Origin of the sequence: Metamycoplasma neophronis (assembly GCF_006491995.1) — a bacterium.
GTDB classification, from domain to species: domain Bacteria; phylum Bacillota_I; class Bacilli_A; order Mycoplasmatales; family Metamycoplasmataceae; genus Metamycoplasma; species Metamycoplasma neophronis.
In genome coordinates this window covers 57672-115342 of the sequence record NZ_VHHP01000001.1, presented here as the reverse complement: position 1 = coordinate 115342, position 57671 = coordinate 57672, and the positions used below count along the sequence as shown (strand labels likewise).

Annotated in this window: 46 protein-coding genes, 2 tRNA genes and 1 riboswitch (2 of these 49 cut by a window edge); of the genes, 44 read left to right on the top strand and 4 right to left on the bottom strand. The window is 28.8% G+C overall.

The features are described 5' to 3' along the window. On the top strand, window positions 1-603 hold the end of the coding sequence (locus tag FJR74_RS07115; RefSeq protein WP_140914583.1) for an APC family permease. The gene continues 1053 nt to the left of window position 1, outside the view; 603 of the gene's 1656 nt are visible here — the last part of the coding sequence; the start codon falls outside the window, past its left edge; its stop codon occupies window positions 601-603. Window positions 604-649: 46 nt separating this feature from the next. Here FJR74_RS07115 and FJR74_RS07110 read toward each other — a convergent pair whose 3' ends face one another. Continuing rightward, entirely contained in the window at window positions 650-2647 is a 1998-nt protein-coding gene (locus tag FJR74_RS07110) for an MYPU_1760 family metalloprotease (protein ID WP_140914582.1), read from the bottom strand. Between the two features lie 73 nt (window positions 2648-2720). On the opposite strand from FJR74_RS07110, the gene rsmD reads away from it, so the two are divergent. From rsmD to gpmI, 27 genes are all read left to right on the top strand, one after another. After that, window positions 2721-3269, top strand: a complete 549-nt coding sequence (gene rsmD / locus FJR74_RS00445) for a 16S rRNA (guanine(966)-N(2))-methyltransferase RsmD (RefSeq protein ID WP_140914581.1) — start codon at window positions 2721-2723, stop codon at window positions 3267-3269. Between the two features lie 41 nt (window positions 3270-3310). Beyond that, the gene (gmk, locus tag FJR74_RS00440; protein ID WP_140914580.1) at window positions 3311-3934 is read left to right on the top strand and encodes a guanylate kinase; all 624 of its coding nucleotides are present in this window, start codon (window positions 3311-3313) and stop codon (window positions 3932-3934) included. A 7-nt stretch (window positions 3935-3941) separates the two neighbouring features. Beyond that, a complete protein-coding gene (locus FJR74_RS07105; RefSeq protein WP_140914579.1) occupies window positions 3942-4688 on the top strand; it encodes a PP2C family protein-serine/threonine phosphatase in 747 nt (248 codons plus the stop codon). Further along, a complete protein-coding gene (locus tag FJR74_RS00430) occupies window positions 4689-5708 on the top strand; it encodes a serine/threonine protein kinase (protein WP_140914578.1) in 1020 nt (339 codons plus the stop codon). It begins immediately after the preceding gene. Between the two features lie 7 nt (window positions 5709-5715). After that, window positions 5716-6570 carry a ribosome small subunit-dependent GTPase A gene (rsgA, locus tag FJR74_RS00425; RefSeq protein WP_140914577.1) on the top strand — a complete coding sequence of 285 codons (855 nt, stop codon included), beginning with the start codon at window positions 5716-5718 and terminating at the stop codon, window positions 6568-6570. 19 nt (window positions 6571-6589) lie between these two features. After that, window positions 6590-7240 carry a ribulose-phosphate 3-epimerase gene (locus tag FJR74_RS00420; RefSeq protein WP_140914576.1) on the top strand — a complete coding sequence of 217 codons (651 nt, stop codon included), beginning with the start codon at window positions 6590-6592 and terminating at the stop codon, window positions 7238-7240. Between the two features lie 13 nt (window positions 7241-7253). After that, window positions 7254-7679 carry a hypothetical protein gene (locus FJR74_RS07100; RefSeq protein WP_140914575.1) on the top strand — a complete coding sequence of 142 codons (426 nt, stop codon included), beginning with the start codon at window positions 7254-7256 and terminating at the stop codon, window positions 7677-7679. Window positions 7680-7888: 209 nt separating this feature from the next. Beyond that, entirely contained in the window at window positions 7889-8710 is an 822-nt protein-coding gene (locus FJR74_RS00410) for a Cof-type HAD-IIB family hydrolase (RefSeq protein WP_140914574.1), read from the top strand. A gap of 160 nt (window positions 8711-8870) precedes the next feature. Continuing rightward, entirely contained in the window at window positions 8871-9830 is a 960-nt protein-coding gene (locus FJR74_RS00405) for a hypothetical protein (RefSeq protein ID WP_140914573.1), read from the top strand. A gap of 266 nt (window positions 9831-10096) precedes the next feature. After that, window positions 10097-10492, top strand: coding sequence for a lipoprotein 17-related variable surface protein (locus FJR74_RS00400; protein ID WP_140914572.1), 396 nt, complete (start codon window positions 10097-10099; stop codon window positions 10490-10492). A gap of 29 nt (window positions 10493-10521) precedes the next feature. After that, window positions 10522-15963, top strand: a complete 5442-nt coding sequence (locus tag FJR74_RS00395; RefSeq protein WP_140914571.1) for a lipoprotein 17-related variable surface protein — start codon at window positions 10522-10524, stop codon at window positions 15961-15963. Between the two features lie 102 nt (window positions 15964-16065). Continuing rightward, window positions 16066-18318, top strand: a complete 2253-nt coding sequence (locus FJR74_RS07095; protein WP_140914570.1) for a hypothetical protein — start codon at window positions 16066-16068, stop codon at window positions 18316-18318. A gap of 218 nt (window positions 18319-18536) precedes the next feature. Then, on the top strand, window positions 18537-20327 hold the full coding sequence (gene dnaK, locus FJR74_RS00385) for a molecular chaperone DnaK (protein ID WP_140914569.1): 1791 nt from the start codon (window positions 18537-18539) through the stop codon (window positions 20325-20327). Window positions 20328-20510: 183 nt separating this feature from the next. Next, window positions 20511-22322 carry an ABC transporter permease gene (locus FJR74_RS07090; protein ID WP_140914568.1) on the top strand — a complete coding sequence of 604 codons (1812 nt, stop codon included), beginning with the start codon at window positions 20511-20513 and terminating at the stop codon, window positions 22320-22322. Next, entirely contained in the window at window positions 22322-23023 is a 702-nt protein-coding gene (locus FJR74_RS00375) for an ABC transporter ATP-binding protein (RefSeq protein WP_140914567.1), read from the top strand. Before FJR74_RS07090 ends, FJR74_RS00375 begins: the two co-directional genes overlap by 1 nt. Next, entirely contained in the window at window positions 23001-23975 is a 975-nt protein-coding gene (locus FJR74_RS07085) for an aromatic motif membrane protein (protein WP_170178322.1), read from the top strand. The genes FJR74_RS00375 and FJR74_RS07085 overlap by 23 nt, the downstream gene beginning before the upstream one ends. Then, entirely contained in the window at window positions 23968-24816 is an 849-nt protein-coding gene (locus FJR74_RS00365; RefSeq protein WP_140914565.1) for an aromatic motif membrane protein, read from the top strand. The genes FJR74_RS07085 and FJR74_RS00365 overlap by 8 nt, the downstream gene beginning before the upstream one ends. Beyond that, a complete protein-coding gene (locus FJR74_RS00360; protein ID WP_140914564.1) occupies window positions 24816-25649 on the top strand; it encodes an aromatic motif membrane protein in 834 nt (277 codons plus the stop codon). Before FJR74_RS00365 ends, FJR74_RS00360 begins: the two co-directional genes overlap by 1 nt. 225 nt (window positions 25650-25874) lie before the next feature. Next, window positions 25875-26738, top strand: a complete 864-nt coding sequence (gene rpsB, locus FJR74_RS00355) for a 30S ribosomal protein S2 (RefSeq protein WP_140914563.1) — start codon at window positions 25875-25877, stop codon at window positions 26736-26738. A gap of 18 nt (window positions 26739-26756) precedes the next feature. Then, the gene (gene tsf, locus FJR74_RS00350) at window positions 26757-27638 is read left to right on the top strand and encodes a translation elongation factor Ts (RefSeq protein ID WP_140914562.1); all 882 of its coding nucleotides are present in this window, start codon (window positions 26757-26759) and stop codon (window positions 27636-27638) included. 139 nt (window positions 27639-27777) lie between these two features. Continuing rightward, window positions 27778-28587: an alpha/beta hydrolase gene (locus tag FJR74_RS07080; RefSeq protein ID WP_140914561.1), complete on the top strand. Its 810-nt coding sequence runs from the start codon at window positions 27778-27780 to the stop codon at window positions 28585-28587. Continuing rightward, a complete protein-coding gene (locus tag FJR74_RS07075; protein WP_140914560.1) occupies window positions 28577-29029 on the top strand; it encodes a hypothetical protein in 453 nt (150 codons plus the stop codon). Before FJR74_RS07080 ends, FJR74_RS07075 begins: the two co-directional genes overlap by 11 nt. A gap of 102 nt (window positions 29030-29131) precedes the next feature. Beyond that, window positions 29132-29791 carry a 5'-methylthioadenosine/S-adenosylhomocysteine nucleosidase gene (gene mtnN, locus FJR74_RS00335; RefSeq protein WP_140914559.1) on the top strand — a complete coding sequence of 220 codons (660 nt, stop codon included), beginning with the start codon at window positions 29132-29134 and terminating at the stop codon, window positions 29789-29791. A gap of 9 nt (window positions 29792-29800) precedes the next feature. Further along, window positions 29801-30562 (top strand): TatD family hydrolase, encoded by a 762-nt coding sequence (locus tag FJR74_RS00330; protein ID WP_140914558.1) that lies wholly within the window; start codon window positions 29801-29803, stop codon window positions 30560-30562. A gap of 1 nt (window position 30563) precedes the next feature. Further along, the gene (gene rsmA / locus FJR74_RS00325) at window positions 30564-31340 is read left to right on the top strand and encodes a 16S rRNA (adenine(1518)-N(6)/adenine(1519)-N(6))-dimethyltransferase RsmA (protein ID WP_140914557.1); all 777 of its coding nucleotides are present in this window, start codon (window positions 30564-30566) and stop codon (window positions 31338-31340) included. A gap of 62 nt (window positions 31341-31402) precedes the next feature. Beyond that, complete coding sequence (locus FJR74_RS07070) at window positions 31403-32515, top strand: MnuA family membrane nuclease (protein WP_140914556.1); 1113 nt, start codon at window positions 31403-31405, stop codon at window positions 32513-32515. A gap of 835 nt (window positions 32516-33350) precedes the next feature. Further along, on the top strand, window positions 33351-34859 hold the full coding sequence (gpmI, locus tag FJR74_RS00315) for a 2,3-bisphosphoglycerate-independent phosphoglycerate mutase (RefSeq protein WP_140914555.1): 1509 nt from the start codon (window positions 33351-33353) through the stop codon (window positions 34857-34859). Between the two features lie 97 nt (window positions 34860-34956). Here gpmI and FJR74_RS00310 read toward each other — a convergent pair whose 3' ends face one another. Next, window positions 34957-35751 carry a dimethylarginine dimethylaminohydrolase family protein gene (locus FJR74_RS00310; RefSeq protein ID WP_140914554.1) on the bottom strand — a complete coding sequence of 265 codons (795 nt, stop codon included), beginning with the start codon at window positions 35749-35751 and terminating at the stop codon, window positions 34957-34959. Between the two features lie 156 nt (window positions 35752-35907). On the opposite strand from FJR74_RS00310, the gene FJR74_RS07065 reads away from it, so the two are divergent. The 14 genes from FJR74_RS07065 to FJR74_RS00240 all read left to right on the top strand — a co-directional run bounded on the left by FJR74_RS07065 (window position 35908) and on the right by FJR74_RS00240 (window position 53915). Continuing rightward, entirely contained in the window at window positions 35908-36672 is a 765-nt protein-coding gene (locus tag FJR74_RS07065; RefSeq protein WP_140914553.1) for a DUF2779 domain-containing protein, read from the top strand. Between the two features lie 13 nt (window positions 36673-36685). Then, window positions 36686-38413 carry an MATE family efflux transporter gene (locus tag FJR74_RS07060; protein WP_140914552.1) on the top strand — a complete coding sequence of 576 codons (1728 nt, stop codon included), beginning with the start codon at window positions 36686-36688 and terminating at the stop codon, window positions 38411-38413. A gap of 58 nt (window positions 38414-38471) precedes the next feature. Next, complete coding sequence (locus FJR74_RS07055; RefSeq protein WP_140914551.1) at window positions 38472-40646, top strand: SGNH/GDSL hydrolase family protein; 2175 nt, start codon at window positions 38472-38474, stop codon at window positions 40644-40646. A 9-nt stretch (window positions 40647-40655) separates the two neighbouring features. Beyond that, window positions 40656-41597, top strand: a complete 942-nt coding sequence (pip, locus tag FJR74_RS07050; RefSeq protein WP_140914550.1) for a prolyl aminopeptidase — start codon at window positions 40656-40658, stop codon at window positions 41595-41597. A 138-nt stretch (window positions 41598-41735) separates the two neighbouring features. Then, window positions 41736-43889 carry a helix-hairpin-helix domain-containing protein gene (locus tag FJR74_RS00285; protein ID WP_140914549.1) on the top strand — a complete coding sequence of 718 codons (2154 nt, stop codon included), beginning with the start codon at window positions 41736-41738 and terminating at the stop codon, window positions 43887-43889. Window positions 43890-44061: 172 nt separating this feature from the next. Further along, window positions 44062-45669, top strand: coding sequence for a transcription termination factor NusA (gene nusA, locus FJR74_RS00280; RefSeq protein ID WP_140914548.1), 1608 nt, complete (start codon window positions 44062-44064; stop codon window positions 45667-45669). Next, window positions 45656-45961, top strand: a complete 306-nt coding sequence (locus tag FJR74_RS00275) for a YlxR family protein (RefSeq protein ID WP_140914547.1) — start codon at window positions 45656-45658, stop codon at window positions 45959-45961. The genes nusA and FJR74_RS00275 overlap by 14 nt, the downstream gene beginning before the upstream one ends. After that, on the top strand, window positions 45916-47718 hold the full coding sequence (gene infB, locus FJR74_RS07045; protein WP_140914546.1) for a translation initiation factor IF-2: 1803 nt from the start codon (window positions 45916-45918) through the stop codon (window positions 47716-47718). The genes FJR74_RS00275 and infB overlap by 46 nt, the downstream gene beginning before the upstream one ends. Before the next feature lies 1 nt (window position 47719). Then, window positions 47720-48049 carry a 30S ribosome-binding factor RbfA gene (rbfA, locus tag FJR74_RS00265; RefSeq protein WP_140914545.1) on the top strand — a complete coding sequence of 110 codons (330 nt, stop codon included), beginning with the start codon at window positions 47720-47722 and terminating at the stop codon, window positions 48047-48049. Window positions 48050-48077: 28 nt separating this feature from the next. Continuing rightward, window positions 48078-49913, top strand: a complete 1836-nt coding sequence (gene mnmG, locus FJR74_RS00260) for a tRNA uridine-5-carboxymethylaminomethyl(34) synthesis enzyme MnmG (RefSeq protein WP_140914544.1) — start codon at window positions 48078-48080, stop codon at window positions 49911-49913. Beyond that, a complete protein-coding gene (locus FJR74_RS00255) occupies window positions 49903-50334 on the top strand; it encodes a 23S rRNA (pseudouridine(1915)-N(3))-methyltransferase RlmH (protein ID WP_140914543.1) in 432 nt (143 codons plus the stop codon). The genes mnmG and FJR74_RS00255 overlap by 11 nt, the downstream gene beginning before the upstream one ends. A 375-nt stretch (window positions 50335-50709) precedes the next feature. Beyond that, on the top strand, window positions 50710-53556 hold the full coding sequence (locus FJR74_RS07040) for a DUF885 family protein (protein WP_140914542.1): 2847 nt from the start codon (window positions 50710-50712) through the stop codon (window positions 53554-53556). 193 nt (window positions 53557-53749) lie between these two features. Then, window positions 53750-53836 (top strand) — tRNA-Leu (locus FJR74_RS00245). A gap of 3 nt (window positions 53837-53839) precedes the next feature. Next, window positions 53840-53915: transfer RNA gene (locus FJR74_RS00240), tRNA-Lys, on the top strand. 70 nt (window positions 53916-53985) lie between these two features. Here the strand turns inward: FJR74_RS00240 and FJR74_RS07035 are convergent. Together FJR74_RS07035 and cypl are read right to left on the bottom strand one after the other, a co-directional pair. Then, entirely contained in the window at window positions 53986-55551 is a 1566-nt protein-coding gene (locus FJR74_RS07035; RefSeq protein ID WP_140914541.1) for an ABC transporter permease family protein, read from the bottom strand. A 161-nt stretch (window positions 55552-55712) separates the two neighbouring features. Continuing rightward, on the bottom strand, window positions 55713-56852 hold the full coding sequence (cypl, locus tag FJR74_RS00230; protein ID WP_140914540.1) for an ABC transporter thiamine pyrophosphate-binding lipoprotein p37/Cypl: 1140 nt from the start codon (window positions 56850-56852) through the stop codon (window positions 55713-55715). Window positions 56853-56876: 24 nt separating this feature from the next. Continuing rightward, window positions 56877-56965: riboswitch (TPP riboswitch) on the bottom strand. Window positions 56966-57048: 83 nt separating this feature from the next. Here cypl and FJR74_RS00225 point away from each other — a divergent pair. Together FJR74_RS00225 and FJR74_RS00220 are read left to right on the top strand one after the other, a co-directional pair. After that, the gene (locus tag FJR74_RS00225; protein ID WP_140914539.1) at window positions 57049-57384 is read left to right on the top strand and encodes a S1 domain-containing protein; all 336 of its coding nucleotides are present in this window, start codon (window positions 57049-57051) and stop codon (window positions 57382-57384) included. Next, window positions 57374-57671 carry the start of a phosphoglucose isomerase-related protein gene (locus FJR74_RS00220; protein ID WP_140914538.1) on the top strand. Its footprint extends 1028 nt past the window's final position, so 298 of the gene's 1326 nt are visible here — the first part of the coding sequence; the start codon lies at window positions 57374-57376; the stop codon falls past the right edge of the window. The genes FJR74_RS00225 and FJR74_RS00220 overlap by 11 nt, the downstream gene beginning before the upstream one ends.

The window sequence follows — 57671 nt, the reverse complement described above, 5'->3', positions numbered from 1 at the left end:
AAAAAAGCAATTAAAAAATATCGTAATAATTATTCAATAATCGGAGTTGCTTATACACTTTTATTTTCAGTACCTTTTATATTAATATTCAGTGTTGTAGGTGCGCTGGGATACATTGAAACACCAAACACTTTAACTGATATTTATAAAAAAACATCAGAGATGAATAAGCTATATAATTTTTCAAATGTTATGGCAAACTGAATGGCATTGTTAACATTTACCTTTATTGCGCTCCCAATTTTGGGCGGCATAATTAATAGAAAAACGCAAAAAGTTTTAGTTCCTAAAAAATATAGTTATTTCTTGCCAAGCGCTTGAATTTGTTGCATCATAACCTTTTTAGCATTAACTGCCTTGATTGTATCACCATTTGTTAATTTAATTGCTTTGGCATTTGTTGAAAAAGCCAAAATGACAAGTTCAATGATTGTATCAAGAGTTGTTACTGTGGTAATTTTGTTGGCGTTTATTGCAGTATCATTCTTACCAATTCCATTTGAAAATAAAAACATTATAAAAAAATATGGAAACGAAGAAAATTATCAAAAATTTGTAAAAGAATATATTCAAAAACAAAATATTATGATTAAAAAAATTTAGATAAAAAAATAAATGCCCCAAAAGAACAAAAAGGCATTTTATTTTTTTATTTATAAATTGAATATTTAAAGTAATAATTTGTACGGTCCTCAAGTTTGTCAATGTCAATCATAATTGAACGCGCCTTATTTCTTTTGTCTAAAACAGGTTTGTAATTAGTTACATTTCTCTTGTTATCTTGTTGACGTTTGTAGTATTTTTCACCATCATTTGGATTTAGTTCAGTCGCTTGATTTAATATACCTTGAACTTCACCTTCATCGATTTCATTATTATGATTTCTATCAATTCATAAATTGATATTTAATCTATTATTTTTTGCCAATGTGTCTAACTCTGAAGTTGCGATTGAATCTGAGAAATATGAAACATATTTATAATCGGCGTCTTTTGGCATTGGATATAAATTTTCAACATATCAAGGTTTGCTTTTATTTTCCATAGTTTCAAAAGGCTGATTTCACGTTTTTTTAGCTAAAAATTGATAATCACTAGCATGTAACTCAACTTTGTAATTATTTGTATAATCTTCATCGTCCCCAATCAACATGGCAACTTTATACTTGAATAAATTATCAGGAGTTAAATCGGTATTTTTAAATGTCAAATAACCACCTAAATTAATATTTGGATCTTCGCCTGTGTCAAGCGTTAAATCACCTCAATTTCAGTTGTTATATCCCATATAACTAATTGCTTGGCCATATCCCATTAAATCAACATATGCCGCAAATAATTGAGCTAATTTTTTATTATCTTTTATTTGGGCAAACGGCCTTTTCTTATAAATATTGGTAAATTCTTTTAAATGCGGATCAAATACTCAATTGGTTGCATAAATTCTAAATGAATCACGATAACGTGTGTTTATCCCGGACATTTTTAAAATATCTTCACCAATTGCGCTTAAATAAACTGAGTTATCATAGCTCGGTAAATTGAAATATAAATAGTTTTTGAAAATATCTTTTTTACTATACAAATAAGGGTTACTTGTAAATGACATTTTCAATAGTTCACGAGGGAATAGTTCTTCGATACTGTATGAATATTTAATTCGATCTAGTTTAACTTTTTCAGGAAAGGTAATTTGGTTATATATTGAGTTATTGAATGACATATTATATTTTTCAATAGCTAAATATTCATCATATTCTTCTTTAGTTAATGGCATGTTTGCTAATCTAAATAAGTCGTAGCTTGTGTATTTTGAGAAAATTGGTTTTTCGCTATTAGATGGATAAAATGAGGATGCTAATGCCAAGCCATCATTGTCTTTTTTTAGATAAAAATTAGGAAGTTTGAAATTTAAAGCATCGGTAAAATCATCAATAAATTTTTTATTAACTGCTTTTTTAATATTGCCTCTGTTTTTATCAATAAAAGAAGTATCGGCGTAATTATCAGTTAAAGAAGGGTTATCATATGAAGCGTCGATGTGGTGTGTATATTCATGGACCAGCACACCTAAAATGTATTCAACTCTTTGCAATAAATTAGTTGATTGTACTTGTTCACCTAATTTCGAAACAACATTATCAATATTTAAATATATGCTAGCTGAGTTTGGCGAATATAGTCCATTAACACTACTTCAAGTTGATTGATTAGAAAAACGTTTGTTAATGTAAACAGATTTCAAATTATTAATCTCTGGGCCATAAACGGCACGTTTTTTGAACATCTCATTAAGTAATGCTCGACCATCTTCACCCAAATAGTAAAGCAGCGTGCCATCATCTGCTTTTCCATATGGATATTCAATAATTGACAAGTCTCCGTATTTGAAATTTTTATTAAGTATTTCTTGGTTTTGTTCGGGGTCATATATCATTTTTGCATTCGTTGTTTTCGCTTCTAAGTCAACGTTGGGGCGGTTGACAAATTTAAATGATTCAAATGCATTCCGAAAAACAAAAACTACACCAATAATGATGCCTCCAAGTAATGTAAGAATTCCGAAAATGATTAATAATATCGCTCAAAGTGGAAATCTTCTGTTGGTTGGTTTTCTAAAAATATTGTTTTGATTGTTATCTTCCATATCGCCCTCGCTGTTGTCAAAATTATAACATTTTTAAATGTTTGAAATATTAACATCTATAATTGTATTAACTATGTTAAGAATTATAGCTGGAAAGTATCGTTCTAGAATTTTAGAACAACCAAGAAGAGAAATAACAAGACCAACGATAGATAGAGCTCGAGAAGCTATTTTTTCATCAATTCAATTTGATATTGAAGGACGTGAATTTTTAGATTTATTTTCAGGAAGCGGGGCATTTTGTTTAGAAGCTTTATCGCGGGGTGCCAAACACGCGACTTGCATTGATAAAAGTCGTGAAGCGTATGAAATTATTTTAAAAAATAGATCAACATTAGGAGAAAAAAATCTTGATGTTTTCAATTTGGATGCATTGAAATTTTTAAGTATGGCTAAGGCAAATTCATATGATTTTATTTACTTAGATCCACCATTTATTGAAAAAGAATTATTAATTGAGTGTCTAAATAAAATTGTTGATAAAGCATTATTAAAATCAGAAGGCATCGCAATAATCGAAACTGATTGAGCTGATTTTACATATGAGTATCAAAATTATCGTGTAATAAAAACCAAAAAATATGGTAAAATTTACATCTACTACGTACAAAAGAATTTTTAATCAGTTTATTTAACAAATAATTAATTTAGAAAGGAGAAAATATGAGTAAAAAACTAATTATTTTCGCTGGCCCAAGTGGTGTTGGTAAAGGAACCGTTGAAAAGCCATTGTTTGACGATAAAAGTTTAAAACTTAAATTATCTGTTTCTATGACTACTAGAAAACCTAGAGAAGGCGAAGTTGATGGTGTACACTATTATTTCGTATCTAAACAAACATTTGACGCTTGTTTGGCTGATAACCGTTTAATTGAATATTCATTACACTTTGATAATTATTATGGAACTTTATATTCAGAAATTACCCGTATTTGTGAACAAGGTAAAATTCCATTTCTAGAAATTGAAACCAATGGAGCAAAACAAATCATTGACTTTTATACTAAACAAGGTAAACAAGATGAAATTTGTTCAATTTTCTTAATGCCACCTTCATTTAAAGAACTTGAAAAAAGAATTGAAGGCAGAAAAACTGAAAGCGAAGAATTAATCGCCAAAAGATTAAGTAAAGCTCAAGAAGAAATTGGATATTCAACTTTATTCCAATATGTTGTTATTAATAATGATGTAGAAAAAACTGCTAACGAAATTAAAGAAATAATCAAAAAAGAATTCAGCGAAGTTTTAAATGCCGAAGAAGAAGTTAGTGAAGGAAGAAAGGCTTAATTTATCCATGAATTTTTGCATTAAATCTGATATAGGAAATTTTAGAAAAGAGAATCAAGACCGTGCGGGAATAATAAGCAAAGGTAATTGAACTCTAGCAATGTTATGCGATGGTATGGGCGGGCATTTTGGAGGCTCAAAATGTGCCCAAATAACCGTCGATACTTTGAAACAATATTTTGAGCAAAGTTTCCCTGAGGAAATGCAAGATTTGGATAGATCAAATATAAATAAATGATTCAATAATGCATTAAGCTTTATTAAAAAAGCTTTAGTTAATTGCACTGAAAAAGAACCAATATATCGTGATATGGGGACAACATTAACTGCTGCCCTCGTTTTTAATTTAACTAAGAGCGTGTATATTTTTAATATTGGCGATTCAAGAACATATATTTACAATGGGTTATTGCATTTAGTAACTCGTGACCAAAACTTTTTACACCAATTAATTAATATTCATAATTGAAAGCCAGAAGAAGCTAGAAAACACCCTGATGCCAATAAATTAGTAAGCTGCTTAGGGCCTAATAAAACAATGCAATCAGACGGATTTTTTATTAAAGGTCAAGCCAGTGTTAAATATATTTTATTAACATCAGACGGGGTGCATGATTTTATTGAAAAGCCACAAATTGAGTTGATTTTACAAAATAGAAAAATGACTTTGGAAGAAAAATGTGATAAGTTAATTACAATAGCAAAAAAGAATTTATCAAGAGATAATTTAACGGTAGAACTAGTGGAGCTATAAATGGAAAATAACGACTTTAAAGAACTAAAAAGATTTTCAAATCTACAAAAGCACTTTGACTCTTTTGAAAGAATTGGTAGCGGCGGGTATGGTTATGTATATTCGGGCATTTTTAAAAAAAGAGGAAAAAGGTATGCAATAAAAATTCTTAATTATAAAGATGATGAACGAAGAAAGGCTGACCGCTATCGTTTTGAAAATGAAATTGCAATATTAACAAAAATTAAACACCGCAATATAGTTAAAATATTAGGCTCTTATTCAAGCGATGCGGAGTCATATTATGCAATGGAATTAATTCAAGGAAATTCCTTAAAATCAATTATTGCCAAAAATAAAAAGTTAAACCCTGAAGATGTTGTTAACTATGCTAAGGAAATTTGCGATGGCTTAATAGCCGTTCACGCTGCTAATATTGTTCACAGGGATTTAAAACCAAGCAATATTCTAATAACCAATGATACAAACACAGTTAAATTAATTGACTTTGGTATATCGCTATCTGAAACTAGTTTGCGTGTTACAGAAGACAATAAGGCAGTCGGTTCTGTTCAATATATAGCGCCAGAAATATTGACAAGAAGCGCTCCTCCATCTGCGCAAACAGACATTTATGCGTTAGGAATTATTATGTATGAAATGCTTACAGGAAATGTTCCATTTAGTGGTTCAAATCATTCCGAAATAATGCTGGGTCATATTAATGCTGAGTTACCGCCAATTCCAGATGTGAATGTAACTATACCGCAACCCTTGGAAAATATAATTATAAAATGTACGGCAAAAGAGCCTTCACGTCGTTATGTCAGTGCCACCGAATTATACAAAGACCTCGAAACTTGTCTTGATCCAAGAAGAGCTGGCGAGAAAAAACTCACGTTAGATGATAAGAAAAATAAATCAAAAAACAAAAACATTTTTCAAAATAAAGCTTTTACAATATCATTTTTTAGTGTTGGTGCACTTTTAATAGCTATTGCAGTTGTTTTACTGGTATTATTATTAAAAGGAGTATTGTAATAAAAAGATGGAAGAAGGAAAGATTGTAAAGTCAATTGCCGGCTTTTATGATATAAAAAGTTTTAAAGACCATCAAATATATCGTGTCCGCGGTAGTGGCAAATTAAGATTATTAGACATGAAGCCGATTGTTGGCGATAATGTAGAATTTGAAAAGGGCGAATTAATACATAGAATTTTAGGAAGAAAAAACTTCTTTATTCGGCCTAAGATAGCGAATGTTGACCAGGCAATTGTGGTAATGTCATTAGTAGAACCTGAATTCAGTTCACTTTTAGTAGATAAATTTTTGATTATTATTGAAAATAAAGACGTGAAGCCGATTATAGTTTTAACTAAAAAAGACTTAACATCTGAGTCTAAAATTAATTTTTATAAAGAACAAGGCTATGATGTATTTGAAATTAACTATGAAACAAATCAAGGCTTCGATGGATTGAAAGAAATTTTTAAACACAAAACCAGTTTTTTTGTTGGCCAGACGGGTGTTGGCAAAACTACACTTATAAATTATTTAGCAAATACAAATTTTGAAACACAAGCAATTTCAAAAGCATTAAATCGCGGTAAACATACAACCCGAGAAGTAAGTTTAATTGATTTCAATGGCGGCGAAATTATTGATACACCAGGATTTTCTTCAATTGAATTTGACTTAACTATTAATGAATTGCCAACGGCTTTTAAAGCCTTTCGCGAAGCTTCGGTATTTTGTAAATATAGAAGTTGCAAACACTATATGGAATCAGAAGAAGATTGTGAAGTAAAAAAACGCGTAAAGTTGCGAATTATTAAAGAAGAACGATATTCAAATTACATTAGTTTTTTAAAAAGATTAATCGACGAACCAACGAAATATTAAAAAAACAAAAAGGAGAAAAATGAAAAAAATTAGCCCATCAATTTTGGATGTTCCTAAAGAAAAACTTACTGAATATGTTACGCAATTAATTACTTGAGGTGTTAATAATGTTCACTACGACGTTATGGATCATATTTTCGTGCCTAATTCAGCATTAACATTTGAAGAAATTAAAAAAATTCACGTCCAGTGTCCTGCACATATAATGGATATTCATTTAATGGTAAAAGATATTTTTAAATATTATGAAATGTATAAAAATATAGGAAATATTTTGACATTTCATTACGAAGCAATGTCACAAAATGAATTAACGGAATTAATAGCTAGGGCTAAAAGCGATGGAGTTAAGTTGGGCATTGCCTTGAAACCAAACACACCAGTCGAAGAAATAGCGCCTTATTTAAAACATTTAGATTTAGTTTTGATTATGAGTGTTGAACCTGGTTTTGGTGGTCAAAAGTTTCTTGATATTAGCTACGATAAAGTTAAAGAACTAAAACGTCTAATCTCAAAAGAAAACACTAATACAATTATTCAAATTGATGGCGGTGTTAAACAAGAAAATATTAGATATTGTTTCGATTCGGGTGTTGATTTAGCAGTGGTTGGTTCATATTTGGTAAAAAATTTCTCGCTTGAAACAATTGAGAATTTATTAAAAAATTAAAAAGGATAAAAAAATGAAAAAGATAAAGAAATTAAATATTGCAAACTTAGTTTTTTCAGCAATGTATTTTGTAACGGCTTTAATATTTTTAATAGTAATTTTACAACAAGTTTTTAAAGCTCCAAGACAAGGTTATGAATCACAGGATGCAATAGGGGGCGTTGTTTTATACTCAGTAACATATGTATCTGCAATGGCTGTATTGTCAATATTTGGAATAACTACAACAATTTTAAGCGTTGTAACAGGAATTTTATTAACAAAACATTCAAAATATAAAACTTGAGGAAATGCTTTAAGCGTTTTTGGAATTTTACAATTTGCGCTTATAACATTGATTATAAATATTGTTATATTAGTTAAATTAAACAATGAAAAAGAAGAAAAACCTTTAATGACATTAGATCAAAAAAATAACAACACTTCTTATTTTATTTAAGTAATATAAAATTAAAAAGAGCAAAACTATTAAATATATAAAACACTCTGCGCAAGAGTGTTTTTATAATACTAATTAATTATTTTTTTTGTTTTATTAATAAATTTAAGATTTAATTAGCAATATCATACAAACATTTGCACAATTGTTTTAAGTGCATTTTTATTTTTAAATATAAGGTAAAATAATATATATTTAAAGGAGAAAAAATGTTTGCTTTCAAACCAAAAATATTTTTTAGTGACTTGGATGGTACTTTTTTAGATAATCCAAAAGCCAAAAATGAAAAAGAAAAAGTTTCGCATGAAAACATTGAGGCGGCACGAGCTTTAAACGATGCCGGTATTCCGTTTATTTTAGCCACAGGACGTTCTAATTCAGATTTTGTTTTGTGATTAACAAATGAAATTCATGCGCCTTATGCAATCTGTCAAAATGGCGGAATTATTGTCGATAAAAATAATAATGTATTAAAAAAAGAAGAAATGCGAAAAGATACAGTAATGAGGGTAGTTGACGTTCTTAAAAAAGAACGAATGTGTTTTATTTTTAACAGTAGTAATAAAATATATGGCCCTAGCGGAAAAATGAAAATTATGCGTAATTGAATTAAAAAATTAGAACGCTATAATTACGATAATATGCCTCAGTTTTCTGATTCGACCAAAATACTAACTTTTGGAAAATTAATGAGAAAAAATATCATAAAAGTAAAGGACGAGCTTAAAGCTAACTTCATTAATTTGGCATTTCATATCGTATCTCGTGGTTACGCAATAGAAATTAATGATATTAACGCAACCAAAGGGAAGGCCGAACAATTTATTTGCAAAATTATGAATATTGATCCATCATTTGCGGTACATTTTGGAGATTCTGGAAATGATACAACAACAATTCCATATATCGGTGCATTTATCGCAATGAAAAATTCTCAAAAAAATATTAAAAAACAAGCCGCTTTGGTTACATATGGATTTAAAAAATCGGGTGTAGCAAAAGCACTAAAACAATTTAAAAATACAATATAAGAATAAAAATCGTAAAAAATACCTTGTTTGTTAACAAGTTAGTAAAAAAAAGTGATTATTGTCATTATAATATAATAGTAAAATATCATTCAGATTAAGTATTTTCATCTGAATCTAACGTTTATTACGTTACGTCGAATTAAAATAAATTAGGAGAAAAATGAATAAAAAACAAGCTTTAAAAATTAGTCTAATTACAGTTGGAGCTTTGGCTGTACCAGTATTATTAGGAGCTGGTGCTGGTATAGGTTTTGCTACCAGAACAACCGCATCAAATATAATTGACAAATTTAATGATGAAGTTGCCGAAAAATATGCATTAAATTTTGACCAAATTAAAAATGAAACAGTGAAAACAAATTTCAGCAATTCAGTTGCAGAGGTTTCAAAAAACGTTACAACAAAATTTAATGAAACTTTAACTTCACTTGAAAAACAATTTGAACCAGTTTTAGGCAAAAACGCAACAACATATTTTGTTAAATATACTTCAGAAGTTATGCAAAAAATGAACTCAGTTGTGACTGATATTTTATCAAACACATTAAATAATTACTTGAAAGGTACAACTGTATCTGATGGTTTAGCTACTATGAAGGAATATTTAAGTGGTGAATTTTTAAATTCATTTGTAAAAGGCGATGAAAAAGAAGACAATGGACTAGTTGGAACAATTACAACTTATGCAAACAAAATTAAACCATTCGTAAAACTTTCTGTTGAAAATGCCTTAAAAAACAATGAAAAAACTGCAGAATTAAAAAATATTGATGAATATGTTGACGCTATTGTAAATTATCTATATGGAGAAAAAGGTGGTTTTGCTACACTAGTAAGTTCATTAAAATCATTTGACTTTACCACAGAATTAACTTCAGGATATAATGCAGCATACACAAAATTAGAAGAAATGGTGTCAGCATTATTTAGCGGAGCTGTTGCTGCTGCTGAAGGTGTAGAATTGGCTGAAACCGAAACAAATATTAAAAAAGAAGATGTTTTAAAAGCATTAGAACCATTTGCTACATCAATTAAAACACAAATGAAAGCAACATTTGACTTATTTAAAAACACTTTATTAAGCCTTGTTGCAACTTTAAATACTTTAAACTCAAATTAATTTAAAGTAAAAATAGAGCTTTCAAAATTAGATATACTCTATCATTAAATTAAAATATAAACAACCTTTACATATGTTGTTTATATTTTTTTATTGTTTTAAGCTTGAATTAATTTGATATTTTGTCACCAAAAATTAAGCGAAGAATTTTTTAGCATTGTTTTTTAGTCAAATAAAACGCTATATAGTGTAATTTAAGTGTCATTATTTTATTATTATTCATACTTTAAGGTATTTTTTTATTAAAATTTTAAGTAAGGAATAAAATGAAAAATAATAAAAAAATATTACCAATCTCAGCAGTTTTGGGTGTAATATCTATTGCTTCAATAGGTGCTTCTTGTGAAATAATGGATCAACAATTGGAGAAAAATACTGAATTAAAATTAAATTCGATGATGAATAACATTGAATTAAAAGTTAAATCAAACATTAACAAAGCGGCTGTTTTACCATCAAAAATAAAATATAAAGACTTTTTAAATACTTCCCCTGAAAAAGGAGTTTATTTTAGATTTAAAAACTTGGAATCGAACGATATTGAAGGAAATTTAACTGTTAGTTATTTATTGGAAACAAAAAATCAAAAAACAAAAAATGATATCAATCGAAAATATTTGCTAAAAAAATTACTGGTTTTAAAAAAATACAAAATTTTTTAGATGAAAGTGTTGAATTAGTTAATTTTAAAATGACAGGAATTGACACTGCATCAATTTTGCCTTCTGAATTTATTAAAATTGAATCGAATTATTTATTTGAAAATTTTGATCAAGAAAAATATAACATTTCAAAAAACTTTCACGCTAACGATGAAAAGGGTGAATTAGTAGTAGATTATTTTCTAATTCAAAAAGATGTTAAATTAAACTCAAAAATTAAAACTATTAAATTTGTTGATTTTGATAGTCTTACCAAACGAGGAAAGAAAGAGGAAGAAAAGCGACTTAATCTCTATCTTTCTAATTTAACCAATTTGTCTTTAAAAATTAAAAAACATAATTTTTTACCAAGCTCAATTAAATTGGATGATTTTAATACCGTTGAAGATGAACAAATTATTTACATTGAAGATATTTTGAATATTAATGACGAAAATGGTACGCTTGATTTAAAAATTTATATACAAAGTAATAAAGACGGGTTGCAAACAGTTAAGACTAAATCAAAACTAATTACAATTAGTGGATTTTTAACAGTAGCGCAAAATTTAGAAAATATCAAACAAGAACAAATAAAATCTTTAAATACTATTATTTCTGCAAGTAATATTGAAGCTTTCTATGTAGGTAATAAACAAAAAGATAATATATTGCCTTCAGAAGTGTTAAAAAATGAAATAAATATAAGTTCTAATCTTGACACAAAAACAACATTAAACTATCAAATTAAGAATAAAGATTTAACGGGTTCAATAGAACTTGTTTTTACCATTGAAGAATATAATGAAAAATTGAAAAATAATATTAGTTCTACAGTTAACAAGATAGTTTTAATTTCTGGTTTTCAGACTATAAAACAAAGAAAAATTGAAACCGAAATTGCAAAATTGAATAATTTGATTAATACTTTTGACATAGTTCAACTGAAAGAATCACGTGATAAAAATATTTTGCCAAGCAGATTAGAGCCCGGCGATTTCGTTCTTGAGACAAAAGATTATAGAATTAATATTTTTGAATTAATTCCCGATGATGACGAAGGCAAAATAATTTTAAAAATTCAACTACAAAGTAATAAAGATGAATTTAAAAACGATAAAGTTACTTCAAATACTGTTGAATTAAAAATAAAAGGCTTTAAAACCACACGTCAACAATTTTTAGAAGATTTAGAAAGTTCTTTAAAATCGAATATTAATGCAAAAGTTCATGAAAATATTGTCGAAGCACTGTACATAGGGCAAACAAATCAAAACGAATTATTGGCTTCACAAATTACAGATTTTAATAATCAAGTTGCTTTGAATGCAGCTGCGCCCTTTGGTACTAAAATCATTTCATACTCAACTGATGATGATAAAGGTTTATTAAAAATTACTTACAAACTAACTTTAGACAATTCCGACTTGAATAAAACATTTGAATCAGATGATACTGCGGAAGTAATCCTTAGTGGTTTTCAAACAATTCAACAAAGGGAAATATCTGAAATTGAAAGAACATTAAATATTGCCTTATTGAACATTAATAATTTAGATTTAATTAATTCAAAAATCAAGTCGAATATTTTGCCTAAAGATGTTATAAAGGAAGATTTTATAACTAACTATCCTGAGTATAATATTTCCATATTGTCACTTTCTGATGTAAACGATGACATTGGACAGCTAAAAATAACATTTGAGTTGATTACAAACAATGTAAAATACCCACAAATTAAATCAAAAGCAACAGAATTAATTATTAAAGGTTTTAAAACTACTGATATTTATAAAGAAGAAATCAGAAGTGAAGAAAGACAAAATCTTAATGAATTATTAAAAAATATTGATTTTTCTGTTTCGTTTATTAATGCGGGCGACAAAGAAAAAATTTTGCCTAATGAAACTTTAATCAATGATTTTTCGGCTAAAACAAACCACGAAGCTATTTTTGCAAATATAAATAGCATAATTGCGAACAATCTAAACGGTTCGGTTGTTTTAAAAATTTCAATTTTTAGAAAAAACGAAGAAATTAATGAGAATATTACTTCGACTGATGAAAAAGAAATAATTTATTCTGGCTTCGAAACTCAAGAACACAGAAATATTAAAAACGAAATAGAATTTTTAAATTCTGTAGTTATTACTGATGTTAATTTAAATAATGAAATAGATAAGAAAAGTTTATTACCTTCAGAAGTTACAGAAAATAATCTAATTTTAAATTATGAAAACTATAAAATGGTTGATCTCAATTTTGATTATAATAACGACAAAGGATCAATTGTATTACATTTTAAACTTGAATCTACAAAAACAGATTTTGCTGGACAAGGATTGAGATCAAGAACAAAAGAAATAAAAGTTTTAGGTTTTAAAACCACAGAAGAGAAAAATAAAGAAATTATTACAAAAAAAATTTTAAGTGAGATTGAAAAAGTACTTTCGAATATAACGATTTCATATACTGGCTCAAAATTAAAATCGGAAGTATTGCCAACTGAAGTCAAATATAATGAAGATATTACGATTTCAGAAATTGACTCAAAGTATCAAAAAATAATTTCTTTAGAACCGAAAGACAGCGAAGGAATATTAAATGTAAGTATAAAATTATCTATGCAAAGTAATGAATTAGATAAGCTAATTGATTCAGAGACAAGAACAATTGCCATTACTGGATTTGATTCAACTATAAATCGTAAAAAAACTGAAATTAAAAATCAACTTAGCAGGATAAATGAACAAAATATTGACTTTGTTGTTGAAAATAAATCAAAAATATTTCCTTTAGAATTAGAAAAAAACAATATAAAACCAATAAATGAACAATATCCTGGCTTTGATATCATAATAAAGCAAATCAGTCCAAACGTTGAAGAAGCTTCGGCAGTGGTTGAAGCTATAATTGTTTCAAAAGAATTTGCCGATATTAAAACAACAATAACTAAAAAAATAACTGGTTTCTTAAGCGTTGTTGGATATATATCAAAATTAACAAATGAATTAAATGAATCATTAGCTTCGGTTAGATTTACTACAAATTTCGCTAATCAAAATTCAAAACAACAAAATGAAGTATTACCTTCTGAAGTCCAAAAATCAGAAATTAAAATTAATTTTGAAGATGACAAATATTCTGTCAAACTCGAATCTATGAGTTTAGCAGCAAATGACGCTGACGGGACGTTAAATCTTAGTTTTGAAATACAATATCATGAGCCATTACTGTCTAAATTAGTAGTTTCACAAAACCATATCAATATAACTATGGATAATTTTCAGACAGAATTGCAAAGAAAAAAAGCGAATGTCGAATCTGAATTAAAGACCTTATTGTTAAATAATGATTTTGTTGCCTTGAAATCAAGCGAATACGCTTCAACTAAGGCGGCTTCAGAAATAAAATCGCAAGATTTAATTATAAATTCAAAATATCAAAGCGATAAATTTATCGCGTCATATGATTTTAATCCAAATAGGGAAACCGGAGCTTTAGTTTTAGATGTAATACTTAGATCTAGAGATTATGACGATATAGTTGTTAGAGCCCCTTTTAATTTTCAATTGCTTTCAGATGAGCAAAAAAGATTAAATGAATTGATTGCTATTGTCGAATTAAATAATGATATGTTTTCTTTTCCTGATGGTTTACGCTCGATTGCAGATATTACCGTTAAGACCGCAGCAGATAAAAATGAAATACTAAAAATATTGAATTTTGATAGAAAAATTAGCCCAGAATTAAATAAAGCAAGAATTATAATTGATTCAGTTTCGTTTGAAATTAACAATACTAAAGAAACGATGATTTTAAGTTATCATTTAGAGTCTACAGTAAACCCAAACTTTTCTTCAATTGTTAAAAAGATAAGCACAAATATTCTTCCAATTAGGGCCGGCTTTTTAGCTAATGAGTATTTTAAAACGCTTAAATTAATACCTAAAAAAGAAAAAGAAAATGATATACAATATATCGAGCCTAAGGATTTAAAATCAATAGATGATATTAAAGAATTTTTTGATATAGTTAATGAAGAATTTGATTTATTTGAATATATTAAAGGAACAATTACTAGCAAATTAAGTAGCTATGATTCAATAAACGGGGTCGCAAAAATTAAACTTAATATAACTTATAGTACAGGCTTCTTTTTCTTTGCTACGACTCATTATTCATATGATAGTGAAGAAATTACAATTAATAATTTAATGAATAATTCAAGAAGACAACAAATTGAGTCACAAAAAAATGCAGAAAAAAATAGACTTGATGGTCTTTTGAACACTATAGGCAACGAAGTATCCGAGTTAGGCTTTGCTCCATATACAAAAACGGACAAACAAATGTTCGACTTATCAGAATTTATTTCAAAATACACTACTGCTACAGAAAAAATAAAGATAATATCTAAAAAATATGATTCAAATAATAATATATTTGAGTTAAAAATTAATTTTGAATCAAACCAAAATAAATTTAAAGGAATAAAATCCGATACAAAAACAATTGTTTTCAATAATTTACCACAGCCATTAAATGATGAAGAAATTCAAAATATTGTTTCTGAATCTATTGCAATTTCAAATGTTTCGGCGGAAGATCTTGAATTAGAAAAGAATAAGTTAAATGAAAAGCTAAATAAAGATTCAAAAATTTCGGAAAAAACCAAAACTGCTACCGTCGAATCATTTGTGGCTTTTGAAAAATCTTTAGAAAAATTAATATCTGATACTAGTAATCATGTTCTAAGGGAATTTAGTATTTTAATTAAGGACCAAGAATCACTTAAAGAAATTTCTTCGATTATTTATAAGTCTTATACTGATACATTTAGCGAATTTGCGGATTTAGTACAAAGTTCCGCTCGTTTGCCAAAGGCAGGTTCGTGGTTTAATGTCTTTAGAAATTATATTGAAGGAAAATATGTACAGCCTTGGGCAAATAAATTGTTGCGCCCATTTTATGAGCACAAAGATAAATTTAATCAAATTGCCGAGATAGCGCTTAACAAAGCGTTAGAAAATTCAAGGTTTGATTCTATTTCTAATAATGAAATTAAAAAACAAGCAGTATTAGATTCAATTAACTCGGCAATTAATCATTTGTTTAAATATTACCAAGAATTGAATTGAATGGGTCTAATTCACGGTTTTGGTAACAATGGAAAGCAACCGGAATATTCGGGTACAAGAGGTGGTAAAACTGAATTGTCAGGCAAGTGATCAAGTTCGTTATTTGATACATCTAAATTTATTGAGCCTAAGTATCCAGATTCTCCAGGCTTAGACTTAACATCACAATTAAAAGCAAGAATTAAAGAAAACAAATTAACTCAAGAGGAAGTTGATTTGATATTGCCTACAGCTACTGAAATTGTCAAAATTTTTACAGCAATGTATGATTATATTTCGCCAATTATACAAAGCTTTATATCAACCAAATTAGTTAATGAGGTTTTTGAAGTGATTGATAAATCAAAATAGCGTGAAATAATTTTATTAACGTTAATACAAAATATATAAATGCAGTGTCTAAATCTAGCGTAAGGATGCTGCATTTTTTATTTATTTAGTACAATTATAATTATGAAAAAAAATAAATTATTATGCGGTTTTTTATTAGCTAGTGTTGCGACACTTCCAATTATTGCGGCTTCTTGTACTAATAAACAAATCTCTGAAGATGAAAAAACGAATTTTTACATCGAAGTTACAAATTCATCTAACTTAAGTGAAGAAAACAAAAGCAAAATGAAGTCTTTAATACTTGAATTAAAACAAACATTGGCAGAAAATAATCAACAAAAAAAAGATAAAATTTGAAACGAAATTTTTCAGATTTGAAAACCTTATATTCAAGACCTTTTGGAAAATGAATATAATAGTTACATTAACGCCTTTATAGCTATTCAAAACGGGCTTTCTGGAGTTGAATCTGCGAGAAGATTATTTGAAGAAAGTTCAGAAAAAATAAAATCTTTGTCAAGCGATCCTTTTGTTTTTGTTAACAAAATTAAAACTTTATATCATGACCTAGCGCAAAAACATATAACACTTTTAAATAATTTGATTAATTCAGAAAACTTAAACTTATATACTGCGAGTCATATTGAAGAAGGCAAAACTATTAATGTGCCTGTTTTAGCTAATTTTGAAAATACTTATTTTATACCGGTAATTTCAGAAAAAACATCCGATGACAAGAAAATATTTGAAATTAAATTTTCAAAAACATTTGCGTTACCGTTAAATGTTAACTACGGTGGGGAAATCAATAAAAATTATCTCGAATCTAATATTTCAATAGCGCAAAGCATGAAAAAACCTTTAAATTCGAAAATTATAAATGATTTTCATGTTACAAAGTCAACACGTTTTTATTCATTAATTGATAGCTATAATAAAAATAATGATATCGAAATAAATGAAAATAACGAAATTGCTTTATCATCAAAATACGATGCGGAATTTTTTAAAAATAATGTATTATTAATCCAAGAAAATACAAATTTAAAAACTAAAATGATAGCTCAAAATTCATTTGCATATTTGTATACTTTACCATTACAAATAAGCGAAGATGTATTAAGCCAAACAAAAAATTTAGCAGCAACAAATGAATCACTATTTTCACTTCCTAATGAGTTCGTTAACTCACCATTTGAAATTTTCAATTCACTTAATAAAGTTTATTATGCAATACCACGTTCGCAACTTGTTACGTTAAATGAGTTTTTAGATGCTCTAACTGCAACTAAACCCAACTCTGCTGAAGTATGATTAACAAACTTTAAAACAGCTATATCTGAATCACGTTCTTTAGCTGAAAACTTTAAAAATATAGTATTATTTGAAATTAACAAACAATTAGCATTAGCTTCTGAAATTAATGATGAAAAATTATTAGAAATCAAAACAAATTTATCAAATTTAACGCTTCAAGCAATTGTACAAACCAATGTTAATTATCTTAATTCACAATTCAAACTATTTGGATTAACAGGTCAAGAACCTAATGCATTAATTAATTCGTTTAATCAAAGCCAAATTTCACAATTGAACGAATTATTGGCGGATGAAAATTTATTTAAAATTAATTTTAATCAATTTATTTGGGACATTTTAAAACAAAAAAGCCAAAATAACCAATTATGATTATTTAATTTTGAAAATCAGGCTGACCAACTACAAAAAACAACCATTTTATCAAGCGGAACAGTTTTAATTAGTTTTTCAAATACGTCAATTGAAAAAACCGCAGATAATAAATTCAAGGTTACTTTTAATTTAGAAAATGAAAAATCACAATCGTTAATTTTTAATAATATAACTAATATTCCGATTGCCACATCATTAAATACCGAAGAGTTAGAAGCCACAAAACTAAATAAAACGAACATAATTTTCGACAAAGATTTAGTGGCAACTCAAATGTCTTCAAATATGATCTTATACGATAAGTACGAATTGGTTGATAGTGATTTTGATGATGAAGATCATAAAAATCCTAACGAAATAAAACTATCAAGTATTTATAACCAAGAATTTTTCAATAATAATATATTAATATATATAGCAAACGTTAAAAAATATGCTTTACCAGTTGCACAAAATAATATGCAAAACCAACAATTTATATATTATGAGCTTCCGGTTGAAATTAAAGAAAATGGTGTCATAACTAATCCATGATATTTAACTACTACTAAACCTTATATGAATATAAATTCAGATAATGGCCAAATTGTTACTAAAACAGGAGTATTTTTAGCACTTAGCCGTGATAGTCTAAACATTATATTAGAATATATGAAATCTACGATTAATTCCGAAAACTAAAAAAAGCCCTTAAAATAAGCAAAAAAAATGCAGTAAGTATTACTTCTGTATTTTTTTTATTTATAAATAAAACACCGCAAAAATTAAAAAATAAAAAATTAGCACTCTTTTTAATAAAGTGCTAAAAAATATGCTACAATATAATATGTAAATGTAAAAAAGTCTTTATATTTACCTTATTTATATAAATAATAATTTATTAAAAAAGGAGATCAATTATGGCTAAAGAAATAATTTTAGGTATTGACTTAGGAACAACTAACTCTGTTGTTTCAGTAATTGAAAATGGAACTCCCAAAGTTCTAGAAAATCCAAACGGGAAAAGAACAACCCCATCTGTTGTTGCTTTTAAAAATGGCGAAATTATCGTTGGTGAAGCAGCTAAAAGACAATTAGAAACTAACCCTGATTCGGTGGCATCTATTAAGAGATTAATGGGAACTGATAAAACCGTTCATGTTAATAATAAGGATTATAAACCAGAAGAAATTTCTGCAATGATTCTATCTTATATGAAAGACTATGCTGACAAAAAATTGGGGCAACCAGTTAATAAAGCTGTTATCACTGTTCCTGCTTATTTTGATAATGCGCAACGTGAAGCAACTAAGAATGCCGGTATTATTGCCGGGCTTGACGTGGTAAGAATTATTAATGAACCTACCGCTGCTGCGCTTGCTTTTGGTGTTGATAAAGATAAAGATTTAAACCACAAAATTTTAGTATTTGACTTAGGTGGTGGTACATTCGACGTTTCTATTCTAGAAATGGAAAATGGTACATTCGAAGTTTTATCTACTTCAGGAGATAACCACTTAGGTGGAGATGATTGAGATCACAAAATTGTTGCTTGAATGATCGAAAAAATTAAAGAAAAATATGACTTCGATCCTTCTAAAGACAAAATGGCAATGGCTAGATTAAAAGAAGAAGCTGAACGTGCTAAAATTACTTTATCAGAATCAATGATGGCAAATATTTCATTACCATTCTTAGCAATGAATGCCAATGGACCTGTTAACGTAGAATTAGAGCTAAAAAGATCAGAATTTGAAGCAATGACTGCTGATTTATTAGAGAGAACTAAAAAACCTTTATACGACGCTTTAAAAGAAGCAAAATTAGACTGAAATGAAATCAATGAAGTTCTATTGGTTGGTGGATCAACTAGAATGCCAGCCGTTCAAAAATTAGTTGCTGATGTAACTGGAAAACGTCCAAATAATTCAATTAACCCTGACGAAGTTGTATCTGTTGGGGCAGCAACTCAAGGTGCTATTATGGCCGGCGAAATTAAAGACGTTTTATTACTAGACGTTACTCCATTAACATTAGGTATTGTTGTTGAAGGTGATTTGGTCGCTCCTTTAATACCAAGAAATACAACTATTCCTGTAACTAAGAGTCAAATTTTCTCAACCGCCGTTGATAATCAAACTGCCGTAAGCATTGTTATTACTCAAGGTGAAAGAGAATTAGCAAGAGATAATAAAATTTTAGGTCAATTCAATTTAGAAGGAATTGAACCTGCCCCACGTGGTGTTCCTCAAATCGAAGTAAGTTTTTCAATCGATGTCAACGGTATTACCACTGTAACTGCAAAGGACAAAAAAACAAATAAAGAACAATCTGTTGTTATCCAAAATACTTCATCATTATCAAAAGAAGAAGTTGAAAAAATGGTTAAAGATGCTGAAGCTAACCGTGAAGCAGATAACAAAAAACGTCATGAAATTGAATTATCTGTTAAAACAGAACAAATTATCAATGACATTGAAAAATCATTAAATTCAGAAGAAGCTAAAAAACTTCCAGATTCACAAAAATCTGAACTAAAAAAAGAAGTTGATGAAATGAAAGAATTGTTAGATAAAAAAGATTTTGAAAAACTAGAAATTAAAGTGAAAGAATTCGAACAAAAAATGGCGCAAGCTATGGAAATCTTGAAAAAACAAGGTTTCGATCCAAATAACTTCAACCCTAATGAAGGAAATCCAAACCAACAATAATTGTCCCTTTAATACTATCAAATATATATAAAAACGAAACGCCGTAATAATAAAGGCGTTTTTTTATTACCTTTTTTGAGCAATTGCATTTTTTTTATATATAAAAGTTTATTTTTTTAGATGTGAATATATATAAAAGTGCTATTATTATAGAAGTAGAAGTTATAAAAAAATGGAGGTAAAATGAAAAAATCATTAGCAAATTATTCTAATTTTATTTTCAAAATAGCGGCTAAGAAAAAAAGCACATTAATCTTGCCAATTTTAGAATTTGTAATTAGTTTAATCTTAGCAATTACGCTCTTTAGCGTTAAATTAAATGCATATTACAAAACGATTGTAATTTATGCATACACACTGGTAACTCTTTTATTAGGAGTTTTATATTCATCTTTAAAAGGTTTAAACATTTTTAAAGATTTAGAACAAGAAGGCATTGAGTTATTAACTTTTGCCAAGCCAATATCACGTAAGTCGATTATTGGCGGAAAATTTTTATGTTTTTTTGAACTTGGTTTAATTTGATCACTATGCACTTTAATTAGCGGTGCCTTAGTTTATTCATCATTAGCATCGGGTCAAAAATTAGTGACATTGATTATATTGTCATTTTTTGTACAGTTATTTAACTACTTATTATTTGGAATTATTACTATTTTAATTTCATATAAGTTAAGCCAAAAATTCGCATTAGCAATTCCCCTTTTGATCTTTACACCTTTGGCAATCGGCGGGGCATTCATGGCTGCTAATGCAACTTCAAAAATTAATAACGCTGGTTATTATTTAAACACTAAATATGAATATCACAAATCTAATACTGTATTAGATGCTGAAAAATTTTATCTAAACAACAATAAAGATGAATTCTTTATTATGCCAAATGGTAATGAAAATAAATCATTTAGCAAAGAACAAATCGAATATTTAAATAAAGTAATGGAAATAACTAAAAAAGCCGCAACCAATTGACAAGCCTATTCTTGATTGGCTATCCCATATCAAATGCTAGATATTTTCAACATAGATAATGAGACTCCATTTACATTAAATAACAATGATAAAAACAATCTTGAAAATTACATTAATTATAAAAAATTAGAAAGTGTAATTTATAACTACAAATTAGATACAAAGCCAAATCTTTTAAACTTGCCAGTTAACTACGAAGGGAAAATTGTTAATAAATACTTTGTTCCGGGAGTTTTAAAGGATTACTCACACATACCTAATTTAGTTAATACATCGGTAATTTATGCTCGTGAAAATGCTTCAGAATTTGATAGTAGTTTCCAAGAAGACAATTATGTGTATGCATCCCCAAGAAACTTAGTCGGTGAAATTAAGTGAAACAATTTAAAGGATGTTTTAAGTAATACAGAGTTCAATGAATTTGCTGCTAATTTCTTTAAAAACATTGACATTAAATTCACTCAAAATCCAAGCTTGAATGAAATGCTAGAAGCAAAAACAAAATTACTTGATACAATTTCTAAAGAAGTAAATGATAAAAATTCTAAATTGTATTCAATTGATGATAAAAATATTGCAGTATTTGATAAATACGCAGTAAAAAACAATAAATTAGCTTCGGAAACAGAAAGAAAAATTTACTTAGTTTCAGCCTTATTAAACTATCTATACTTTGCTGGTAACCAAGGAAATTTAATTAAATCATTATTGAAATCGCCATCAGACAAAAATACATACCAAGCTTCTCAAATTAAAATCCAAGTCGACAATTATAAATACTTAATTGGTGGATTTGAATCATATGAAGCCAAATCAAAAGTTGTTAATGATAAGGTCGTAATTAGATATGATTTAACACCTTCAAATACCAACTATTTATTCCAAGATATTGATTCCGTATACAGCATTAAAAGAAATGGTACCGTGGTTAATAAATGATTCTATTTCTTAATCTGAGTTGGATTAATTATTATCCTAAGCTCAATATCATTTAATTTATACCTAAGAAAGGACTATAAATAATGAATAAGATTTTAGAAATTAAAAATTTAAGCAAGATTTATAAGAAAACAAACCACGGAATAAAGAACGCAACATTTGATGTTAATGCTGGAGATTTCCACGCTTTTATTGGAGAAAACGGGGCTGGTAAAACCACAACTATTAAATCTATTATCGGTTCATATTATCAATATGATGGTGAGATATTAATTAATGGTATTAATAGCCGTGATCCTAAATCTAAAGCAATTATTGGCTATGTGCCTGAAGTTGCTATTTTCCCTGAAGAGCTAACAGTCCACCAATATCTAAAATCTTTAGCCTTGCTTTCAAATATTGATAAGAGCAAATGCGAAGATTTAATAGATTTCTATTTGAAGAAATTTAATATTGAAGATTTAAAAAACGAAAAACCGCATGCGTTTTCATCGGGGCAAAAGAAAAAAGTTTTATTAATTCAGGCTTTATTGCATGACCCACAACTAATTATTTTAGACGAACCTGCAGCCAATTTAGACCCGACAGCGCGTTATGAATTATTTGCTATTCTAAATGAATTAAAAAACAACGGTAAGACAATTTTCATTAGTTCACACGTTCTTTCAGAAATTGATAAATATGTAGATTCTTTTACATTAATTAATAAGGGTAAAGTAATTTACTCAGGAAAAAAAGATGGCAGTTTGGAAAAGATCTATTATGAAAAAGTTATTCAAAATTAGCCCGCTTATTTTTGCATCAATTGTCCCTGTTGCTATGGTAGCATGTCAAAAAGAAGAAAATAAATCTGAAGTTAAAAAGATTGAAATCAAAAAAACTGACCCTTTTGAAAATAATCAATACATTAAAAAGTTAGTTTCAACTTATATATCAGCTGATAGTAATTTGTCTGATCAATATATTGCTAATCAAAATAATACATTAGATGCAAAATATAATGAATTGAAATATGCAATGAATTTTTTTCCTCCATATTATATTAATGCTGAAAACCACGCATCAGATTTTCTTAACCTTGTAATAAAATCAAAAAAAATAATTGTTGATACTTTGCTGCAAGACTGATATTGATATTTAAAAAACATTGACAAATCGACTTATTTATTTAATCCTTATGGTGACAGTTATAGTGATGATGACGATACTGAGGCATTAGTAAATAGTGTCAAACAAAAATTTCCATCCCTAATTTTAAAAACAAATTCGAACATTAAGAATCTAATTGAATTAGATTGACAACAAGTACCAGAAACACGTCAATACAATAAATTTTCAAATCACAAGGTTTTGTATCTTGTATTTGATAACAATGTAGTAATGAAAGCCTTTTCGTATACACAAGATAACACGCAAAAATTTGTGTTAATGCCGGATTTATTGTATATTGATAAACCTATCACCAACAACCCAGAATTATTGCAAGCACTCAAAGCAATTGAAGATGAATTTTATAACCAAAGAGTGCTTGAAATTAAAAAGGCAATTGATTATAATAAAGCAGTCGATGGCGATGATTACGATGTTAATGAGAGTTACAAATTTTATAATGATGAACAACTAAGCAAACTATTCAATACTGAAGCTTATGCTCAATTAATTCAAAATACCGTCGAAGCATTATTTGCTAAAAATGAAAAAGTATATAGATTTACATGGAGGTCAATAAATGAATAAAAAAATATTATTTATTTCCTCAATGCCAATTCTTTTAGCGGCACCTGCTGTTTCAATATCTTGTGCCGACTATTCTAAAACTAATGACTTTAAAAATATCATTCCAAAAGATAAAGATATTGTAAGAAACTACGAAAACCCAGAAAGTGAGAATACCAGCAAAATAATTAATGATATTGTTAATCAAGCATTCAAAAATAATGCTAAAAAAGTTGAATTTCTAAATGATCAAAATAATCCACAAACTAAAGAAAAGTTTTTCGCAGATTATCAAAGTTTATCTAATAATTATTTGGCTGCTAAAGAAGCAAATTTAAAAACACAAATTGCTAATCAAATCAAAAACCTAATTAATCAAAATTGATATTTATTTTTAACAAACATAAAAAAATTTACTGCAGATTTTATTAATTGATTTACATTCCCAGAAGACAAAGAAGGAAGACACTCAGAAGCGTTTAAAAAAGAACTTGCAAATCTAGCTGCACCTGAACCATTAGTTTTCAAAAACGATTATTTTGATTCGTTAAAAGAAGGAGATGAATCCGGCGAATTATCAAATACTACGATTTTGTATTTAACTAAAAACAACGCCTTTTTTAGATTTAGAATTACAAACATTAGAACTGATAGTCCTGAAGTTGATTTGAGTTCGTATGTATATTATTTTCCATTTTCGAAAGTAAAACGTTTATCGATTAATTTAATTTCGGACTTGATGCATAGTGCTTATATTCATGGTTTTCAAGAAGGCTTTGACCGTTATGAAAATGACTTAGTTAAAAAATATAACTATGGTCAAATGGCAGTAATGCAACTTTTATACAAAGGAGAAAAATAATGAAAAAGTTATTAAGTTTAGGCTTTGTACCTTTAGTAGCTGCTCCTTTGTGTGCCATTTCATGTAGTCAAGAAAAAAATTCAACTGATGAAATAAAATGGAATTTATTTTTACAGAGAAACTATGTAAAATCCCTTTTAAAATTAGTTTTTAAAAATGATCAAAATAAAATCGAAGAATATATAAAAAGCCAAAGAGAAATCAATCTGAATGAATATCAAGGCAAATTAAAATGGTCATTACTATATGCATCAAATACAGTGCTTTCTTTGGGTTTTGATGGCAATTTCTTTTCGCCACGTCCAGTGCTTTTATCAGAAGCTTCGCAAAACATTAATGAATTAATGTCTAAGAATTGACTTTGATATTTATATAACTTAGAAAATTTTAGTTTTGCTTATTATCCAGAATTTGATAAATTTGAATCTAGCACAGCAAATTCAAATAATACATTGCAAGAAAATTCACTTAAATTAGGTTCATTTTATAGTCCTAAAACAAATAACATTATTCAATTTGTTACACAAGAATATGAAAATGCAGATGACTGAAAAGAATATAGAGTATTTTTCTTAACTCAAGAAGGTTTTATCATTCGCTTAACTGTTGATGGTGATCCTGAAAGCAATTTTTCAGTTAACCTAAGTCAATATTTATATTCATATCCCGATTTAATCAAAGACAAAGAAACTTTAAAAAGTTTTAGTTTGCAAAAATATATACAAGCAACACAAAGTTTCGTTGACAAACCAGAAAATAGAACCGAAGCAATTTTATTTCAAGAGAAATACGGTGGAAAGCTATTGCGTTATACCTTATCAGACATTTTATAGGAAAAGAAGTGGGTAAATTCCCATTTTTTTCTTAAATTAATATAATTTAAAGCTTTTGTGATAAAATAATGCAGTACATTTACGTACAGGTAAATTGAAATAATTTCATTACATTTAATTTATCAAACACTATTGTGAATTCAATTGCGAGTGTTAAGTATTTAATGCAAATTGTTCGAAGCAATAGGAAGAATAACAAATTTTAAATAGAAAAGGAACATAAATATGTCAGATAAAGTACAAGAACAAAAAGTTCTAACTTCAAATGAACCAGTTATCGTTTCACGTGAAAAATTATTAGAAGCTGGAACATACTTTGGTCACAGAGCAAGCCAATGAAACCCAAAAATGAAACAATACATTTACGGAAAAAGAATGGGTATTCACATTATTGACATTGCTAAGACTCAAAAAACTTTAGAATACGCTTACAAACTATTAAACAAAATGGCTCAAAAACCAATCTCATTTATTTGAGTAGGAACTAAAAAACAAGCTAAAAAAGCTATAGAAGCTGCTGCTGAAAGAACAAACTCAGTTTACGTTTCAGAACGTTGACTAGGTGGAACATTAACAAACTCACAAACAATTTTTAGAAGTGTAAGAGAATTAGAAAGATTAGAAGAATTACAAAAAAATGGTTACAAAGGTTACACCAAAAAAGAAGGCTTAGTAATGGACAAGAAAATTGCTAAGTTGCAAAAAAACCTAGGTGGTATTAGAAAATTAGCAGGGAAAACCGCTATGCCACAAGTTATGATTTCAGCATCACCAATCGATGATGAAATCGCTATTAGAGAAGCTAAGAAAAAAGGATTAAAAATCTTTGCTATCCAAGATACTAACTCAGATCCAGATCTAGTTGACTTTGTAATCCCAGCAAACGATGACTCAGTTAAATCAATTACTTTAATTACCACTATTTTAGCTGATGCTATCGCTGCTGCCCGTGGTGAAGCTCAATTATTTGCTTACCAACCAAATGACCAAATTCTTCTACCTGAAGAACAAAGATCAGAACACGGTGAAAGAAGAGCTGCTAGACCAGTTAGAAGAGAAAGAGAAGTTTCTCACAAAGAAGAACAATAAAATTAAGGAGAACAAATTATGGCTGTAGATCTACAAAAAGTTAAAGAATTAAGAGAAAGAACAAACTCAGGTTTCCTAGACTGTAAAAATGCTTTAGAAGAAACAAATAATGATATTGAAAAAGCAATCGAATGATTACAAGAAAAAGGTATCGTTAAAGCTGCTAAAAAAGCAGGAAGAATTGCTGCTGATGGTATCGTTAGAGCATTTGTTAAAGACAACGTTGCTGTTTTATTTGAATTGAACTCAGAAACTGACTTCGTTGCTAAAAACCAAATGTTCGTTGACTTTGCTAACAAAATTGCTGAATCATTAGTTGAAGCAAACTTCTCAAGTACAGAAGACTTAGCAAACGTTAAAATCGATGGTTTAACAATCGAAGAACACTGCAATAACTTAACTGTTAAAATTGGAGAAAAAATCACTTTAAGAAGAGCAGTTAAATATGTTGCTAAAGAAGACGAAGTTGTTGCTGGTTACACCCACGCAAACAACAGAGTTGCAGTTATTCTATTAGCAAAAGGTTCAAACCAAGAAAACTTAAGACACGTTGCAATGCATATTGCTGCTTTAAACCCTGCTCACTTATTTGAAACAGGTTTAAGTGAAGAAGATTTAACAGAAATCTACAACAGAATTAACAATGATCCTAAATTAGCTGGAAAACCAGAAAAAATCCAAGTTTCAATGAAAGCTGGTATGTTAAGAAAAGAATTCAACGAAAGAGGAATTCTAATGTACCAACCATTTGTAATGGAAGAATCTAAGACCGTTGCTCAATTCTTAGAAGATAGTAAATTAGAATTACTTGACGCAACTCGTTTTGAAGTTGGTGAAGGAATTGAAAAAAAGTCTGTGGACTTTGCAGCTGAAGTGGCTGAACAAATGAACCAAAAATAATTTATTAATAATTAACCGCCCATATGGGTGGTTTTATTTACTTTTTATTTTCAAATGTTCAAATAATAAAGTTGTATTCATAAACCACATTTAATACTTATAATTTATAATTTAATTACTTATTGTTTTAGGAGCTAATATGATTGAAGAAAAGAAATATCAAGTTTTAAATGAAGAAATTAATGCTTATGTTGAAAATACCGGCCGTAAATATAAAGTATTGTGTATTCACGGTTTTGGGGCTAATTTACATACATTTCATAGATTAATTGAATTAGATGATCGTGATTTTGATATTGCGGCTTTAGATTTGCCGGGATGTGGCAAAAGCACTGCGCATGAAAAAATCACATTAGAATACTATGCTCAAATAGCTTCAGAATTTGCTAAAATCGTTGAATATGATAACGCTCTTGTTTTATCACACAGTTTGGGCGCTGTTACTGCTTTAAACTTGTTAGAAAATAAAACTATGAAATATGGTCTATTAACATCACCATTTAATTACTTTAGTTATTTATTATCAACCAGCTGAATTAAAAAATATGAAGAAAAAATTTATGAGATTAAAAAAGCTAAGCACCATTTAGAAGAGGGCGAACAAGCACCTTATTTATTAACTGCAAAAGATTATTTTCAAGGTATTAAAAGTGTATTTAAAAAGAACATGTTATACACTATGCTAATTCGTGAAATACTAAATAAAAAATATTTAAACAATGTCATTAAGCCTTTATTTGAAAATAATTTAAACTTTTCATTAATGCAAGGCCATTCAGATCCAGTAATCAGTGCCGAATCAGTTAAACAAGTAGCTTTTGATTTGAATCGTCCAATACTATTATTAGATGGACTGGGACACTTCATTTGAGAGGATATGACTGAAGATCAATTTAAAGAAGCTATTACTTTGATTGACAATATTTGTAAGGACATTTATGGCTTATAAATTTATAATTGCTCATTTAGAGCATTCGAAATTGAAAAAAATTTATAAATCTTATTACATTGGAAAAATTTGAACCCAAGTTTTAGGTTATTTGGCAATTGCATTTTTTGTTATATCAATAATTTTATATGGAACTGTGGCCAATAATATATGACCAGGATTTGTCTTTATGCAACTAACGCTGGTTCTTGGCACGTCTTCACTTTCGTTACTATTAAGCTTATTAAGACCATATGGAAAAATTATTCTTCCTTATATTTATAAACATACTAAAAACAAAAAGTACTTAAAAGAGCTTAAATTAATTTTGGGTTTTAATACTAATGCCGTTGCAGCCGCTATGTTTGAAAGTAATGAGCAAATCGCACGGATTTTAGAGATTGATAATTCTGAACAAATTAAAAAAGACGAAGAAAATATAGAAAGTATCGAAACTGAATAAACAAAAGCAGACATATTATCATCGTCTGCTTTTATTTTAATTTTAGGGATGGATTAAATAATAGAATATAATAATTATTATTAATAAAAGAAGGGGAAAACTATGAAACTTATCGTATTCGCTGAAAAAGAAGAAGCCCAAGAATTTTTAAAATCTCTGGAAATAATTGAACAAATTAAGTTACCATTTCTGAATGATTATCAAGGCTTATTGGTAGTTAAAAACCAATCTAAAAAATTTTATCTAGGCTATAGTGGTGTTGGCAAAACTAATGCTTCACAATTTTTAACATACTGCTTAAGTAAATTTAATATCGAAAGCATTATTAACTGTGGCCCAGCTGCAGCAATTGAATCGCTATCTGTAGGCAATGTAATTGTAGTAAGTCAAAGCCATTATTATGATGTAGATTTAACAGCGCTGCCAAACTATACTTTAGGCAAGTTGCCAAATTTAGATACATTTTTTAACTGCGATTGAAAATTTGCTGAGGCATTGGATTATGAAAGAGGTAATTGTGCAACCGGCGATCAGTTCGCTACCCAAGACACAGGTGAATTAATTAAACAAAATTTTCCTCTTACCAAAGTTGTTGATATGGAATGCGCGGCTTATAATCAAGTTGCAAATAACTTTAACATTCCATTCAATTCAATAAAAATTGTTTCTGATTCATTAAGCAATACAAATAATTTAGAATATATTGAATCTAAAAAAATCTGAGAAAACAAAATTAAAGAAGTATTAATAAAAATAATTTAGGAAGTAGATATGAAATATATTGACATTCACACTCACCCATTTAAAGAATATTATGAAAACCCTTTACAAGTTGTTAATGAATGATATGCAGACAATATGGAAAAAATGTTCATTGTTGGCACTTCGCGAGAAGATAGCATTGAGTTATTAGATTTATGTAAACAAGCACCATTTATGCATCCAATTATTGGTATACACCCAACCTTAACCGTTGGTAAAGCAGATGGTGATTTTCTTGAAACGATTATTGATAATAGTGTTATTGGTATTGGTGAAATTGGACTTGATTATCATTATGATGATTCTCCGAGTGCCGAAGTACAAAAAGAAGGAATGATTGCGCAAATGAATGTTGCTAAACGCCATGGGATTGTGGCAATGCTACACATTCGCGATGCACTTGAAGATGCTTATGAAATTATTTCAAGAGAAGAATTTCGTGATTTAAAAATTGTGTTCCATTCATTTAGTGGCGACAAAGACTATGTAAAAAAATGTTTAGCCTTGCCAAACGTTTATTTTTCAATAAGCGGCGTTGTTACTTTTAAAAATGCTAAGAGCTTACAAGAAGCAGTGAAAGAAATTCCTTTAGAACGCATGTTTTGTGAGACGGACACACCTTATTTAGCTCCTACTCCAATGCGTGGAAAGCCTAATATTTCGCCTTATGTAATGTATACATATAATTTCATTGCCGACCTTAAAGGCGTTGATTATGAGACCTTTAATCAACAAATAAGAGCAAATATCAAAAAGGTCTTTGGAGTTTAAAATGGAATATAAAGCAAAAAAATCTTTTGGACAAAACTTTTTAATTAATAAAGGAATTCAAAAGAAAATTATTGAAGGTGCCGAAATTCACAATGAAGTTACTTTAGAGATTGGGCCCGGATTAGGTGCATTAACATACTTAATGATTCCACATGTTAAAGAACTTTATGCCTATGAATTGGACAAAGAATTATATGACCGCTTTATATTAGAAAACCATCCACAAAATATTCATTTTATTAATAAAGATTTTCTATTAGAAAACTTTGAAAATTTTAATGACAACGAAATTGTTGTAGTTGGTAATATACCCTACAATATCACTTCTGATATATTGTTTAATTTACTAAAATATTCAAATAAAATTAAACGTGCAACACTTATGATGCAAAAAGAAGTTTGTCTGCGTTTATTGGCTAAACCGAACACAAAAGAATATGGCAAATTAACTGTTTCAATGAATATATTTGCTAATATTAGCAAAGTGGTTGAAGCTAAAGCGCGTGAGTTTAATCCTGCTCCAAAAGTTGATTCTATGGTTGTTAGAATTGATTTTATTAAGGCAAATAATTGACTTGAAGCAAACAAAAAACAAGTATTAGATTTTATTTTAAGATGCTTTCAATTTAAAAGAAAAACTCTTTATAATAATCTAATTACAAAGTATTCAAAAGAACAAATTTTGCAAGCTTTTGAAACTTTAAATATACCAAATAATATTAGAGCTGAAGCACTTGAAAAAGAAGTGTTTATTGAGCTTTTTAAAGCTTTGAAATAGGCGTGTTTTCGCCTATTTTATATCTAAAATTTTGTATAATTTTTTATCAATTAGGAGGCAATATGGCAAATAAAAAAACAACCAAAAAATCAAAAGGCGGTTTGAAAGCGGTGTTAAGTATTGCTGGAATGGCAGCCGTTGGAGCAATTGCATACGGGGCATATTACTTAGTTAATAAAATAAAAAGCGATAAATCAGGAGCTCCGATTATCGTTAATAAAAGTATTGATAAAAATAGCGATATTAAATTAATGTCATGAAACGTTTTTAACTTCGGGAAAAGTACACCTGCCGAAAGCAATAAATTTGTTAATATTGTTAAAACAATTAAATTAACTAATGCTGATGTTATTGGTTTAGAGGAAATTGGTTTTAATGATATTACGATAATTAATAAATTAATTAAGAAACTTAATGACGGCGGAAGTAATAAATGATCTTATACATTGTCGGATGCTTTTAATCAAAAATATCCAAATAGTAAGGAGAGCGTTGCTATTTTATATAAAAATGATATATTGAGATTGGATTCAACTAATGTCATAAATCCAAATAATATTTATACGCGTCCTTTATATTTTGCCAAGTTTACATATTTAGCTAAACCTTATACTTTTGTAACGGGATTTGGGCATTTTGATGCCCCTGGAGTAAATACTAAAAACAATGAAAAAGATTCCATAGGTAGTCAGGGCAGCCAAGAAGTTCTTGAAAATAAATCTATTGATTTAGTGTTTAAAGAATTAAAAAAACTATATCCAAATACTGATATTTTAATGGCGGCCGATACTAATCTAAAAGAAAATCATATGAATATTTATGACCAAAAAGAATATAAATTAGGCTATCCTGAAAATTATGCTCAGCATATTAAAGATTATCGAACTTCACTCGGCGCTAAACCAAAGAAACCATCAGATCCACTCTATTATGCTAACACTTATGATAAATGATTTGTATATGATGCCGAAGCAACTAATATTGATTATTTAAACGCTTCAAAACATGCTTTTTCATTTGATACTCTTCAAGCATTCAAAAATGGTTATTGAGATCGAGAAGAAAGTAAAAACTTGTATATGAAACTTAACAAAAATAAACCACAACCAAGCGATTATGATCTTGTTAAAAATGTGAGTGACCATATACCTGTATTTATTAACATTAACATTTAAAAAAACGCAGGGTGCTAATTGCCCGCGTTTTTTAAAATTAATTATTATTTTATGAATAAGGAATTATTTCAAGTGCTTTAGTATTATTTGTGAAGAAATCAATTATTTAGATATCATTTATTTCTTTTTATTCTTAAGGCGATAAACTATTTTTAATTAATAATTCAATTAATCTATTTGTTCAATGCTAACCAATCTTTTTTATTTTTTCATTGCGATACCCCCACGTATAATCATTAGGACTAAAAAAGTCTGGTTTGTTTATTAATTGGTAGCAGCAAGTTAGTGTATATCAAATTTGTCTAAGAAATCAATTTCGATATGATTTTTTGGCATTGTTGCTTGTATTTTTTAATAATGTTTTTGCCAACATGGTCATTGTTCATTTTTAAACAAAATCACTTTTTTATTTTTCAAAAGATAATTTAAATTTTTTTATCCTAGCTATTATTTTTTTTAACTTTTGACATATATTGCTTCAATATTTTTTTGCCTTCACTTGACAATAAATTGTAATATCCTTTTTGCTATCCCGGTTACATAAATTGAACTTTCGATATTTTTTTATTTATACATTCTATAAAATATCACTAAATTTGTGTGAAATAAATATAACGTATTTTGTGAATTTAAATTTTTAAATTTAATCTATAAAAAAACTACCAAAAGTTTAATTTTTTGAATTAAAACATTGAAAAACATTGAAAAAAGCTAATAAAATTGCTTTTTTTATTTGTTTTAAATAACTAAAACAGAAGAAGAGAATTACTAAAAAATTGTTATAATTTTTTTAAATATCAGATTAATTTTTTTTAATTATAGAATGGAAAAATATATGAATAAAAAAGTAATTTTAACCGTTATTGACGGTTTAGGGATTCGCAAAGAAAAGCAAGGAAATGCTTATGCACAAGCGTTTCACCCTATTTTTGATTATCTATTCGCAATGTGCCCAAATAGTGTACTACAAGCTTCCGGCGAATATGTTGGATTACCGAAAGGACAAATTGGTAATAGTGAAGTAGGACACTTAAATATTGGTGCAGGAAGAATTGTTTATACAGGTTTATCTTTAATCAATAAAGCGATCGAAGACAATACTTTTGATCAAAACGTTGTTTTAAATAATGTAATGGACGATGTTAAGATCAAAAATAGTACATTACATTTAATGGGATTATTAAGTAACGGTGGTGTTCACTCATTAGACGCGCATTTATTTGAAATATTAAAAATGGCGCACAAAAAAGGTTTGAAAGATGTTAGTGTTCATATTTTTGGAGATGGACGGGACGTTAAACCACAATCAATTAAAGATTCATTAAGTACACTAATTAATTTAGTTAATGAATTTGGTTATAAAATTTCTTCAATTTGCGGTAGATTTTATGCAATGGACCGCGACACTATGTTTGAAAGAAACATGGCATCATATGACACAATTTTAGGTCAATCTAATCATGTTATTGAAGATGTTGAAAAGTACATTGATGAACAATATGAAAAAGGGATTTTTGATGAATTTTTTGTGCCTGCGCAACTTAGAGATGGTAAGTTTTTAAAAGACAATGATTCAGTAATTTTCTTTAACTTTAGACCAGATAGAGCAAGACAATTAAGCCACTTAATTTTAGGTTCAAGCTTATATACATATCAACCTAACGATAGAAGAAAAATCGATCATTTTGTTTCATTGATGAAATATGAAGGAATTGATTCCGAAATTGCATTCGAAGAAATGAAAGTTATTAACCCACTGGGTAAAGTTTTAGAACAAAATAATCTAACTCAATTAAGATTAGCTGAAACACAAAAATACGCTCACGTTACATTTTTCATGGATGGCGGAATTGATGTTGTTTATCAAAATGAAGAAAGAGTTTTGGTTGAAAGCTTAAAAGTTGATTCGTTTGCTGATTATCCACAAATGTCGGCTGAAAAAATAACAGACAAATTATTAGAACACATTAAAGGTGTTGACTTTGTAATTATGAATTTTGCTAACCCAGATATGGTTGGGCACACCGGTAATTTAGAAGCAACTATTAAAGCAATCGAAATCTTAGACGAACAATTTGAACGAATTTTAAATTACGTAGCTGATAATCGGGAAACAGTTAGTTGATTTATTACAGCAGATCATGGTAATGCTGAAATTACAGAAGATGAAAATGGTAAGCCAGCAACAAAACACACAACAAGTCCAGTTATGTTTATTACCACTGATAAAACTATTGAATTAAAAGATGGTAAATTAGCTGATGTCGCACCAACAATTCTTGATTATTTAGGCATTGAAAAACCAAAAGAAATGACGGGTGAATCATTATTAATTCGTGATTAATAAAATAACTTCATGGCAATAAAACCATGGAGTTTTTTTATTTCAAAAAAAGCAAATAAAAACGGAAGACTAGCTTCCGTTGGCATATATCATAATATTAGAATCTTAGTGATAGACAGCTTAAACCGCCATCTAATTTCTTGTATTCTGATGTGTCACAGGTAATTACTCTGTAAATTCCTAAGTCTTTAACTGCTTTTAATACGTTTGGATATCCTTCAGGAACGATAACTGTTTCATTTACTCAAATACAGTTTGCTGCGTAACCTTCTGATTTGTCAACAACGATTTGGTTAAAGTCTTTAAATGTTGGGTAGTGTAGGAATTCTCCAGAAATTAATAAGTTATTATGTTCTAAGTAGTTAACTCCAGTTTTTAGGTGTAACATTTCAGTCATTGGTACAGGAATACATTTCTTTCCCACTTTTGCTAAAATGTTGTGGAATTGACGAATACCTTCGCGGTTTGTACGTTCTGACATACCAATGTAGTATGTGTCCCCAACCATCATAACATCACCACCGTCCATTGTACCTGGTGATTGAATTTTGAAGATGTGGTCTTCATCAAAGAATTTTTCTAGATATGGCAACATTTCTAATTTTTCGCCATTACGTGAAGCTGCTCCTGGGTTTGATAAAATAGCAATTTCTCCAGTAACAATAACGGCTGTATCTTCAACGAAGCATGAGTCAGGGAAGTCTTCATTTTTAGGACATACTGTAACTGCAACTCCACAACTTTTTAATGCTTCGATGTAAGCATCGTGTTGTAATATAGCTTTTTCGTAAATAGGTTTTCCTAATTCTGGTGCTGAGGTAATTCCATCTACCATCGAGGCAGCTGGTCTTTTAACAATAACGTTTTTAAATTTGTCTTTTAATTGTGACATGATATAAAAAATCTCCTTAAATTTTTTGTGAGGTTTCCCTCATAAATTATTTTAATATAAAAAACTCTAATATTCTAGTTATGGCTAAAAAATTATGTTAAATTTAAATACAATAAAATATTGCTTTTATTTTAAATATGTATATAATTCTATTATATGGACTCAAACCTTGTATTTATTGATTTCGAAGCAATCACAAACCCATTTGCCAAATTGGTTAATATCCCTAGTGGAACACCCTATGCATACACATTGGGTCTTTTGAGTGACAAGAACCAGTTTAAGGTTAAAACTTTTATAATGGATTTCAATAAACATGGAACAGTAAATGGCATGTGAGCCACAATTAAAAAATGCATTATTAACGACATTAATAAAATAAATTCCAAATTAAATCTTAAGGACGTTGTTTTCGTTGGCCATAATCCCGTATTAGAACATAACTGTTTAAAAAGATTATTCCCAGAAAACCGTGTTGAAGCTTTGATTAGTAACACAACGGTTTCATTATCAAAATTAACTGGGAAAATTTTTAATGAACCTTATTTTATAAAAATTAAAAAAATTATTGCGGCATCAAATGATAAATATTTATCTAATGCCCTGGGCGAACGTAATGGTGCAATTGCTTCATTTGCAGGTTATTGATTATATACAAAAGCAATTAAAAATTTAAGAGCAAATGATAAAAGAAAAAAATTTTTAATTAACTTGGATCAAAAAGTTTTATTAAGAGAATTAACTCGATATTCTAAAGATGATGTTGTTAAGATGATTTATGTCGTTGAACATCCTGATCAAACTGAACAATTATTAAAAGAACTTTCATATAAAAGAGAGTTATTAAAACAACTTAAAAATTTAAATCTAGATGAAAAATTAACAATTAAAGAATTAAAAGAAAAAATTTGAACATTATAGTAAAGAGGTCTTTATGAAAACAATAAAAACCGCTAAGCCTAATGTTATTAAAAGTTTATTTCCTCAAAGCAAACACGATTGGAAACTATATTTTATAAAAACCATGCCAATCATTATTGGTGAAATACTATTTTGCTTGAATGGTTTTTTAGATAATTTTATGGTTAGCCACTTAGACGGCGGAATCGACGCATTAACTTATGCCAATACCTATACTGGTATTATCTATACAGTTTTCTTTGCAATCCAAGGTATTGCTGCGATGTTCGTTGGGCAATATTATGGCCGAAAAGATTATGACAAAGTTAATCAAATAATGAATTTGCGGATCTGAATGTATTTAATAATCGTTATTGGGTTTGCTATTCCTGCATGAACGGCCACGGGACAGATGATTAATCTTGTGGGCGGAAGCAATATCAAAGAATCAACACGTATTGAAGCGATGAATTATTTGATATTAATTACTATCTCATGGATGATTACATCATTTAACTTTAACACTAATATGCAATTGAATGAAACAGGGCATTCAAACTTAGCTTTTATTTCGGCTTGTTTAACCTTAGCAACTAATGCGACAATTAATGCTGTATTTTTATATGGTTTTAAAAAACCTGCCCACTATGCAGCTATTGGTTCAATTATTGGAGCCTGCGTTTGTTTAACATCGGATGAATTACTGACATGATATAAAGACAGACCAATCTTTGTTAATTTATTCAAACTATTTCACATTACTAAGCCAATTGCAAAACAAATTTTAAAAAGAATACCAGCTATGTTAGTAACAATCGTTGGTATGATTACTATCCCACTGAGAATGATGATATGGGCACGGGCTTATCCAGATAATATGATAACCGGTTCGGGAATCGGTTATAAATGGATGGGTATTAATGCTGTCACGATTTTAGGACTGGTAGAAAGCTTATCATCTATTGCATCGGCGGTAACGAGCGTATGTTCAAGTAACGTTTCATACTTTGTTGCCACAAAATTGGGTGAAAATAATTTTGAAGAAGCGGCCAAACATTCACAAGCATTAAAAGGCTTCCATACATTAGCTGGATTGATTATGTCAATACTAATGATTGGTGTTGTGTTTGGAATTGCTTATTCTCCAGCCACTGCAAAAGGTTCAGAACTTGGTGTTGAAAAGCTTTTATACACTAAAACTGATGTCCAAAATGTAATTAGCATTTTAAACGCAAAACCTTTTGAGAATGCCGGTTTAGCAAACTATGTTAGAGAATATGGTATTCCAAGTGTTGGACAAAATATTAAATATGACAATTTTGTTCAAACTGCAATGCAAATGACAAAAGCTCAATTTAAACATACATTCCTATTGTGCTGTTTCACTTTTATTGCGTTTAATCCAGTATGATGCTGATTCTATACAAGTGCCGCATTGCCTAGGGCCGGGGGAAGAAACATGATAGCTTCGATAACAATGCTATCTGCCCAATGATTATCATTTATTTGATTAATAATTATTACTTTTGCAATTGTTGGACCTTTAAGAGGAACATCGCATCAAATGCCAATCGAGTTAGCTTATTTCTTATTTTACTCAATCGATATTTTAAGATGAGCAATTTTTGAAATAGTAGCTTGAAAGACAGATTGAAAGAGAAATGTAACAACAGAAGTTGACGGCCCAATAATGCCGGCTATGGCAAGCAAAAGATCGCTTAAAAAGCAAAAATTTATTAACGAAATTAAACCTCTAAATTAGCATATTCAGTGCTAATTTTTTAATTTCTTTTATTCTTAAATTTAATATAATTATTTTTATGAAAAATAGCAAACCTTTTAAATATCTTGCCATTGGTGATTCGATTGCACAAGGATTCAATAGTAAAATTGGTTGTGGAACATGTGGATTCAAAGACAAAAATTCATATGTTAAAGGATACAGTTATGCTGATTACTTAGTTGAATTTATTGAAGATTATTGCAAAATGAATGCAAAAGAAAAACCAGAATTATTGGAATTTTGAAAAAATTTCGAATATCAAAATGCATCAATCTCAGTGATGAGAATTGATGATTTTCATTCATATGTTAATAATAAATTTGAACAAGGCGCATCTAATATAATTTACATGAATAAAAAAGTTGAAGAAATGGCTGACATTGATATTCAAAGTAATTTATTTAAAATAAATGATAATTTATCAGAAGAACAAAATTTTGCCAACTTTAGTGCATGTTATATTGAACAAATTAAAAGCGCTGATTTAATCTCAGTATCAATCGGCGGGAATGAATTTCAAAGTTCAGTACCATTTTCATTATTTAGATCAATTTTTAAGGAGCCCAATTTCTTTGAACAATTAAAAATAAAAGAAAAAATTTTTAATCAATTATTGCAAATTATTAACAATATCGTTGAGCAATATTTATTAATGATTAGAAAATTAAAAGAATTAAATCCCAATGCAAAAATAGTTTTATTATCATATGTTCCACCATTTTTAACTTTCTCAATGAGATATGAAGCGTTGCTTAAAAAAATGAACCCGCTTGTTTTCAATGATTTATTTAAAAAATTCGTAGGCACATTAAATGAAGTTATTAAACAAGTTGCTGACCAAGAAGGATGTTATAACGTTCAAGTATTTAATTTCGATGATTGAAAGAAAAATTCATCTGTTTTGTGTGAAAACACATTAGATGTTCACCCGACTGAGTTGGGATATCAAGAAATGGCACGTAATATTTTCAAATTGATATTGAAAAATAATTTAATCTTTTCTGATTATTCTGAAAATTATTGAAAATTTTTGAATAAATTCTCAATCAAACGTAACAAATTAATTTCGATGCGTAATGCTGATAATAAATATGTTTGTGAAATGAAACATGGCATAAATCATATCGTTTATATTTTAAGATCTTGACTTGATTCAAAAAATAACATTCAAAACCCATATTTTGCTTTATTGAAACGCGAAATAAACAATATTGCTGAAGATGAAAAAAATGATGCTCTAATTGTTAGCCGGGAAGAGTATACATCACTATCTTCTTTAGTTTTAGAACGGATTGTTTTTATCTTAAAATACTTTCCAAAAGAAGCGGAAACAATTCAGTTAATTAAAAATGATTTTGTTAAAGACGAAAACATTTTAGCTGTTTTATCAAAAATACTATTAAGTGACAGTATTATTAAAATTATTGCCATTAGTGAACAAGTATATAAACAAGATAAGTCAAATAAATTGACACACTTTATTAACAAATTAATTAAGGCAAACCAAGAAAATTTTTATTCACTATTTTTAGAGATCTTAGATAACACAAAAGATTTAAATAATAAAATTCACACATTAATTAAAGCAATTTGCAATGACTTTGAAAATCATAAAACAGCTATTTTTCCAGAAAGAGCATTCACAAACTTTGTCAAAGCAATGTCCTATAATGAAAAATTAGTTAATGATTTAAAATCAATATTCATTATGTTAGAAAGTTATATTGTTTTAAGACATAATTTCAATAACTTTGATGATCTAATTTTGGGTTTTATTAGAGACAATGATTTATTAATTAAACAATTTACAAGAGATGTTTTAAAACATTTGGCTAACGAATGTAAAAATGACCGCGGAGCATTTGCTAATTTAATATTATCATTTATTGGAATAAGTCCAGATGTTTTAAATTACCGTGAATGAAATAAATTGAATAACACGATTGATGAAATTTGAAAATTATTATCAGATGAAAAAGCAATCAAACATATTACTGAAATTATTTACAAATTATTATCAGAAATTAAAATATTTGACAATGTTGATTTCAGACAATTCAAACCATTACGTTATATGGCAATTGTTATTAAAAGATTTTCTCGGGCAATTGGCCACAATTTATTTAATAAATACAATCGCCGCATCATTAAGATTGTTCTTAAATTATTAGGAATAAAAATCAACAACAAAACACGTCGTATATTGAAATAAGGAGATTTTATGGAACTATATAATGAAATCGAACCATATAATAAAGGTTTATTAAAAGTTAGCGATATTCACTCAATTTACTATGAAGAATCAGGTAATCCAACAGGACAACCAATTTTATTCGTTCATGGCGGTCCTGGTGGAGGAACATCGGCATCTAATCGTCAATTTTTCGATCCACAACATTATCGTATTATATTATTTGACCAAAGAGGATGTGGACAAAGTATTCCTAGCGCATGTATTGAACAAAACACCACCCTTGATTTAGTAAGCGATATGGAAGCATTGAGAAAACATTTAAATATCGACAAATGAATTTTATTTGGTGGTTCATGAGGTTCAACGTTGAGTTTAGTTTACGCAATCAATCACCCAGAACATGTTAAAGCAATGATTTTACGGGGAATTTTCTTAGGAAGAAAAGAAGATGATGACTGATTATATCAAGCAGGAGCTTCTTACTATTTTCCAATTGAATATGCTGAATATGTTAATTTTATTCCTGAAGAAGAGCGTCATGATTTAATCAATGCTTATCACAAATATTTGAATTCAGAAGACACTGAATTGGCTGAAAGAGCAGCCTATCATTGAGCTAAATGAGAATTAGGCTTAATCACATTAAACAAAATACCAATCTTAGAAGAATTACTAGAAAATACTAAATCAAACTTAGAATTAGCAAGATTAGAAAATCATTATTTTGTAAATCATATCTTTTTAGAAGAAAATTACATTTTAAAAAACGTTGAAAAAATTGCTAATATTAAAACCATTATAATTCATGGCCAATATGACATGGATTGTCGTCCTGTAGGAGCATATTTATTACACCAAGCGCTTAATAATTCATCATTAAGATTAATTCCTGAGTCAGGACACTCGGCCAGAGAAAAAGGTATTTCAAGTGCACTTTTGGAAGCAACTGAAGAATTTAAATCTCTATAATTTTTAAAAGGCTGACCAGCCTTTTTATTTCATTATTTTTGCCTAAAGTTTTCTGCATAAACCTAATTTAAAATACTTACATGGTATAATTTTTTTATTAATATTGCTAGTTTAAGAATCGAATAAAAAGGAGAAATTATGAGCACTTCAGTTGAAAATGTAGCAAAAAAATTAAATTTAAAATCTGAACAAGTTGAAGCAACTTTGGCTTTATTAAACGAAGGCGCAACAATTCCGTTTATTTCACGTTATCGTAAAAATGCAACCGGTGGACTTGATGAAGATATGATTGCAAAAATCAATGAATTTTATGTATATGATGTTGAACTTACTAAACGTAAAGAATATGTAATGCAAATTCTTCAAGAAAAAGGCTTGCTAACCGAAGAAATCAAAGTCAAAATTAACGCAGCCGATACAAAACAAGCTGTTGAAAATATTTATGAACCATTTAAAATTGGTAAAAAAACCAAAGCATCAGAAGCTATTGCATTAGGTTTGAGCCCATTGGCCGAAGCTATTATGAATAATACAAGCGATAGTTTTAATATGTATGCTGAAGCAAGAAAATATTTAAGCGATAAATTGAAAACAGAGGATGAAGTTTTAGAACAAACCAAATTTATTATTGCTCAAAATATTTCTCAAGATATTAGAGTGCGTGAATACATTAAACATCAACTGGTTAACTTTGGCACAATTGAAACAAAACTAAAGAAAAACGCAGATGATGAAAAACAAGTTTTTGCGCAATATTATGATTATAAAGAAAGAGTCAATAAAATTCCTAACCATAGAGTTTTAGCCACTAGTCGTGGTGAAGATAAAAAGATTTTAAGTTATGACATAAGTTATAACGAAAAGAAAATTATTTATGACTTAAATCAAATGTTTTTTAAAAATAAAAGAACTGCAAAAATTATTCAAGAGTGTATTGTTGACGCGCTTGACCGTTTATTGATTCCTTCGATAGTTCGCGAAATTAAAAATGATTTATTTTCACGTGCTGAATCTGATGCCATTAAAGTATTTGCCTCAAACCTTGAACAAATGCTATTAGGTCCAGCTACTAAAAATAAACGTGTATTAGCAATTGACCCAGCATATGTTAACGGATGTAAATTAGCAATGTTAGATGAAAACGGAAATTTCCTTGAAAAAGGTATTATGTTTCCTAATTCGCACGATAAAGAAAAATTCACTGAAGCAATTAATGTGTTAGTTCATTTTACAAGCAAATACAAAGTAGATATTATTGTAATTGGAAACGGAACGGCATCACGTGAAACAGAAATATTTGTGTCTAAATTCCTTGAAAAAAGAAAACAACATATTAATCAAGAAATTAAATATGCAATTGTTAGTGAAGTTGGAGCTTCAGTTTATTCAGCATCTAAATTAGCTCAAGAGGAATTTCCTGATTTACATGTTGAATATCGTTCAGCAATTAATATTGGAAGAAGATTCCAAGACCCTTTGAATGAATTAATTAAAATTGATCCAAAATCTATCGGAGTTGGTCAATATCAACACGACGTTAATCAAAAGGAATTGAATCAACAACTATCATACAAAATTGATAAAGTTGTTAACATGGTTGGTGTTGATTTAAACTCAGCTACTAAGGTAATTTTATCTTATATATCAGGTTTATCAAATTCTATTGCCGAAAACATAATTGCTTACCGTGATGAAAATGGGGCATTTAAAGACAGAACTGAACTTAAAAAAGTTAAAGGTTTAGGACCTAAAGCTTATGAACAATCGGTTGGTTTTTTAAGAATCCATGATTCTAAAAACTTTTATGATAAAACAAATATTCACCCAGAAAGTTATAAATTAGCCGACAAGGTAGTTAAGTATTTAAAAATTGATTTAAATGATATTGATAAAGAAAAATTACAAAATTTAAATCGCAAAGAATTAAGTGAAGAGCTAAATATAAATCAATACGATTTAGATATTATTTTAGATTCATTAATTGCCCCAGAAAAAGATATTCGTGACGAAAAAGCCGGATTCATTGTTTCTGATAAAGTTTTAACAATTGATGATATTCAAGCCGGGCAAGAAATCATTGGTCAAATTCAAAACGTAACCGATTTTGGTGCTTTTGCATTTATTGGTTTAAAACAAAATGTTTTAATTCATATCAAAAATATGAAAAAATTCGATAATCAATATATTAAACACCCATTAGAAGTTTTAAATGTTGGTGATAATGTCACAATTAAAATTATTGATATTGATAAAGAACGTGACAGAATTCAAGGAAAAATTGTTTGAAAATAGTTGCCAAAATAAAGGACATTAAACTTTGTTAAATATTATTTTTAATAAAAATAACAAGTTTTTTATATAATTAAAGTACTGTTTTTATATCTTGATTAAAAAGGGTTGGCCATTATGGCTAACCTTTTTACATAAAAATGGTAAGCAAAGCATTTTAAACAAAGGAGAAATTATGAGTGAATCAAATAACTCAAGCCAAAAAGTTAATGAAATCTTTACTGAAATCTACAACTTGTCAAACATTCGAAAACTTGATGAACACCGTGTTTTAGAATTATTCAAAAACGCAATTTCAAAAGTTATTTTAGAACAATATGATGAGGAAGCTGATTTAGAATTCATTATTGATGAACAAAACAAAACATTTAAAGTTATTAACCACGCTAAAACCATTATTCCTGATCCAGTTAGTGACGAAGACAAAGATACACTAAGCCGTTGTGTTGAAATTCCGATTAGTATAGCGCGTGAAATTAATCCACATGCCGAAATTGATGAAACCATGAGCGAAGAAGTTAACTTTGAAGTATTTAATAAACGTGATTATAATAAAATCCTTGCGGTATTTAGTCAATCATTGCGTGAATTAGAAAAAGAATTAACTTACCAAAAATACATGAACAAAATTGGTGAAGTTTTAAAAGCTAAAATTGTTTCATTTAAGAAAATGGGAATTTTATTGGAATTTATTGAAGATGGCGCTTCAGCATTTATGCCAACTTCGTTAACAAACCAAAGATATGTTAAAACCTTACATGCCGGTGATGTGATTGATGTTTATGTTGAAGAAGTTAGACCAGAATCAAGAGATGCACAAGTTGTGGTTTCATCTGTTGAATCTAAATTATTACAAACCTTATTAGCAAAAGAAATTCCTGAAGTTGCTGAAGGGTTAATTGAAATTGTTAAGATTGCTCGTATTGCTGGTGAAAGATCAAAAATTGCAATTAGAAAAGCTGAAAATGCTCCAGAAGGTATGGAAGAAATCGGTGCTATTATTGGTGCTAAATCAGAAAGAATTGAGTCTATTTCAAAACAACTAAAAGGCGAAAAAATTGACATTATTCTATATTCTGATGATTTAAAGACTTATATCATGAACGCAATCAGCCCTTCTAAAGTTATTGATATAGTTTTGGCCCCAAACTCAAAACCTGAATACCCTTCATTTATTGTTGTAGTTCCAAACACCCAACACACCTTAGCAATTGGTAAAAAAGGTCAAAACGTATCATTAGCATCAGAATTAGTTAAAGCAAGACTTGACATATTATCACAAGCCCAAGCTAATGAACAAGCTATTAAATACGACATTAATAACGGAAACATTACTGAAGATGAAATCAAAGAACTTGAAAACGGTAAAAGATTACAATCTAATTTCAAGAAAAGACCTAATAATAGAAACAATAACTTTAATACTTTTGAAACAAACTTCAATATTGATGAATTTGATGCTGACTTAGCAGAATTACGTCAAAAAGCACAACTAAGTGAAAACGTATTTGAAAAACAAATGTTTGCATCTTCGTTAGATGATGATATTGAAGCTACATTGGAATTAATCAAAGACGATTTAGAAAATCTAGAATCAGACGAAGAAGTTGATTTTGATCCATATTCAGCATCAATCGAAGAAATTGCTAAAAAAGATGAAGAAGCTGAAGCTGATTATGAAAAAATTACTTCAACTAAAATGAAAGATTTCAAAAAAGATGATGATCTAAGTGCAGGGCTTGAAAATATTGATCTAAGTGATCTAGATAATGAAGACTGATAGAAACTATAGTCGCAAATCAATCGTTGATGCACAAATATATGATGTGAATTTAATGGTTAGATTTGCTAAAAATAAAGATAATCAAATTAGTTTCGATCCATATTTAGAAAAGCCAGGCCGCGGAGCTTATTGTTTAAATAATCAAGAACAAATAGACACAGTTTTTAAGAAAAAATTATTAAATCGAGCATTTAAACAAAACATTAGTTTAGATGTTTATGAATCATTAAGGAAAGAGGTGGAAGAATGAATAGACAAAGTAACAAAAGAAAATCAAACGTCGAAACATTAAAACAACAGTTAAACGTTGTGGAAACTAAGTTACAAGATGGTGTATTTATTTTTAGTGGACCATTAACCATTTCTGAATTTTCTAACAAGATTAAGAAAAGTTCAGCAGAAATTTTGACATATTATTTAAAACAAGGTGTCATGAAAAACATTAACACAACATTGAATGAAGAAGAAATTGCTGAATTATGTTTTAATTACAATCTTGACTTTAAAAAAGAAGATAATGTTAACGCGCAAAACTTATTAGATAAGTTAGAAATCATTGAAGATCCTAATGATTTAGTACAACGTCCTCCTATTGTTACCATTATGGGTCATGTTGACCATGGTAAAACAACTTTAATTGACAAAATTAGGAAAAGTAATATTTTAGACAGTGAGTTCGGTGGTATTACTCAACATACCGGAGCTTATCAAGTTGAACATAATGGTCGTAAGATTACTTTCCTTGACACACCGGGTCATGAGGCATTCACCGAAATGCGTTCAAGAGGAGCTAAGGTAACTGACATTGTTGTTATTGTTGTTGCTGCAGACGATGGGGTTAAACCTCAAACTATTGAAGCAATAGACCATGCCAAAGCAGCCAATGTACCAATTATTATTTTTGTTAATAAAATGGATAAATTAGGAGCTGATCCTGAAAAAGTTAAAAGCCAACTATCTGAACATGATATTCTTTGTGAAGAATGAGGTGGCGAATATCAATTTATTTATGGTTCAGCTTTTACAAACCAAAATATCGATAGCTTATTAGAAGCAATCTTTTTACAAGCAGATTTATTAGATTTAAAAGCTAATTTAAACCGTGACCCAATGGGAACAATCGTGGAATCAAAAATCGACAAAGGTCGTGGAGTTGTTTCAACTATCATTGTTCAAAATGGTACACTATTACCACGTGACTTTATCGTAGCTGGTGGTCAATATGGTAACATTCGTAGTTTAACCTCAGTCGAAGGTAAACCTTTAGCAAAAGCATTACCTGGAACTCCATGTATTATTACAGGATTAAACAAAAATCCACAATCAGGCGATAAATTTATAGTTATTAGCGATGAAAAATTTGCTAAAAAACTAGCTGAAGAAAAAGCTTATTTAGATAAGCAGAGAGAATTAAACGAAAAAAATGCCTTCTCAATCCAAGATGGTATGAAAACAGTTAATATAATTATTAAAACCGACGTGCAAGGAACTGCAGAAGCAATTAAACAAACATTAGCAAAAATTAGAAACGAAGAAATCGCTGTTAATGTTATTCGCGCTACTGCCGGAGAAGTTACAAAAGCTGATATTTTATTAGCAGAAACTTCAAATGCAAGAATTTATGTGTTTAACAATTCAGTCAGCGCAGAAATTAAAAAACTAGCTGAATCAAAAGCTATTAAGATTATTAAACACAACATTATTTATAAAATAGTTGAAGAATTAGAAGCTTTAATCACAACCCTAAAAGAACCAGTATATGAAGAGAAACTAATTGGAACTGCGCAAGTTATTCAATTGTTCTTCTATTCAAAAGTTGGAACTATTGCCGGATGTATGATGGTTACTGGACAAGCCAAAGAGTTTGCCAAAGTTGAAGTTTTAAGAAGAAATAAAGTTATCTTTAAAGGACAAATTGATTCTTTAAAAAGAGAAAAAAATGATGTCAAAACAGTCGAAAAGGGGTTCGATTTTGGGACACACATCAAAGATTTTGATAAAATAGAAGTAGACGATGAATTAAAATTTTATGAGGATGTATTAGTATAGTATGAACACAATCAACCACGAAAGAAAAACCCAATTATTATTAGAATTAATCGGAAATAGCTTCTATGAATTACAAGATTTCGACGTTACAAACGTTGCAATTAATGATGTAATTTTATCAACAGATGGCTCACATGCCAAAGTTTATGTAACTTTATTTAAAGACCAAAAAAGATATTTTGAAAAATTAACTTCAATGGCTCCATTTATTCGTTCAGTTGTAGCCAAAACTTGAAAATATAAAAAATTACCAGAAATTGTATTCTTAATCGATCAAGTTGAGCCACAAGCTCAAAGAATTGAAAAAATTCTTGAAGAAATCAAAGACTAAGATTACAAAAGTATATTAAGGAACTTATATGAAACCCAATTTTGATGCCATAGTCATCGGTGGTGGTCATGCGGGGATCGAAGCTACTTATGCTTTAGCAAAAAGAAACTTTAAAGTTGCACTTGTAACTTTAAACACAAAGAAATTAGGTATGTTACCTTGCAACCCATCAATTGGTGGCTCTGCAAAAGGTATTATCACACGTGAAATCGATGCGCTTGGAGGGGTCCAAGGGCTTTTTGCTGATAAAGCGATGATCCAAATAAAAATGTTAAATACATCTAAAGGACCAGCAGTTTGATCATTGCGTGCCCAAATCGATAAAGAAAAATACTCAGAAATAATTTTAGAAGATATTTTAAAACAACCAAACATTACCTTAATTGAGGATGAGGTTAGCGACCTTATCGTTGAAGATAAAACATGTAAAGGGGTTAAAACCTTAGCCCATGGCGATATATTAGCCAATGTTGTAGTTATGACAACTGGTGTATATATGAACTCAAGAATCTTACGCGGCGAAAATATTAAATACGATGGTCCCGATGGAGAAAAAACTAGTTCAACATTATCTAAGAATTTAGCTAAATATGGGTTTGAAATTTTTAGATTGAAAACCGGAACACCTTGCCGTATTTATACTGACAGTATTGATTTTTCTAAAGTTGAAAAAGAAGTGCTTGATAAAAATGAATTATCATTCTCATCGCGTAGTAATATAAAATTAGATGAACAAACATGCTGTTATTTAACCCATACAACTCCAAAAACAAAAGAAATAATTTTAAAAAACTTAGATCGTAGTTCTTTATACTCAGGAATTATTAAAGGAATTGGCCCTCGTTATTGTCCGAGTGTTGAAGATAAAATTGTTCGTTTCCAAGAAAAAGAAACACACCATATTTTCTTTGAACCTGAAACAGCTCGTGGTGATATTATGTATATCAATGGTCTTTCAACATCAATGCCCGAAGATGTGCAAGATCAAATGATTGCTTCAATCCCTGGTCTTGAAAATGCAAGGGTGCAAAAATATGGGTATGCAATTGAATATGATGCAATCAATCCTTTGAATTTATATAAATCATTAGAATCTAAAATTCTTGAAAACTTTTTTTCGGCCGGTCAACCAAATGGAACAAGCGGATATGAAGAAGCTGCTGCCCAAGGTTTAATTGCCGGAATTAATGCTGCTAATAAATTAGATCACATGCCAGCGATGGAAATCAAAAGAAGCGATGCGTATATCGGCGTTTTGATTGATGATATTGTAACAAAAGGAACAAGTGAACCTTATAGAATGTTAACTTCGCGTGCTGAATATCGTTTATTATTAAGAAACGACAATGTTGATGAAAGATTAGCTAAGTACGCATTTGATAATAAAATGATCAATGCAGAAGATTATAAAAAAGTTATTGATAAGTATAAATATATTCAAGAAACTATTGAAAAATTAAAAAATGAATATGTATCTTCTAAAGGATTTTTAGGAGAAAAATATAATATTACAAATGGTATTTCATATTTAAAATTATTAGCAAATCCTGCCGTTAACCCAGCTGATGTTTTGGGCTCAGATTATCCATATATTGATGAATTAACAATTCAAGTAAGATTATTTGGATATCTAAAAAAACAAGAAACTGCAGCAGAAAAAATGATGCGTTTAGAAATGCTAAAATTACCATCAGATATTGATTATTGAAAAGTTGATAATTTGGCTACAGAGGCCCGTCAAAAATTATCAAAGATTAGACCCACAACTATTGGTCAAGCGTCACGTATTAGCGGTATTAATCCTGCTGATATTCAAATGTTAATGTTTTATTTAAATAATCGTAAAAAGAATAATGAAAATTAATATTGTAGCGATTGGGTCATTGACTAAAGAATATAAAACTATTTATGATTCCTATCTTAAGAAAATTAACTTTTTATGTCAAATCAATTTAATCGAAATTAAAGAAGTTGTCCACGAAAATATTGAAGTTAAAATAAAAAAAGAAACCGATATGATATTAGAAAAAATACCTAAAAGTTCTAAAGTATTTTATTTATCATTGCGTGGTAAAAAAATGGATAGTGAATCATTTTCAGACCTTTTAATTGAAGATAATATAACTTTTGTCATCGGTGGTAGTAATGGAGTTGATGAAACTAAGTTCGATAAAAAAATTTGTTTTTCAGATATGACATTTCCACACCAACTATTTAGGATAATGCTGATTGAACAGGTTTATCGCGGTTTAGCTATCAAAAAAAATATTAAGTATCACAAATAATAAAATTTATACATTTAATAATGATATTTTTCTACCAACACCTAAGTTTTTTGGTGTTGGTTTTTTTATAAAAAAACACAAGGGAACCCTTGTGTAATAAATATCTGTGTTTATTTGCAGTATAATTATAACAATTTTTTTGCCATTAATATTTTTTTAATTTATCGATTTGATAAAGAGTGCTTATTTTGATAATTATTAAAAAATTAATAAAACGCTTTTGAGTGCTTTAAACAATTTTTAAATATGTTAACTTCACTTTTTAATGTCATGTTATTTAATGTAATTACATTTTTAATCTTTGTTTATAAAAAATATTATGATTTTAATTGTCATATATATTGACAAATTGTATTTATTAATGAAAGGAAATAAATGACAAAAAAATCTAAAATTATTTTAGGTGCATCATTAGCAGGTGCCGCTGTTATTGCTGCAGGTATTCCTCTATTCGCTTGGGGCGTACAAACTGCTGAAATTAACAGACAAAAAAAATCTACTGCTTATGAAGCATTAAGTAAATTTTCAAACGGAAGTTTAGAAGAAAATAATAATAACCTTCAAACAAGTTTAAAGGATTTAAATACAAAACATAAAGCACTTGTAAGTGCTGAAAAAACTTTAACATCAGCTGAAAGCGAATTGAGTTCAGCTCAAGGCGAAGAAGCTATAAATGCAGCACAAGAAAAAGTTAATGCTGCGCAAAGCGCTTTTGCTTTAGCTAGACAAAATTACAAAGAAGAAAAAACCAAAGCTGATTTATTATTCAAACAAACAGAAGAAAATCTAGATAAAGCTGGTGAAATTGTTTCTTATGATTTTGGAAAAGAAAACATATCATTAGGCAGCGGTGATAAAAAACAAGATTATAAAATGAAAGATATCGCCGCAAAATATATTTTGGCTGTAAAAAAATACGCAGACCTTAAAAAAGGCTATGAATTAAGCAATGTTAACTGAAATTTCCCACAAGAAAAAGATGTTAATAAAATTTTAGAGTTTTACTCAAAATTTATTTCTAGATTAGAAATAATCAATGACTCTAATTTAAATACTATTACTAAGGCATGAGCTGCAGGTGTTAAATTCGACTGAGAAATTATGATGAATAATTACAGCTCAGGAGGACGTTACACCGTTAATTGATATGCATGAAATCCAGGCTCAGCATATCCAATGAATTCATTCTACCGTACAGTTTCAAGAGTACCTGAATCAGAAGCTTTAAATATTTTAGATACCTTGAAAGAAGCTGTTGAAAATAAAATTACCTTATCAAAAGTTGTAGTTAAAAACAATGTTAATGTTTTCTTAAGGGTTAAATATAATAAAGAATTATTAGATTTCTATAAAGACCCTTCTTTAAAACAAATTAGTGTGGCGGACTTGATTGCTAAAAATCAAAATCCAAAGCAAGCGAACTTAAATAAACTATACAGTTGATATGCTACAGAATATTACAAAGCTGCAGATCACGGCGAAGGCGAAGATCTTAAAGAACTTGTTTTATACAAAGATAATAAATTTAACGAAGTAGAAAATTCAATCGAATTAATCATTGATAACAATAGCGTATACTTATATGGTCTAGGATTAACTCAAAAAGACCTAGAAGCTAAAAATGTTGGTATTGTTGGAATCCAAGGTAATGATAAAACTACAAATGGAAAGAAATTATATGACGCAATTTTAAAAATGTCTACTACAACAAATGACACTCCAAATGAAGTTTATCAATCTGGTTATAAGACAAGTAAAACAGCTGCTAATAACATGAAACTTGTTGCAGAAAAAGTTGCTGAACTTATTGCCGGAGAATCGGGAGCTTGAAGCCCAACTATTAGATATGATGCCGATGGTGTTGGCTCTGACCCAGTTCAAAATATTGTTGTAAATATTAGAGATGATGAAGGAAATGTTGATTTAACTGAATTTAATAAATGATTAAATCAAGAACAATTCTTCTTCGGACGTGAAGGAAGCTCTTTCTATACAGAAAGCAGAATGAAAGAATTAGATAGTGATCCAGGTCTAGCAAAATCACGTGAATATTTAGAAAATTTAGGATATGGTTTCTTAAAAACTAGTCAAACTAAATATGGTGATATTACACAACAACAATTCTACTATGGAGCTTTAGAAGCATTTAAAGGCTATCTACAATTTAAATCAACAACCGAACAAGAAGGATTTAAATATTTTGCTAAACAAGTTCCAACATACGGTATTGATACTTATGAATATGATGAACGTACTGAAGCCGGTGTTGGTGCTTATAATGGTTCAACCGCAAACTTCCAATTCAATGCCGACCCTTACTACTCATTACCAAAATGATCAGTAACATCATTTGCAAATCACGAATCAGTAATGGGACACCACAACCAAATTTACTACGCAAATAAATTCCTAGCTAAATTCAATGATGAAAATTTAGGCAACATTTTTGACTATACTTCATATGTTGAAGGATGAGCTCTATTTATGGAATGATTCGCTATTGAAGCTGGTTACTATGGCACTCCTGATTACAATAATAAAGACAATGACTATTATGCAATGCCAGTTGATTTTTCATACGCAAAAGGTATTACAAACTTCTTTACTAAAGAAGCAGCAGAAAACCCAGACAATATTACTGATGCAATGATCAAACAAATTAAAGATTTACACGGTGGAGTTTACTGAACTTTAGTTGATTCAATCAACCGTTCTTCATCAGATAAAGAACATGCTCAAAAAGCCGTTAAATTAGCAAACATGTTGCAATACTTTGGTGCCTTAAATGAAGCTCAATTACGTAATATGCGTAGAGCAGTTGATACTGCATTCCACGGAACAGGAATCGAAGGACAAGAAGACTTACCTGCTGGAGCATCAATTAAAGATGTGAGAGATTTCATGAAGGCAAACTCAGCATTAGGTATTGGTGATATTACAGCCGATTCTAAACGTTATTTAAACTTACCTGGTCAAGCTACTTCATATAACGCTGGTAAAGAAAATATGCTTGCATTATATGACAAAGTACGTAAAGCATTAAAATTAAGTCGTGAAGAATTTATAAATAAAGTACACGGATTCTCAATCGAAGGCGAAAATTTTGAAGCTAAAGAACATGGTTATGTACAAGAATTGTTACAATACATTTTAATGAATGGTGCTTTACCTCTTGGCGCTCTTGATGACGTTGTTAATTTAGGTTACAACCTTAAAAAATAATTAAAAATTTATCAAAGACAAGGTTATATTCCTTGTCTCTTTTTTTATTAATTATCAATACAAAATTGAACTTTAGGAAATTGTATTATTGGTTAAAAAAATAAAAAATTTTAGTAATGTTAAAAAAAATATTTTTTTTGTTAAACAAATTTAAAATGCGTTATAATAATAAAGCATTAACGCAAAACACCTTGCCCAGGTGGCGGAATGGTAGACGCTACGGACTTAAAATCCGTTGGCTGTAATGGCCGTGCTGGTTCAAGTCCAGTTCTGGGCACCAGGAGCGCCCTTAGCTCAGCAGGTAGAGCAAATGGCTTTTAACCATTGGGTCAGAGGTTCGAATCCTCTAGGGCGTACCATTTCAGGAAGATCTGTTAAAAGCAGATCTTTTTGTTTTATTTTGGAATTTAAAATAAAAAGATAAGCTATCTATAAACTTATCTTTTTATTTTTTTTTATTTTTAATCATTGAATAATGCTAAAGTTTTTTGTTATCTTTAATCTAATTAAATAAGCAAAGAAATTTATAAATGCTATAATGACAAATCCGATCCATAAATAAATCGAAATATCTTGGATATCTCTTATTCGATTTATTGTTGCCGCGCTACCTAATGCTGAGGCCGAATATAATCCATACGTTATAAAATTTCTAGTACTTTTTTCTATTTCAAAACTCATTAAGGTAATCAAGTCTAATCTAATTGCCGATAAAACATAATTATTATATATTTTAAAAACGCTGTAACCTTGTTTTTTTAGTTGTTCAAATATAGTATTTGGTAACTTTCTAACCGAACCCTCAATACTTCTAGATAGTGTTGCCGCGCCATGAATTGCAAAAGCTACTACAAAAGCCGCTGGGTATCCATTATAAATAACGGAAACTAATAAAAATATTGTTAAAGTAGGAACGGCTCGCATAAAACTATTAGTCAATCTAAAAATAACTGAAACTGTTTTATTTGTTAATTGATATGTCATAAAAAACAGTTTAATATATGTTATTCCATAAATTAATATAGTCGCAATAAATACTAAGGCAAATAATTGAATAACCATGTATGGAATTCCTTGCGAATTTCACATAAAAGATACTGAAGAAGTGTTTGGGTTAAACAATTGATAAAAATAATTTTTTGCATTTGATAGATAAAATTTTTGACCATGCAATGTCTTAATTGCTAAACCAATTATTACTATTGATAAAACTGCTAAAAGAAAAACAAATACTTTTTTTACTTTTACTTTTCTTTCATATTTTTTAATGTCAATAGTTTTCATATTAAAACTTTTAAAAAGTTTATTAAGTGAAATATTGATTAGTTCTAATAAAAATACAAACGTAACTAATACTAATAAAGGTGTCATTAGCTGATTGTAATAATTTTTAGTATTTTCTGGTGGATTTATCAATATACCAATACCCAAAAATGATAACTTTGATAATATTGCTGACCATCTTAAATTCGATTCAAAAGCATAAGTCACAAAATTAAAAACTTTCAATTTAATTTGCGGTCAAATTTCCAACACAAAAGCTTTAAAGCGCGAATGTTTTATTTTGGCAATATGATAAAAAATTGTGAAATTACTATTTTCAATAGTTTGTGAAAAATACTCATGTAATCATAATCATGTGAATCATGTAAATATCAAATTTATTGCTAACGTTTTATCGGCTGACATTGTAAATAAATATACAAAAAAAAGTTCAGGTAATAGTCGCAACGTAATAACTATTATTTTAAACGGAATGGCAATTCAAAAACTATTCATTTTATAATTCGAAAAATATGAAGTAAATAAAGCAATAACCATTCCAATAGTAGTTCCTAAAAATATTAGTTTAATGCTATATCATAAAAACTTTAAAGATAAAATAAATAAGTTATTGCCTTCAAATTGCGTGCTGATTTTTGCTGGATTAAAAAAACTTTTTAAATTTTGAAATAAAAGCGTACCGCCATATTTTGAATAACTAAAATTAATCATATAAATGGAAAAAGCAACTGCCGCAATAAACAAAAATCAAAAAACAAACCGCCATATAAGCCGTCTAGGACCACGAAGCTTTATTTTCTGGTTTGATATATTTTCATAAAATAATCCATTTTTAATTTCAATATTATTCATATGTTATAAATTTTTATATATTATGAGCCCATTACTTTTGTAAACGGATCAATAACTTGATTTTTTGCATTTGTTATTAATTTATATCCATTAAAACCGACCGTTGGGCCATAATCATCTTCGCCTTGTTCCCATGCTTCAATTAGTGCTTTTGAAAAAGCTTCTGCTATGTCTTTTGGCAACAATTTTGAAGCGGCAAATATACTGTAATTTAAGGGCCCAGTAGTTGTTAAAAAGCTAATTTTAGCATCTGGTTTTGAAGGTTTGTAGTAATTTAAAAGTTTTCCTCCTTTGGTATTATTTGTATATCCAAAACTACCTAATTCATCAAATACTATATGAAAATTTTGTAAAGCACCTTGTCCAATATCTCTTGGTTTACCAGTCATGTATTTTTCTGAGTGATTAATTTTATCGTTAGCAAAAGATATAAATAGATTATTTGGCTTATTAAAATGTTTTTTAAATAATGCTTCTTGCAGTAGATATTTTGAACCACTCGTGTTATCTCCGGTTACAATGCCAAAATTTCTAAATGTATTTCAGTCTTTGTTGTTTCAGGCTTCTGTAATTTGATTTATCTCCTCTTCATTACCTTGTAGCATTACAAGTCCGCGGTAATAACTTACACGATCGTTTAATTCAGCATAAAATTTTTGATAAATACTTCCGTTTCATTGATATTCGCTATTAGTTCATTCCGCATATGGTTTTTCTGAAAACAATCTATAAGCTTTATTAGCTATAGTTCTTAAAGGACCGTTTTCGGTTCCATTTTCATAATATGAAATATGTTTATCAAAATTAAAAGCTCTTGTTGTGGTTTGTATTAAAGGAAGCAATAAATTAGGATTATCGCCAGCATTGAATAAACTAGTTGTGATGACAGCAATATCGCTAGTACCTTTGATAACATTATTTGCCAAATTATTGTTATCATTAGAATAATTTACTTCGATTTTAATTTTTTGTTTATTTTCGTCTTTTGAGTTATAAATTTCAGCGATTTTGTTAAAAAATTCGTGTTTTTCTGTACCATATCATGGTTTATTAACTATTAATTTTATGGTTTTTTCTTCCTTGCTACACGAAGCAACTACGACAGGTGCAGTAAATAAAGACATTACTGCCCCAAATTGCAAAAATTTAAATTTTGCCATAAAAAAATCCTCCTATTAGAGGATGCAAAAAAATGAGAAACTCACTACGCCAGTATTAACTGGATCAGTTAATGAGGGTATATCTCAGCCATTTGGCACCCCTGTTCTTTATGTAACTATTATACTAAAATTGAATAATTTTATATAATTAATATTGGTTTAGTGTGGCTTAAAAAATAATATTATTGAGGTAAATATGGAATATACAGTAGGAAAAATTATTAAAGCAAAAGTAATAAAAGTTTGGAAAAATACAGTAAATTTAATTACTCGTGATAATAAAAAATGTTTTTTAAATATTGGCGAAGTAAGTGACTATTACATTAGCAACTTAAGTCTAAATTTTAAAATTGACGATATTAAAGAAGTTCAAATTATAGAGATTATGCCAAATGGAGATTTTGTGGTGTCATTTAAAAGAATTCATCCTAAAGAATTACGAAACCCATTTGAATTTAGACTTGATAAAGAAGACACTAATTTTGAAGCTCTGCTTGACTTCACAAATAAAGGAATAAATTATGGCAAATAAAAACCGAATCTTAATTGATACTAATTTTGCGATCAAACAAGAAGCGTTAAACAAATATGAATCATTGGTTAATAAAATAAATAAGGAAATTGAAAATAACGACGTAGTTGGGCACCAATTTTTAGGTTCTTTTGCAGTTAGAAAAAATTATCAGAAAGAAAACTTTGAAGAAATCAAAAATTTACCTAAATTATTATTATCAGAAAACATTGATACACTAGTAATTATTGCTTCACAACACATTTGTTTACAATCGCAAGCCTTAATTGACTTAGTTAGAGGTAAAT